This window comes from Myxococcus sp. XM-1-1-1 (assembly GCF_020037095.1).
GTDB lineage: Bacteria > Myxococcota > Myxococcia > Myxococcales > Myxococcaceae > Myxococcus > Myxococcus fulvus.
Map to the genome: position 1 here is coordinate 1 of NZ_JAIQDH010000026.1, position 57,671 is coordinate 57,671.

The 57,671-nt window shown below is 70.4% G+C and carries 43 protein-coding genes and 1 CRISPR repeat array (1 of these 44 running past the window's edge); of the genes, 20 read left to right on the forward strand and 23 right to left on the reverse strand.

The genetic code is table 11. From position 1 onward, the window contains the following. Positions 1 to 454 precede the first annotated feature (454 nt). On the reverse strand, positions 455 to 1,639 hold the full coding sequence (locus K8640_RS35475) for an AAA family ATPase (protein WP_223751134.1): 1,185 nt from the start codon (positions 1,637 to 1,639) through the stop codon (positions 455 to 457). A 213-nt stretch (positions 1,640 to 1,852) separates the two neighbouring features. Between K8640_RS35475 and K8640_RS35480 the strand changes: the two genes are divergently transcribed. The 6 genes from K8640_RS35480 (at position 1,853) to K8640_RS35505 (ending at position 8,734) form a co-directional block, all read left to right on the forward strand. Next, positions 1,853 to 2,446, forward strand: a complete 594-nt coding sequence (locus tag K8640_RS35480; RefSeq protein WP_141323493.1) for a hypothetical protein — start codon at positions 1,853 to 1,855, stop codon at positions 2,444 to 2,446. 52 nt (positions 2,447 to 2,498) lie between these two features. Continuing rightward, entirely contained in the window at positions 2,499 to 4,442 is a 1,944-nt protein-coding gene (locus K8640_RS35485) for a gliding motility protein (protein WP_223751135.1), read from the forward strand. Then, positions 4,439 to 6,061 carry an SWIM zinc finger family protein gene (locus K8640_RS35490; RefSeq protein ID WP_223751136.1) on the forward strand — a complete coding sequence of 541 codons (1,623 nt, stop codon included), beginning with the start codon at positions 4,439 to 4,441 and terminating at the stop codon, positions 6,059 to 6,061. The genes K8640_RS35485 and K8640_RS35490 overlap by 4 nt, the downstream gene beginning before the upstream one ends. A gap of 165 nt (positions 6,062 to 6,226) precedes the next feature. Then, a complete protein-coding gene (locus K8640_RS35495) occupies positions 6,227 to 7,507 on the forward strand; it encodes a reverse transcriptase family protein (RefSeq protein ID WP_223751137.1) in 1,281 nt (426 codons plus the stop codon). Positions 7,508 to 7,640: 133 nt separating this feature from the next. Continuing rightward, on the forward strand, positions 7,641 to 7,991 hold the full coding sequence (locus tag K8640_RS35500; RefSeq protein WP_223751138.1) for a calmodulin: 351 nt from the start codon (positions 7,641 to 7,643) through the stop codon (positions 7,989 to 7,991). 50 nt (positions 7,992 to 8,041) lie between these two features. Then, positions 8,042 to 8,734, forward strand: coding sequence for a YqiA/YcfP family alpha/beta fold hydrolase (locus K8640_RS35505; RefSeq protein WP_223751139.1), 693 nt, complete (start codon positions 8,042 to 8,044; stop codon positions 8,732 to 8,734). On the opposite strand, the gene K8640_RS35510 is transcribed toward K8640_RS35505, so the two are convergent. The 10 genes from K8640_RS35510 to cas3 all read right to left on the reverse strand — a co-directional run bounded on the left by K8640_RS35510 (position 8,726) and on the right by cas3 (position 23,953). Beyond that, a complete protein-coding gene (locus K8640_RS35510) occupies positions 8,726 to 9,448 on the reverse strand; it encodes a double-CXXCG motif protein (protein WP_223751140.1) in 723 nt (240 codons plus the stop codon). The two genes, K8640_RS35505 and K8640_RS35510, sit on opposite strands and share 9 nt — an antisense overlap. A gap of 22 nt (positions 9,449 to 9,470) precedes the next feature. Beyond that, a complete protein-coding gene (locus tag K8640_RS35515; RefSeq protein ID WP_223751141.1) occupies positions 9,471 to 10,052 on the reverse strand; it encodes an imm11 family protein in 582 nt (193 codons plus the stop codon). A gap of 104 nt (positions 10,053 to 10,156) precedes the next feature. After that, positions 10,157 to 10,879 (reverse strand): double-CXXCG motif protein, encoded by a 723-nt coding sequence (locus K8640_RS35520; protein WP_223751142.1) that lies wholly within the window; start codon positions 10,877 to 10,879, stop codon positions 10,157 to 10,159. Between the two features lie 108 nt (positions 10,880 to 10,987). Next, a CRISPR array of direct repeats spans positions 10,988 to 16,179; the repeat unit is 37 nt; unit sequence GTTTCAACCCACGCTCCTCGCGGTCACGAGGAGCGAC. Positions 16,180 to 16,382: 203 nt separating this feature from the next. Further along, positions 16,383 to 16,682: a CRISPR-associated endonuclease Cas2 gene (gene cas2, locus K8640_RS35525; protein WP_223751143.1), complete on the reverse strand. Its 300-nt coding sequence runs from the start codon at positions 16,680 to 16,682 to the stop codon at positions 16,383 to 16,385. Beyond that, a complete protein-coding gene (cas1c, locus tag K8640_RS35530) occupies positions 16,682 to 17,710 on the reverse strand; it encodes a type I-C CRISPR-associated endonuclease Cas1c (protein ID WP_223751144.1) in 1,029 nt (342 codons plus the stop codon). The genes cas2 and cas1c overlap by 1 nt, the downstream gene beginning before the upstream one ends. After that, positions 17,707 to 18,357, reverse strand: coding sequence for a CRISPR-associated protein Cas4 (cas4, locus tag K8640_RS35535; RefSeq protein ID WP_223751145.1), 651 nt, complete (start codon positions 18,355 to 18,357; stop codon positions 17,707 to 17,709). The genes cas1c and cas4 overlap by 4 nt, the downstream gene beginning before the upstream one ends. Beyond that, positions 18,354 to 19,268, reverse strand: coding sequence for a type I-C CRISPR-associated protein Cas7/Csd2 (gene cas7c / locus K8640_RS35540; RefSeq protein ID WP_223751146.1), 915 nt, complete (start codon positions 19,266 to 19,268; stop codon positions 18,354 to 18,356). Before cas7c ends, cas4 begins: the two co-directional genes overlap by 4 nt. A 39-nt stretch (positions 19,269 to 19,307) precedes the next feature. Next, positions 19,308 to 21,056, reverse strand: a complete 1,749-nt coding sequence (gene cas8c / locus K8640_RS35545) for a type I-C CRISPR-associated protein Cas8c/Csd1 (protein WP_223751147.1) — start codon at positions 21,054 to 21,056, stop codon at positions 19,308 to 19,310. After that, entirely contained in the window at positions 21,053 to 21,703 is a 651-nt protein-coding gene (gene cas5c, locus K8640_RS35550; protein WP_223751148.1) for a type I-C CRISPR-associated protein Cas5c, read from the reverse strand. The genes cas8c and cas5c overlap by 4 nt, the downstream gene beginning before the upstream one ends. 21 nt (positions 21,704 to 21,724) lie before the next feature. Next, positions 21,725 to 23,953: a CRISPR-associated helicase Cas3' gene (gene cas3, locus K8640_RS35555; RefSeq protein WP_223751149.1), complete on the reverse strand. Its 2,229-nt coding sequence runs from the start codon at positions 23,951 to 23,953 to the stop codon at positions 21,725 to 21,727. A gap of 248 nt (positions 23,954 to 24,201) precedes the next feature. Between cas3 and K8640_RS35560 the strand changes: the two genes are divergently transcribed. The 3 genes from K8640_RS35560 (at position 24,202) to K8640_RS35570 (ending at position 28,183) form a co-directional block, all read left to right on the forward strand. Further along, entirely contained in the window at positions 24,202 to 25,686 is a 1,485-nt protein-coding gene (locus K8640_RS35560) for a glycosyltransferase family 39 protein (protein WP_223751150.1), read from the forward strand. A 156-nt stretch (positions 25,687 to 25,842) separates the two neighbouring features. Further along, entirely contained in the window at positions 25,843 to 27,351 is a 1,509-nt protein-coding gene (locus tag K8640_RS35565) for an aldehyde dehydrogenase family protein (protein ID WP_223751151.1), read from the forward strand. A gap of 118 nt (positions 27,352 to 27,469) precedes the next feature. Then, positions 27,470 to 28,183 (forward strand): esterase family protein, encoded by a 714-nt coding sequence (locus K8640_RS35570; protein ID WP_223751152.1) that lies wholly within the window; start codon positions 27,470 to 27,472, stop codon positions 28,181 to 28,183. A 22-nt stretch (positions 28,184 to 28,205) separates the two neighbouring features. Here the strand turns inward: K8640_RS35570 and K8640_RS35575 are convergent, their stop codons facing one another. From K8640_RS35575 to K8640_RS35590, 4 genes are all read right to left on the reverse strand, one after another. Beyond that, the gene (locus K8640_RS35575; RefSeq protein ID WP_223751153.1) at positions 28,206 to 29,624 is read right to left on the reverse strand and encodes an MATE family efflux transporter; all 1,419 of its coding nucleotides are present in this window, start codon (positions 29,622 to 29,624) and stop codon (positions 28,206 to 28,208) included. 155 nt (positions 29,625 to 29,779) lie between these two features. Then, complete coding sequence (locus K8640_RS35580; protein WP_223751154.1) at positions 29,780 to 31,903, reverse strand: beta-propeller domain-containing protein; 2,124 nt, start codon at positions 31,901 to 31,903, stop codon at positions 29,780 to 29,782. Positions 31,904 to 32,077: 174 nt separating this feature from the next. Beyond that, a complete protein-coding gene (locus K8640_RS35585; protein WP_223751155.1) occupies positions 32,078 to 33,247 on the reverse strand; it encodes a TIGR02266 family protein in 1,170 nt (389 codons plus the stop codon). Then, entirely contained in the window at positions 33,247 to 35,076 is a 1,830-nt protein-coding gene (locus K8640_RS35590) for an Hsp70 family protein (RefSeq protein WP_046716815.1), read from the reverse strand. Before K8640_RS35590 ends, K8640_RS35585 begins: the two co-directional genes overlap by 1 nt. Positions 35,077 to 35,234: 158 nt before the next feature. On the opposite strand from K8640_RS35590, the gene atpH reads away from it, so the two are divergent. The 3 genes from atpH (at position 35,235) to atpA (ending at position 39,156) form a co-directional block, all read left to right on the forward strand. Further along, positions 35,235 to 35,774 carry an ATP synthase F1 subunit delta gene (gene atpH, locus K8640_RS35595; protein ID WP_223751233.1) on the forward strand — a complete coding sequence of 180 codons (540 nt, stop codon included), beginning with the start codon at positions 35,235 to 35,237 and terminating at the stop codon, positions 35,772 to 35,774. A 199-nt stretch (positions 35,775 to 35,973) separates the two neighbouring features. Next, positions 35,974 to 37,410, forward strand: coding sequence for a PAS domain-containing protein (locus K8640_RS35600; RefSeq protein WP_223751156.1), 1,437 nt, complete (start codon positions 35,974 to 35,976; stop codon positions 37,408 to 37,410). Between the two features lie 198 nt (positions 37,411 to 37,608). Continuing rightward, on the forward strand, positions 37,609 to 39,156 hold the full coding sequence (atpA, locus tag K8640_RS35605; protein ID WP_223751157.1) for a F0F1 ATP synthase subunit alpha: 1,548 nt from the start codon (positions 37,609 to 37,611) through the stop codon (positions 39,154 to 39,156). Between the two features lie 283 nt (positions 39,157 to 39,439). On the opposite strand, the gene K8640_RS35610 is transcribed toward atpA, so the two are convergent. Together K8640_RS35610 and K8640_RS35615 are read right to left on the reverse strand one after the other, a co-directional pair. Beyond that, positions 39,440 to 39,964, reverse strand: coding sequence for a hypothetical protein (locus K8640_RS35610; RefSeq protein ID WP_223751158.1), 525 nt, complete (start codon positions 39,962 to 39,964; stop codon positions 39,440 to 39,442). A 94-nt stretch (positions 39,965 to 40,058) separates the two neighbouring features. Then, the gene (locus K8640_RS35615) at positions 40,059 to 40,907 is read right to left on the reverse strand and encodes an HAD family hydrolase (protein WP_141323466.1); all 849 of its coding nucleotides are present in this window, start codon (positions 40,905 to 40,907) and stop codon (positions 40,059 to 40,061) included. A 175-nt stretch (positions 40,908 to 41,082) separates the two neighbouring features. Here K8640_RS35615 and K8640_RS35620 point away from each other — a divergent pair, with 175 nt between their 5' ends. From K8640_RS35620 to K8640_RS35630, 3 genes are all read left to right on the forward strand, one after another. Next, on the forward strand, positions 41,083 to 41,457 hold the full coding sequence (locus K8640_RS35620; protein WP_223751159.1) for a hypothetical protein: 375 nt from the start codon (positions 41,083 to 41,085) through the stop codon (positions 41,455 to 41,457). Between the two features lie 174 nt (positions 41,458 to 41,631). Then, complete coding sequence (locus K8640_RS35625) at positions 41,632 to 43,125, forward strand: hypothetical protein (RefSeq protein WP_223751160.1); 1,494 nt, start codon at positions 41,632 to 41,634, stop codon at positions 43,123 to 43,125. 163 nt (positions 43,126 to 43,288) lie between these two features. Further along, positions 43,289 to 44,164 (forward strand): hypothetical protein, encoded by an 876-nt coding sequence (locus K8640_RS35630; RefSeq protein ID WP_223751161.1) that lies wholly within the window; start codon positions 43,289 to 43,291, stop codon positions 44,162 to 44,164. On the opposite strand, the gene K8640_RS35635 is transcribed toward K8640_RS35630, so the two are convergent. Next, positions 44,154 to 44,564 carry a response regulator transcription factor gene (locus K8640_RS35635; RefSeq protein WP_223751162.1) on the reverse strand — a complete coding sequence of 137 codons (411 nt, stop codon included), beginning with the start codon at positions 44,562 to 44,564 and terminating at the stop codon, positions 44,154 to 44,156. The genes K8640_RS35630 and K8640_RS35635 overlap by 11 nt on opposite strands. Positions 44,565 to 44,898: 334 nt before the next feature. On the opposite strand from K8640_RS35635, the gene K8640_RS35640 reads away from it, so the two are divergent. Then, a complete protein-coding gene (locus K8640_RS35640) occupies positions 44,899 to 45,789 on the forward strand; it encodes a hypothetical protein (RefSeq protein ID WP_223751163.1) in 891 nt (296 codons plus the stop codon). Positions 45,790 to 45,889: 100 nt separating this feature from the next. Here K8640_RS35640 and K8640_RS35645 read toward each other — a convergent pair whose 3' ends face one another. Next, positions 45,890 to 46,588 carry an NTP transferase domain-containing protein gene (locus K8640_RS35645; protein WP_141324256.1) on the reverse strand — a complete coding sequence of 233 codons (699 nt, stop codon included), beginning with the start codon at positions 46,586 to 46,588 and terminating at the stop codon, positions 45,890 to 45,892. Positions 46,589 to 46,845: 257 nt separating this feature from the next. Beyond that, positions 46,846 to 47,157 carry a hypothetical protein gene (locus K8640_RS35650; RefSeq protein WP_141324287.1) on the reverse strand — a complete coding sequence of 104 codons (312 nt, stop codon included), beginning with the start codon at positions 47,155 to 47,157 and terminating at the stop codon, positions 46,846 to 46,848. Between the two features lie 177 nt (positions 47,158 to 47,334). Between K8640_RS35650 and K8640_RS35655 the strand changes: the two genes are divergently transcribed. Together K8640_RS35655 and K8640_RS35660 are read left to right on the forward strand one after the other, a co-directional pair. Beyond that, entirely contained in the window at positions 47,335 to 49,329 is a 1,995-nt protein-coding gene (locus tag K8640_RS35655; protein ID WP_223751164.1) for a patatin-like phospholipase family protein, read from the forward strand. A gap of 131 nt (positions 49,330 to 49,460) precedes the next feature. Beyond that, on the forward strand, positions 49,461 to 50,276 hold the full coding sequence (locus K8640_RS35660) for a flagellar motor protein MotB (RefSeq protein WP_223751165.1): 816 nt from the start codon (positions 49,461 to 49,463) through the stop codon (positions 50,274 to 50,276). A gap of 69 nt (positions 50,277 to 50,345) precedes the next feature. Here the strand turns inward: K8640_RS35660 and K8640_RS35665 are convergent, their stop codons facing one another. Then, positions 50,346 to 50,870: a hypothetical protein gene (locus K8640_RS35665; protein WP_223751166.1), complete on the reverse strand. Its 525-nt coding sequence runs from the start codon at positions 50,868 to 50,870 to the stop codon at positions 50,346 to 50,348. A gap of 192 nt (positions 50,871 to 51,062) precedes the next feature. On the opposite strand from K8640_RS35665, the gene K8640_RS35670 reads away from it, so the two are divergent. Next, positions 51,063 to 53,951, forward strand: a complete 2,889-nt coding sequence (locus K8640_RS35670) for a hypothetical protein (RefSeq protein WP_223751167.1) — start codon at positions 51,063 to 51,065, stop codon at positions 53,949 to 53,951. Between the two features lie 33 nt (positions 53,952 to 53,984). After that, positions 53,985 to 55,178: an OmpP1/FadL family transporter gene (locus K8640_RS35675; protein ID WP_223751168.1), complete on the forward strand. Its 1,194-nt coding sequence runs from the start codon at positions 53,985 to 53,987 to the stop codon at positions 55,176 to 55,178. Between the two features lie 104 nt (positions 55,179 to 55,282). Here K8640_RS35675 and K8640_RS35680 read toward each other — a convergent pair whose 3' ends face one another. After that, entirely contained in the window at positions 55,283 to 56,461 is a 1,179-nt protein-coding gene (locus K8640_RS35680; protein ID WP_223751169.1) for a cyclic nucleotide-binding domain-containing protein, read from the reverse strand. Between the two features lie 27 nt (positions 56,462 to 56,488). Continuing rightward, positions 56,489 to 57,671, reverse strand: the 3' portion of a protein-coding gene (locus K8640_RS35685) for a cyclic nucleotide-binding domain-containing protein (protein WP_370640430.1). It continues 35 nt past the right edge of the window; only the last 1,183 of its 1,218 coding nucleotides appear in the window; its start codon lies beyond the right edge, outside the window; it ends in the stop codon at positions 56,489 to 56,491.

Here is a 57,671-nt window from a genome sequence, read left to right on the forward strand (position 1 = left end):
CAACGCCAAGCGCAAGCGTGCCGCACCCGCGAAGCGCCCCACGACTCACCACGCATGTCCGTGCACCACCGCGCGCCGCCCGACGAGCAACGCCAAGCGCAAGCGTGCCGCACCCGCGAAGCGCCCCACGACTCACCACGCATGTCCGTGCACCACCGCGCGCCATCCGACGAGCAGACTGTCGCACCCACGAAGTGCCCTGTCTCCCACCGCGCCTGCCGGTGTTCCACCACACGCCTCGCACCGGGCACTCCGAGCCGAAAGCCTGCCGCATCAGCGCGGCATCGTGCGCCCCACGGCGCCTGTCCGCGCTCCGCCGCACACCCGCTCATCGTCCGCTCCCGGCGAGCACCCGCGTCACGCCGCGCCTGTCCATGCTTCGACACACACGCCTCCCCACAGCCTGTCCTCGCCAGGGTCCGAGCACCGGGGCCAGAAGACCCCTCGGTGCGCCTCAGACCCCTTGCACCCGGGCCACCGTCTCGGAAGCCGCAACCCCATTCACGGCGAGCGCCTCGGTGAGCCCCGCGCGCAGCACCTTCAGGTCATCGCTCAGCGACTCCGGAGCGAAGCTCGCGTCCATCTCCCGCGCCACGCCCTCCAGCTTCAGCCGCCAGACCGCGAGCGCCTCCGCCGAGTCCGACGCGGGCCGCTCCGCGAGCAGCGCCTGTCCCGCCTGCGCGAGCCGCTGCGCGCGCGCCCGGGGACCAGCACTCGCCTCCAGCGCCGCCGCCGCGAGCGCCGGGTTCTCCGACGAGGCCAGCACCTCTCGCAGCACATCGCGCGCGAGCGCCTGTCCCTCCTTCGTCGGCACCACGTACACCAGCGGCCACAAATCCGAGGCCGTGGGCACCAATCGCCCCGCGAGCACCCCAGCGGCCGCCACCAGCCGCTGCGCCTTCACCGCGCGCCGGTCCGACAACCCCAGCCCCGCCGCGCGCAGCGAGCGCAGCGCATGCGCCAGCTGCGGCCGGACGGCCGCGAGGTCCGCTTCCCGCGCCGCTCGCGAGAGCACATCGAGCGTCTCCAACGACACCCACCGCCCGCCCTCCGCGTCCCACGGCATCGCGCCGCCGGTGAGCAGGTCCTCCAGTCGCGGGTCCGGCACCGGCTCGACGAAGATGCGCGCCAGGAACCGGTCCGCGAACGCCGCGAGCGACTCGTCCTCCGGCAGCGCGTTCGCCGCGCCCACGCAGACGCGCAGCGGGCACTTCATCCGCGTGTGCCCCCGCCGGAACGTCCGCTCGTTGAGCAACCCCAACAGCGTGTTCAGGATGGCGGTGGAGCCGAGGAAGACCTCGTCGAGGAACGCGACGTCCGCCTCCGGCAGCATGCCCGTGGTCTGCGTCTCCACCAGCCCCTCGCGCAGCTTGCGCAGGTCCACCGGACCGAACAGCTCCGACGGCTCGGTGAAGCGGCCCAGCAGGTACTCGAAGTAGGAGCCGCCCAGCGCGCGAGCGGTGCGACGGACGGCCTCGCTCTTGGCGGTGCCGGGCGGCCCGATGACGAGCAGGTGCTCACCGGCGACCGCGGACAGCGCGATGAGCTCCACCATGGCCTCGCGCTCGACCAGCCCCCGACCCGCGTCGGAGAGGGCATCGCGGACGGCGCTGGCCGCGGCTTCGAAGGTGACGGACATGCACGAAAGCCTAACCGCCGGACTTGGCCGGCGCGAAGAGTCCCCGGACACCCTCCAGTCGACACACACCTGCCTCGCGGTGCCGGGATTCCAGCGCGAGAGGAATGGCCACGAGGCCGACCGGGGGCGCCTTCGTGACGGGACGCCACCGGCCTTCATGACACGACACACCACTTCATGCCCCGGCGTCAGGTCGGACATAGACTGCGTTCCATGAAAAAGATGTCGAAGTGGGTGGCGCTGGTGGGCGTGCTCGGCGTGGGCACGCAAGCGGTGGCGGATGGCTGGCATGGCTACGCGTCGCTGGGAGCGGGCATCACCCTGGACCACCTGAGCGACCTGCGCGCGAAGGGCCCCGCGCTGCACGGCTACCTGGGCGTGGAGTCGCCGCCGGGGCTGTCCATCGGCCTGCTCGCGGAGGTCTCCGAGACGTGGGGCAACGAGCTGCGGGACGCGGCCCGGCAGGACCGCCTGGAGCGGACGCAACTGGATTACAAGGCGGTGGGCATCGAGGCGCGGCTGCGCTTCTTCCGGGACAAGCCCATCAACCCGTGGGTGGGCGCCAGGCTGTCGAAGAGCTGGGGCAGCACCTTCGCGCCGGACGAGTTCGGCACCTTCCTGCGCAAGAACGTGGACACCACGAGCATGGCCTTCCGCGTGGGCGTGGATGGCTGGTTCAGCTCGCGCTGGGGCATCTCCGCCGCCACCGCGTTCCAGTTCTGCGACGTGAAGCTCACGCGCGAGTCGGTGAACGAGTGCGCCAAGCTCCTCCAGTCCGTGATTGTCGGTCCGGTGGTCCGATTCTGAGCCTCACCTTCCATCGTGCGCACCCTCGGCCGGACGGTGTAGACCTCCACGTGTGAGCGAGAGCTGGGAGCAGCGCAGACGACGCGAGGCGCGGGAGATGGACGCCGCCATCCGGAGCACCTTCGCGCGCAGACAGTCCAACGCGGAGCTGCGCGCACAGCTGGAGGCGCTCGCGCAGCGGCCCTGGTTCCGGGAGTTCTCCTGGCTGTGGGGCCCGTCGCTGCACGTGCGGGACCGCGTGCTGTTCCGTCCGCTCATCCTGTCGTGGCTGAGGGTGGGCAACCTCACCGCGACCGGGAAGTGGGTGGACCCCTGGCAGGGCGAGAACGCCGCCGCGCTGGAGACGTGGCTCGCGGACGCGGACCGCCACGACGACGTGGAGGTCTTCCGTCGGCTGTACGAGTGGCGGCAGCAGGGCCTGGGCCTGAAGAAGGCCGAGGCCCGCTGGCGCGAGGACCTCACCCAGCGCTTCCGTGACGCCAGGACGCGGGCGGCCCGGCGGCTGGTGCTGACCAAGCTGGACGTGGAGACGGGGCGCCTCGACGAGGCGACGGCGCTCGCGCTGGATGACGTGGACGCGGAGCTGGCGAGGCCCTTCATCCGTCAACGCCTGCCCTTCGCGTGGGCTCCCGGGGTTCCCCAGGAGAAGCAGCACGCGATGTGGACCACGCTGCGGGAGCGGCTGCTCGCGCGCGGCGACACCGAGCTCGCCTGGGCCCTCTATCGCCGGCTCGTCACCGAGGACGCGTGGCGCGCGGACGTGTTCGCGCTCACGCAGTCGGTGAAGGACTCCCAGGCGCTGGTGCGCGCGCTGGAGGAGCACCACCCGGACGTCGCGCCGACGGGAGCGGCGGAGGTCTTCGTGGAGCTGGCGGAGAAGCGCGGGCGCGACGTGGTGCCCTACCTGCTCGCGCACCTGTCCACGGTCTTCCCGCGTTGGGCCGGCCTTCGCGCCAGAGCCAAGAACGCCAAGGGCCTGCCGGACCTGCTGGAGCTGTGCCGGGTGCGCGGCTGGGAGGACGTGTGGGGCGCGGCGCTGCGCACGTCGGCGACGGCGGAGACCTTCGACCAGGAGGTGCTCAAGCTGGTGCACGACGCGAAGGCGGACCCGGCGGTGACGCGCGGGCGGCTGCTCCAGGTCGCGGGCACCGGCGGCGAGTGGAACCGGCCCGGCCTCGGCGTCACCCGCGTGCTGCCGCTGACGGACGCCACGGCGGTGATGCTGTACGCGCGCTTCCCGGAGCTGCTCCGCGGCCCGTTCCGCATGCACGTGTCCTCCGGCTGGCACTCGTCATACCCGGAGCTGGTGGGGCGCGCGCTGGAGCGCCGGGACGAGGAGCTGCTGGACTTCCTCGCCAGCCGCGCGGCGACGCAGGCCCAGCCCACGCACGCGGGCAACAAGCGTCAGCGCGACTGGGTTCGGGTCCTGGACGCGCTCGCCACGCACTACGAGGAGCTGCCGAAGGAGGACGGCGTCTTCGCGCGCCGCGCCGCCAACGTGCTCGGGGCGATACCGGCGTACGCCATCTGGGCGGACAAGACGCTCCTCTCGCAGAACCGGCTCGCGCGGCTGTTGCTCATGCGCTCGGATGAGCTCTACCTCGCGGACGCGCGCGCGGTGAGGGACCTGCTGGAGTCGCCGCAGATTCACGTGCAGGCGCTCGCGTTCCGGCTGCTCGGTCGCGACGCCCCGCGCGCGCGTGAGCTCGCCGCGAGCAACACGGACGTGCTCCAGGCCGCGCTCCTGCGGCCCCTGCACCGTCGCACGCGGCTGATGGCCTTCGGCGCGCTGACCAACGCGGCGCTGCATGACGTGGACACGGCGCGAAGGCTGCTCGCCCGGATGCGCGACGCCTTCGCGCTGCCCGACCAGCGCTATCCCAAGGAGGAGCTGGTGGAGCTGCTGGCGAAGGTGCTCCGGCGCTGGCCCGAGCTGCGCGGCCCCGCCGAGACACCCCGCGTCTTCTCAGCGCCCACGAAGGAGACCTCGCCATGACGACCTTTGGCCTGTCGTACGCGACGCCCTCCGTCTTCGAGTCCACGCGCGAGCGCTCACTGTTGGGCCTGTCGGTGGACCAGCACCGGCCGGTGCGCTTCCACGCGAAGGTGGCGAAGGACGTGCTGCCCTTGCGACTGGCGCTGCAGGCGCTGGGGCAGCTCATCTGGCACTCGGACGAGTGGACCTCGACGTGGTGGGGAGTGCTGGACCCCATCATCACCGTGCACCCGGACCGGGTCTTCTTCGAGGCGTTCAGCCAGGACCAGAGCGCGTACGGGATGGTCATCGTGGACCGCGAGTGCTTCGAGCCCGAGGGCGAGGTGGCCTGCGGCACGACGAACGTGGACTTCACCGCGTGGCTGTGGTCCGCGCTGGGGGAGCTGCGCACCAGCCGGGACACGCACCTGCGCGTGGGCGCCGAGGGCTTCGAGGTGCGCACGGAGCGCGCGGGCGGGCGCTTCGAGCAGAAGGTGGAGGTGCCGGACGACTGGGTGAGAGGCTTCCTCCAGCTCCAGGGCGGCATGGCGATGCCGGGCACGAAGCTGACGGTGCGTCCGGTGGACCTGCTCGCCGCGGTGCGCTTCCTCACCTTCACCAAGGCGCGGGTGTCACCGCGAGCGCTGCGGTACGAGTTCACGCCGGACCAGGACGCGAGGCTGGTGCTGGAGCCCTGGGAGCAGGTGGTGCCGCTGCGAGGCGCGGTGCATGGACACACGGAGCCGCGCACGGTGCGCACGTGGGGACGGCGTCGGCTGCGCTTGCTCGAGCCGCTGCTGCCGTACGCGGACTCGGTGGACGTGTACCTGAAGGGCCGCGCGCTGCCGCACTTCTACAGCGTGCACCTGGGGCCGCGCGTGCGCTTCGTGCTGGGGCTGTCCGGGTGGACGGCGAACCGGTGGACGGGCACGGCGGGGATGGACCTGCTCCTGGAGCCCGAGCGGGACGAGGCGCTGGCGGCACGCGTGCTCGGGCTCTTGCGCGAGCGCTTCCACGCGTCCACGGACGAGGTCGTTCAGGCCCTGGGCGCGGACAAGGCGCGAGTGGCGACAGCGCTGGCGGCGCAGTGCGCGGCGGGACGGGTGATGTTCGACGTCGAGGCGCGGCGCTGGCGTCACCGTGAGCTGTTCGCGACGCCGGTGGACCTGGGACGGATGTATCCGCCGGACCCGAGGCGCGAGGAGGCGGAGCGGTTGACGGCGGTGGGCCAGGTGGTCGTGACCAGCGAGGACGTGCGCGAGACGCGCAAGGTGCGCAAGCTGCCGACGCCCGAGGGCCACGTGCTGCGCGAGGTCGTGCATCGCGACTGGGTGGTGCACGGGAGCGTGGGTCCGCAGACCGCCGTGGAGCTGGTGCTGAACGACGAGGACCGGCTGCTGTTCGGCACGTGCAAGTGCGAGTTCTTCCGCGAGAACCTGATGAACCACGGGCCGTGCGCGCACCTGCTCGCGCTGCTGCGGGTGGCGAAGGCACGGCGCAAGGAGCGGGCGAGCTCGGCGGCGCCCTCGGAGGCCGCGCTGGAGGCGCTCCGACAGGCGGAGAGGCCCGAGGCCCGGAGCGACCAGGACGGCGAGGGCGAGACGCTTGACGAGGACGGCGGCGATGACGATAACCGGTGACGCTCACGGGAAGGGCTGGGGCTCACAGATGAGCCGTCGGTGCCGCGGTGTTTCGCCGCGGCGGTGTTTTGTCCCCACTTCTTCTCCAGGGTCCCTGCGTACGGAACGCAGGGAGCCCCGGGTCCAGCGCCTCGCAGGTCGTCCCCTGGCCCCTCCCGGAGCACCATGAGCTGGTTCGACTCGACGCTGGGTTGGTTCAAGGGGCTCTTCACCCCGAAGCCGGTGACGCGGGATGTCTCGCGGCTCGACGCCTCCACGCGCGACGCGAGCGGACGCGCGGCGGACGTGGTGCGGGAGACGGTGGCCACCTCGGGCCCGCTGAAGCCCGGACACCGGCGCGAAATCATCCGGGACGCGCGACTCCTGCCCAAGGGCAGGCGCGTCTACACCCCGGGCCGCAAGCCCCTGATGACCCGGGGTGAGGCGCGGCGCTTCTTCTCCACGACGTTCCGCACGCGCAACCGCGACGTGCGCGACCTGCTGACGGACGAGGCACAGCTGACGCGCTACGGGCTGCCGGTGTGGCGGACGGAGGAGGACGTGGCGGCGGCGCTGGAGCTCACCGTGGGCCAGCTCCGGCACTACGCGACACACCGGGTCCGGGAGCGGGTGTCGCACTACGTGACGTTCTCGGTGCCGAAGCGCTCGGGGGGCACGCGGCTGCTGCATGCGCCCAAGCGCAAGCTCAAGGCGGTGCAGCGTCGGCTCCTGACGTTGCTGGTGGCGAAGCTGCCTTGCAGCGAGCACGCGCACGGCTTCGTGTCGGGGCGCTCCATCAAGACGGGCGCGGCGCCGCACGTGGGGCGTCGGGTGGTGTTGAAGCTGGACGTGAAGGACTTCTTCCCGTCGGTCACGGTGGGGCGGGTGCGCGGGCTGCTGCTCGCGTTGGGGTATGGCTATCCGGTGGCGGCGACGCTGGCGGTGTGGATGACGGAGGCGGAGCGGCAGCCGGTGGAGGTGGAGGGGACGGTGTTCCACGTGCCGGTGGGGCCGCGCTCGTGCGTGCAGGGCGCGCCGACGAGCCCCGGGCTGTGCAACGCGGTGGTGATGCGCTTGGACCGGCGGCTCGCGGGGCTGGCGCGGAGGTATGGGGCGACGTACACGCGCTACGCGGATGACCTGACGTTCTCCGGGGATGACGTGGGGGCGATGGAGAAGGTGCGAGCGCTCGCCGCGAGGTACGTGAGGGACGAGGGCTTCGAGGTGAACGCCGCGAAGACGCGGGTGCAGCGTCGGGGTGGACGACAGCGCGTCACGGGCGTGACGGTGAACGCGGGGCTCGGGCTGTCTCGCGAGGAGCGGCGCAAGCTGCGGGCGATGATCCACCAGGAGGACGGCGGGGACGCGAAGCAGCGCGCGCGCATCGACGGGATGCTGGCGTACGTGAAGATGTTGAATCCGGAGCACGCGGCTCGTCTCGCGAGGCGACGCAAGCCGCGAGGGTGAGTGGCCCGCTGTCGAAAAGGCTGCGGGGGAGCGCGAGGAATGCACCGGTTCTCCACACCTGCCCTGCGGGCGCGTGGTGAGGGAGTTGAAGGGCCTCTACATCGGCGCTCCTCACCCTCACAGGAGTCGCCCCATGGCCAACGCCGCCCGCTTCGCCTTCACGCAGCCGAGCTCCCCCGGTGTCGAGTTCGTCATCGAGCTGACGGACGAGAACACGATTGCCCACGCCCGGAGGATTCTCTCCGGCGAGGAGAAGAACCGAATCCACGTGCATGGGCGCATCATGAAGCGGACCCAGCCGTACAACCCGAGGTTCTCGTTCCACCTGGACCCGTCGACCATCAATTTCTTCGAGGTGGCCATCGAGGTCTGCGACGCGAACATGACGTACGTGGAGGACCACCTGGACGAGGCGGGGGGCGCGTTCCTGCCGGGTGGCCATTGGTGCCCGTGGGACTCGAGGCTCGCGCGTGAGGTGAAGTGACCGGGGAATCACCTGAGCCGGGGGCCCGGGGCGACGTTACAGTGGAGGACATGAGCGACCTTCCTCCAGCGCCCGCGCCCCTGGCTCCTCGCTTCATGTATCTGCATGGCTTCGCGTCCGGCCCGAACTCGACGAAGGGTCTGGCGTTGAGCCGCCACTTCGAGCCGTTGGGCGTCCACATCGAGCGGTTGAACCTGCGGGTGCCCTCGTTCGAGGAGCTGAAGCTGAGCGCCATCACGGACACGGTGAGAGCGGCGCTGGGTGGGAAGCAGGACCGGGTGGTGTTGTTGGGTTCGAGCCTGGGAGGGCTGACGGCGGCGAGAGTCGCGGCGGAGGACGCGCGGGTGTGTGGCCTGGTGTTGATGGCGCCGGCGTTCCACATCGTGACGCAGCTGCGAAAGCGGATGGGCGAGGCGCTCTGGGAGCACTGGCGGACGACGGGCTGGATTCCGACGGAGGACTTCGTGGAGAAGCGCACGTCGAAAGTCCACTGGGGCTTCGTCGAGGACGCGCTGGCGTTGGACGAGCGCCTGGGGAACTGGCCCGACGTGAGGGTGCCCACGCTCTTAATCCATGGGCGAGCGGACGACACGTGTGACATCGGCAACTCGCGCCAGTGGGCCCAGGGCCGTCGCAACGTGAAGCTGGTGGAGGTGGACGACGGCCACGAGCTGACCGCGTCCCTGCCCTTCATCCTTGAGCAGACGGAGGCGTTCCTGCGCCCCTGGGGCGGTTCAGCGTGAGGTCACTTCGGCGAAGGTGAGGCCATCGAGTCCCAGCGCTTCGACAGCGTCCTTGAAGCGCTCGGTGACGATGAGCAGCGCGGAGGAGTTCGTGAGGCGGAACAGGTCCAGGTCGGTGGGCAGTGAGGCCGCGTCGAGGATGGGCTTGTCGGGACGACGGAGCGCGAGCCGACCGCAGGTCGAGCAAGGCGCGAGTGTGTTCCGAGGGAAGCAAGCGGGATGCAGGGAGCCGCGAGAGAGGACCTCGAGTTCCACCAGGTCCGTCACGGGCTTCTGACGCGCCGTCAGCGCGGTGGGGTGACCGACGAGTCCTGTCAGTCCCTGTTCCTGGAGTGATTCCAGGTCCCCGAGGTTCACGACGAGCGAAGCGATGAACCAGGAGAACGAAGGGAACTTCCCGAGCGCCTTGCCGGTGAGGGGACCGAGCTCCGTGCCTGGAGGCAGTGGGGAACCGGGAGGGAGCAGCGGGCGGACGAGCTCACGCAGTCGCACGAACTCCGTGAAGGGTTCGGACCTGTTCTCCTCGAACGAGCGGTGCTCCGCGATGGGGGACAGGTCGACACTGGGGTAGGAGCAGCCGAGGTCACTCCAGCTCGCGCGACAGCCGGGACAGTCCTTCACTCCGGGCAGGAACCACCGATGCTCGGCATTGAAGCTCCCGCCGTATCCGGCCACGGTCTCCGTGTCTTCACCGATGCAGAAGAACCGCCCCATGTGTCCCCACCTTCATCCGTCTTCAGCGCGGTCCAGTGACGCGCTCGAACGTCACTCCAAGATTCCCGACTTCCTCCAATGCACTCTTGATCTCCTCGGAGACAATGAACGCGGAGGAGTAGCCCTGTAGCCGGAAGACACGGGCTCCCGCTGTCCTGGACGGGTCGATGCGCAGCCCGTGAATAGCGCGGTACATCCCCACCCTTTCGGGCGCGACATCCTCTGGAGGGTAGCGCTGCACTTCCAAGGAGCTCTCCTCATCGACGCAATTGAAGCACCGGGTTGCATTGATGATGTAGAGCGCCGTCTTCGCGCCCTCGACCTCGATGAGGAAGGCCTGGACGTCGTCTGGGGCCAGCGTGAGAAAGACCCTCGCGACCTGTTCATCCGCGATAGGAGTTCGCCCTGCGTTCGCCACGGAGAAAGACCGCTGCGGTCCATCACGAAACGGTCTGCTCCTCAGCGGTCCTGGGTCGGGAAGGTGCCTTCCATCTCCGAACATCCAGGGGTCTTCCAACTCGCCACCAGCAGCCAGAACAGGCAGCTCCAGGACCCACTGAGGGAGGTCCGCAATCCCCAGGTCGTAGAAGTTCTCACCGGACATCCACCACCCCTCGCTGGGAACAATCGAGCGCCAAAGCCCACGACCTGGAGTCGAGAAGGCGGCTGACATCCTCGCACAGTCCCACGCGGTCTCCCGAACGAGCCTCAACGAAGGGGGAGTTCGCGGAAGGTGAGGCCATCGAGCCCGAGTTGTTCGACTGCCTCCTTGAAGCGCGAGGTGCCAATGACCATCGTGGCGAAGTTGCCCACACGGAACAGGTCGATGTCCGTGGGAAGAGAAGCCGCCTCCAGGATGGGCTCATCAGGCCGCCGGAGTCCCAGCCGACCACAGGTCGGGCATGGGGGAGGATGACTCGGAGGAAAGCAATCCGGGTGCAGTCGTCCCAGTGGCGGAGCCTGCAGCTCGACCAGAGCTGGTGGATTCTTCTGTCGGAACCTCAGCTCGGCAGGGAACCCCTGGAGACCTCGGAGACCTTCCGCCTGGAGCATCTCCAGGGCTTGCTGGTGGACGAGCAGCACCTCGACGACCCAGGCAAACGCCGGGAGCTTTCCGAATCCCGTTCCCTCCAGCGGTCCGAAGCCTGTTCCGGGAGGCAGTGCGGCACCTGAGGGGGTGAAGGGGCGAACCAGCGCACGCAAGCGGTCGAGCTCGGGAAGAGGCTCGGGCCTCGCCCTCTCGAGTTCACGACGCTCTGGCAGCGAGGACAGGTCCACGCCAGGGAAGAAATGTCCGGAGCCACTCCACGTGGCATCACACGTCGGGCACCGCAGCAACCCAGGGAGCTTCCACTTGCGCCCGCCATGAACCTCACCGCCATGCCGGCGCACGACCGCGTTGTCTTCGTCTACCCAGAAGAATCGCGCCATCCCCTCTCCGACATTGGACCTTAGATCATCTGGTTGAGGCATGCGCCTCAGGCTCTCTGCCGTGACGGAGAGCGACCCCATCTGCAGGGCATTCTAACCAGCGTGCTGGTTTCAACCCACGCTCCTCGCGGTCACGAGGAGCGACAGTTCGTGGTGGTGCCACCGGGCCGGCGCACCGTTTCAACCCACGCTCCTCGCGGTCACGAGGAGCGACGACGAGCCGATTGTGTCGAACGATGACGCCTGGTTTCAACCCACGCTCCTCGCGGTCACGAGGAGCGACAGGTGCAGCTCACGCTCTGGCTGGACATGGAGTTTCAACCCACGCTCCTCGCGGTCACGAGGAGCGACTTCACCAGGATTTCGTTGCCCGCGTCCGTGATATTTCAACCCACGCTCCTCGCGGTCACGAGGAGCGACCCGACGCACGCAACAGCACGACTGGCTCCACATCGAGGTTTCAACCCACGCTCCTCGCGGTCACGAGGAGCGACAAACGCGGGCCAAAGACAGATGGCCCCGGAACCGGTTTCAACCCACGCTCCTCGCGGTCACGAGGAGCGACGACAGCCCGGCGTTCTCCGCGAGGATGCGGTCCGTGTTTCAACCCACGCTCCTCGCGGTCACGAGGAGCGACGCCCATTGAGTCCGAGTTGCTTGACGCCATTGCGTTTCAACCCACGCTCCTCGCGGTCACGAGGAGCGACGCCACCGTCAGCCGGGAGAGACGCATGCAAGAGTTTCAACCCACGCTCCTCGCGGTCACGAGGAGCGACCCTCGATGATTTCGGCCATGACCTTGGGGTCACGTTTCAACCCACGCTCCTCGCGGTCACGAGGAGCGACTGTCGGTGGATCCCGGCGACGCCGCGTTCGACGTCATCGTTTCAACCCACGCTCCTCGCGGTCACGAGGAGCGACCGCGCTCGGAGCGGGAGGCCTTGGCCACGTAGAAGTTTCAACCCACGCTCCTCGCGGTCACGAGGAGCGACTGACGGGCCAAATGTCGGCCTCGGTCGCCCCGGCGTTGTTTCAACCCACGCTCCTCGCGGTCACGAGGAGCGACTGCGGGGGCCGCCCATGAGGTGCCCCGACTCGCTGGTTTCAACCCACGCTCCTCGCGGTCACGAGGAGCGACTGCTGTTCCGCGCCCTCGACCGCCCCGAGCACGTGTTTCAACCCACGCTCCTCGCGGTCACGAGGAGCGACACCACGTTTCATCGCTGGTGCGGCGAGGGGGAGTTTCAACCCACGCTCCTCGCGGTCACGAGGAGCGACGTGGACGTGTACTGCTTGGTCGCATTCGACATGGGTTTCAACCCACGCTCATCGCGGTCACGAGGAGCGACGGACAGCGCCCGGATATGAGCATTGACCGCTGAGTTTCAACCCACGCTCCTCGCGGTCACGAGGAGCGACGCGGGGCGCCAAGGACGTGGGCACCGCGAACCAGTTTCAACCCACGCTCCTCGCGGTCACGAGGAGCGACACCATGGTGCATGGGGAGGTGGTAGCGGAGACGGAGTTTCAACCCACGCTCCTCGCGGTCACGAGGAGCGACCTCCGGCGCGGTCGAGGCGCGCCAAGTGGTCAAGTTTCAACCCACGCTCCTCGCGGTCACGAGGAGCGACTTCGCACCTTCGCGCGTGGACCGCTTCCCCGCCGAGTGGTTTCAACCCACGCTCCTCGCGGTCACGAGGAGCGACGCCGACACCTGGGCGTGGCGGCCGTGACCAGTGGTTTCAACCCACGCTCCTCGCGGTCACGAGGAGCGACTGCCCCGGGCGCATGCTGCGAATCTCCTCCTGGTTTCAACCCACGCTCCTCGCGGTCACGAGGAGCGACCACCTGAGCGCAGCTTGTGCAACGCGGGCCCGGGGTTTCAACCCACGCTCCTCGCGGTCACGAGGAGCGACCGCGCCGAGACACTCGGCGCGGAGGACGGTGCGTTTCAACCCACGCTCCTCGCGGTCACGAGGAGCGACAGGCGTCCGCCCGCCTCGGCCGGTGCGAACAACATGTTTCAACCCACGCTCCTCGCGGTCACGAGGAGCGACCGAAGGACCTCGCGGCGCACAAGGCCGCGCGCGCGTTTCAACCCACGCTCCTCGCGGTCACGAGGAGCGACTTCTCGACAACGCCGTATCGGCCGGTGACACGTGTTTCAACCCACGCTCCTCGCGGTCACGAGGAGCGACGCTGTACGAGAAACTGACGCGCCTCCCGCCTGAGTTTCAACCCACGCTCCTCGCGGTCACGAGGAGCGACTTCCGATGCTGACCGACGATGAGCTTGAGGCCCTGTTTCAACCCACGCTCCTCGCGGTCACGAGGAGCGACCCTGCTGGTTGAGGCTGCCGTAGACGCCGCCGATGTTTCAACCCACGCTCCTCGCGGTCACGAGGAGCGACCTTCAACTTCGCCTGAATTCTACCTCTGCTGGTGTTTCAACCCACGCTCCTCGCGGTCACGAGGAGCGACCCCCAAGCTGGCGGCGAAGCAGGAGGCGCAGCTGTTTCAACCCACGCTCCTCGCGGTCACGAGGAGCGACGGAGGCCGCGCGCCTGTGCATCCCCGTGGTACAGTTTCAACCCACGCTCCTCGCGGTCACGAGGAGCGACCCAGGAGGCGATGAACATCAAGCGCGAGCTGACGTTTCAACCCACGCTCCTCGCGGTCACGAGGAGCGACGGCCCAAGCGACGCGCGAGGCTGCGCCTATCATTGTTTCAACCCACGCTCCTCGCGGTCACGAGGAGCGACGATGGCGGCGGACTACCCCGACCGAGCGGCATGGTTTCAACCCACGCTCCTCGCGGTCACGAGGAGCGACTTCCTGGGCCCATGCGGTCACCGGAGGGACTCGAGTTTCAACCCACGCTCCTCGCGGTCACGAGGAGCGACCACGTGGCACTGCCTCGAGTGGATGTACGGGTGTTTCAATCCACGCTCCTCGCGGTCACGAGGAGCGACTGGACGGGGAGAAGGTGTTCACCGGCTACCTCATGTTTCAACCCACGCTCCTCGCGGTCACGAGGAGCGACATGGTGCCGCGCCCGGCTCGGGCGGAGCTCCAGTTTCAACCCACGCTCCTCGCGGTCACGAGGAGCGACTGCCGCTGCGCGCGGCGCTGTCCGAGGTGGGGGAGTTTCAACCCACGCTCCTCGCGGTCACGAGGAGCGACTGACGGCGCGGAGTCCGAAACGCACGTCGTCTGGTTTCAACCCACGCTCCTCGCGGTCACGAGGAGCGACCTTCGCGTCCACCAACTCCTCCACCTCTGGCGCAGTTTCAACCCACGCTCCTCGCGGTCACGAGGAGCGACCGTGGTCGCGAAGGAGAAGGCGTCGCCGGCCTTGTTTCAACCCACGCTCCTCGCGGTCACGAGGAGCGACAGGGCGCGGCTCATGCTGAGCGTGTCGAGCCAGTTTCAACCCACGCTCCTCGCGGTCACGAGGAGCGACGACTTCAATCGCTGACGCGCGCGCCCGCGCCGCAGAGTTTCAACCCACGCTCCTCGCGGTCACGAGGAGCGACTTCCGGGCGGTGGAGTCGCTGTCCCCCGCGATGTTTCAACCCACGCTCCTCGCGGTCACGAGGAGCGACTCAAGGACAAGTACGCCCTGTACCGCGTCGAGGTGTTTCAACCCACGCTCCTCGCGGTCACGAGGAGCGACAGAAGGCCGCGACGCGCCGCCGCTGCCCGGAGTGGTTTCAACCCACGCTCCTCGCGGTCACGAGGAGCGACGGACGTGGGACCTCATCCGCCCCATGTTGCGTGAGTTTCAACCCACGCTCCTCGCGGTCACGAGGAGCGACAAGGCCGGCATGCGTGAGGCCGGTTTCACGCCGTTTCAACCCACGCTCCTCGCGGTCACGAGGAGCGACGCCCGGACTTCGTCATGGCGCAGGACTTCTACAACGTTTCAACCCACGCTCCTCGCGGTCACGAGGAGCGACGGCCCCGCGCCAGGCTGGAGACTGCGGGGAAGGTTTCAACCCACGCTCCTCGCGGTCACGAGGAGCGACGCACCGTCAGGCGCGCCCTGGTGCGGCAGGCCGTTTCAACCCACGCTCCTCGCGGTCACGAGGAGCGACCGAACCTCGCGAATGCCCAGATGCAGCAGCAGACGTTTCAACCCACGCTCCTCGCGGTCACGAGGAGCGACAGCAGGCTGATGACGACGGTGCTGTCCTCGTCAGTTTCAACCCACGCTCCTCGCGGTCACGAGGAGCGACGCCGCCTGACGGCCCGCTGACGGACGCCGAGGGCGTTTCAACCCACGCTCCTCGCGGTCACGAGGAGCGACCTGACTCGGGCCCTCCGCAGTGCCCACCACGAGGTTTCAACCCACGCTCCTCGCGGTCACGAGGAGCGACCATTTAGGGCGCAGCGCTCAATGTGGATTTGGCGGTTTCAACCCACGCTCCTCGCGGTCACGAGGAGCGACCCGGGCTGAGAAAAATGCACTGGAGGCCAAAGGGTTTCAACCCACGCTCCTCGCGGTCACGAGGAGCGACTCGCCCCTTCTCGGTGGGCATGGCCGTCAAGGTGTTTCAACCCACGCTCCTCGCGGTCACGAGGAGCGACCTTCGTGGACAGCGAGCGCACGCTGGCCAACCTCAAGTTTCAACCCACGCTCCTCGCGGTCACGAGGAGCGACCTCAGCGTGCTCGGAGAGCGCCCAGACCCCATCGTTTCAACCCACGCTCCTCGCGGTCACGAGGAGCGACCTGGCCGACGCGGCCGACTTCACCGAGACGTGGGCGTTTCAACCCACGCTCCTCGCGGTCACGAGGAGCGACGACGTAGTCGCAGCACCGCCGTAGCAACACCCGTTTCAACCCACGCTCCTCGCGGTCACGAGGAGCGACTGACGGGGCTCACTCCGCGCTGCTACGTCCCAGCGTTTCAACCCACGCTCCTCGCGGTCACGAGGAGCGACGAGCCCCGGCAGAGGCGTCTACGACCTCGGCCCGTTTCAACCCACGCTCCTCGCGGTCACGAGGAGCGACCATGAAGTTCACGCTTCCTCCTCTTCCATCTCCAGTTTCAACCCACGCTCCTCGCGGTCACGAGGAGCGACGCTCCTGGGCAACGGCATGCTGAATCTGTGGGTAGAGGTTTCAACCCACGCTCCTCGCGGTCACGAGGAGCGACGTCCACTGCGTTCGCGGCGGAACTGGGAGCGTGAGGTTTCAACCCACGCTCCTCGCGGTCACGAGGAGCGACGACGCGAGCGTGAGCGCGGCCTTGGTGCTCTTGTTTCAACCCACGCTCCTCGCGGTCACGAGGAGCGACCCTGCCCGTCCAAACTACCACAATCACTCGGGAATCCGGCCGGTCCGCGCGAACTTGGGTCCACAGGCCCGTCCATCCAGTCCGCGTGCCTCGTCACCTCCGCGTAACTCCCTACGACTATTCGAGATTTCAAAGAGCGCGAACCTCCGACGAAGCACGCACCGGGACAGGTTCGCGCGCCCCAGTCAGGGCAGGCAAGCCGCTCACAGGATGAGCGGCCCCTCGACATCCAATGGAACCCGCGTGCCATGGTGCTCCGTCTTCCGAGCGACATCCTCGCTCAAGAAGTAGAACCGCAGACTGTCGCTCTCCGCATCCAGCTCCGAGAGCAGCCGTGCGCGCAGCACGACCCAGTCCTTCGGCTCCAGCACGCACTCGAACACCGAGTACTGCACCCGGACCCCATGGTCCTTGCACATCCGAGCCATCCGCCGGAGCCGCTTGGGGCCCGTCGGGTCACTCACCTGAACGTCGTAGCAGACGAGCACGGTGACCTTCCGCATCAGCGCACCGCGAACGGAGGATATCCGTCCAGCTCCCCTCGAAGGGTCCTCGCCAGCAACAACGCCTGCAGGTGCGGCACCAGCCCCCAGCTCGTCTGCTGCCCCAGGAAGACATGCTGCACTTCCACCTGCTTCGCCGCCTGGTACGCCACGAGGAACGCCTTGCGCGCCTCGTCCCGCAGCATCACCGCACCCGCGGCCTCCTCCTTGAAGTCCTCCGGCTTGAGCTGCCCCCGGTTCACCAGCGAGAACACCAGCCGGTCCACCACGGGCGCACGCAGCTCCTCCATCAAGTCCAACGCCAGCGACAGCCGCCCCGGCCGGTCCTCATGAAGAAACCCCACCGCCGGGTCCAACCCCACTCCCGCCAGCGCCCCCGCGCAGTCCTGCGCCAGCAGCGCATAACCAAACGACAGCAACGCATTCAGCGGGTCCCTCGGAGGCCGGCGATTCCGCCCATCGAACCCGAACCGTCGCGCCCCGCCCTTGAGCAGGCACGGGAACACCTCGAAGTAGTCCCGGGCCGCGATGCCCTCCAGCCCGCGCACCTGCGCCAGTTCCTCCGCTCGCCCCACCGCACGCAAGTGCTCGGCGAGCTTCCGCGCCGCCTCCTCCAACGGCTGCGCCTGCTCCGCCGCCGCGTCCCGCTTCGCATGCAGGAGAAACTGCCGCGCGTTGCTCACCTTCCCCACCACCATCGCCCCAGCGATGGCCAACGTCCTCCCCCCATCATCCGCCGCGCGATACTGCTCGCGGCGCAGCAGCACATTTCCCCCCGGAAGCCCCTCGACGCGCGCCAGGAAGCGCCCCGTCATCCCGAAGAAGGACACGTGGATGCCCGCCTCGACACAGCTCTCCAACAGCTCCGGCGTCATCCACGCCCGCGCCAGGCACACCACCGAGCGCAGGTGCCGCAGCGGCACCTCCGCCTTCTTCTCGCCCTGGACCGTCACCACCACCCGCTCCCCCTCCTTGTTCAGGCGGGTGCCCTCCACGGTGATGAACAGCGTATTGAGCGCGGTGGTCACGACACCTCCTCCAGGTCCACCATCCGCCGCAGATGCTCGGAGGCACGCCGCTGTCCCGCCGTGACGTGCGGCAGGCACAGCGGCTCCAGCGAGCACGACTCACACTTCGGAGCCCTCGCCACCACGGGCACGCTCCCCCGCGCCAGCAGCTCATGCATCCGAGCCACCGCCTCCTCCGTCCGGGCCCGCAGCCGCGCATCCAGCACAATCACCTGCCGCCGATGCTGCGCGCCATGGAACAGCGCACCCTCGGGAACAGGGACACCGTGCATCTCCTCCAGGCACAGCGCCTGGGCACAGAGCTGCACACAGTCCGCCTCGAGTGACTTGCGCTTCGCCCGCTTCACCTCCACGGGATACGGCCGCCACCCGGTGGGGCTCGAGGCATCCGGGTGGTACTCCACCAGGTCCGCGCGCCCCACCAATCGCAGCCGCTCACACCCCAGCCTCACCGCGCGCTCCACGCGCCGCCCGGGCCGAGCATCATGCCCGGGCAGGTCCACCCGCTCATGGAGCAGCCGCCCCGTCGCGGTGCGCACATCCTCCCGCCAGAGCTGCTCCACGTGGATGAGCGCCGCCTGCCGCTCACAGAACAACAGGTGCTGCAATGCGGACAGCGCCACCCACGTCTCGCGAGCGGAGGTCATCCCGCCAGTTCCATCACCTCGATGCCCTGCGGCAGCTTCGCGGTGTCCACCTTCACCGTGTAGTCCTTGAACGAGCGCGCGGGCTTCTCCCCGTTCACGGGCGTCACCTGCACCCGGTCGAACAGCGCGTGCGCGGGCGCATTGCCCAACTCCGAGCCGTGCTTGAACACGATGACCTTGCGCATGGACATCAGGCCGCGCGCCGCGCTGCGGTCCAGCTCGAACATGTTCAGGAAGGCCTTGAACAGCAGGTCCAGGTCGCCCGAGCTGAAGCCCGTCTGCTTCGCCAGGTGCGGCGAGACGAAGCCATGCGCGCGGTAGAGCCCGTACGGCACCGTGTTCTTCCGCCCCATGGTGCGGTTGTCGCCGCCCTGCTTCTCCGCCTCCGCCTCGGTGGCCACGGCCATGCGGGTGATGGAGTGCTCCAGCGAGACGATGGGCGTCACGGAGCGGGCGAACGTGAGCTGCACCGGCCCGCGGACCTGTCCCGCGTTGGCGCCCGTGGACATGACGGCGCCGAACGTCCGCACGTCGAAGAACGTCTTGCACATCCACGCACGGCCCTGGTCCACCTCGGAGCCCTGGGCCTCGCCCTTGGTGTTGCGCTTCTTGCCATCCTTGTCGCTCTTGGGCTTCTCGTTCAGGTCGACGCCCAGGTCCTTGTAGGCCTGGGCGATGGTGGAGTTCAGGACGGCCTTCTCCTTCACGAAGATGTCGAACCCGGGCTTCTTCTCCTGAGTGAGCAGGATGAAGTTGCGCACCTTGCGCTTGAGGCTGACATCCGTGACCAGGCCGTCTCCCGTCTCCGGGTCGATGCGCGGCAGGTTCCCCGCGTCGGGGTCTCCGTTGGGGTTGCCATCCTGGACGTCGAACAGCAGGACGAAGTCGTGGCGGTTCTTGAGCTCGGACATGGCGTTCTCTCTCTCGTATGGGAATCGTGGAAGCGGTGGTCAGTCGTCAGACTTGGAGGAAGCGTCCTTCGCGGCCTTGCCTTCGGCCTGCGGGCGCTTCGTGAAGAAATCCTCGCGCTGGTGGTAGTAGCCCACCGCGAAGAGCCCCTGGTTCTCGAGCGAGAGCACGGGCGGGAAGGGATTCTCCGAGGGCAGCAGCGCCATCACCTCGCCCTTCTTCTTCTCCAACCAGCCGCCAGCCTCCGCCTTCGAGGCGTGGTGCACGGAGAGCTGGAGCAACCGGGGGAAGACGGTGACGGGGTTGCGCGAGGCCGCACCGAAATATCGATCACGAATGCTGGCGTTGATGTCGCCCAGCGCCGCGCCCTGCAGGCGCTCCAGCACGGCGAAGAGCCGACCGAGGACATACGACTGGGACGTGTTGCTCTTGTCCAATGACACGGAGACCTCCAGGGAAGTGGGTCCACTGCGGGGAAGCCGGATGAGGGTGGCCTTGATGAGCGCGACGCGGAGGCGGAGCTGCTCGCGCTCGAGCTTGTCGTCCGAGGGGGGAAGCCGCAGACGGTCCAGCGCCGCTGAGAGCAGCTGTCGCGGGAAGGGCTGTCCCCTCAACGCCGCGCCCAGCATCCGCGTCGCGACGTCGGGACTCAGCCCGCGTCCAGACGGGGCCTCGACGGCCTTGAGCAGGCGCCAGATGGGCGTGGGTTTGTCCTGTGCCACCGCGCCCAGCCGCAGATCCGCGAAGTACCGGCGAAGGCTCTCCTTCACCTCACCGACGCTGGTCTGGAACCAGTCGCGCACGGCGACACGGCCGGAGTTGCCAGCGAGGGTGACGGCATAGAAGCGCCTCGCATCCAGCGCTCCGGGCTCCAGGCCGATGAGCGGCGCCTCCAGCAAGCGCCGCAGGTCCTCCTCTGTCGGGTCGAGCAGGGCCAGCAGCTGGCTCTCCTGCTCGGCGGTGCTGTTGGTCCAGAACACCAACACCGAGCCATCCCCCAGCTGGATGCCTTGTCGGAACCGGCGGGTCTCCGACTTGCGGAGCAGGTCGTTGAGCGCGAGCACGTACCCGAGCGCGGCCTGCTGCGAGACGGGTGCGTTGTCTCCCTGCTCCATCCCATGCGACTCGAAGGCGTCCGCGTTGAACGACACCAGGGCCGCCCCCGCGCCCTGGGCCTCCGGGATGTTCTTCAACTTCGGATGGGTCCGCGCCACCACGCCCACGGTCCCGGTCACCAGACACAGACCGACCTTGCCCTGGGCGGCGGCGTGCGCGCTCCGCTTCTCCCACCATGCACGAACCTCGGGGAGCTGATGCACGGGGTCGAGCGAATCGCCCACGACGAAGGCGAACAACTCCGAGCCCGTCCACTCATCCGCCGCGCGCTCCTCGACGACCTTCGCGCGCGCCGCGTCGTCCTCGAGGAACTTCTCCACGGCGCGCAGCTCGGGCACCTTCGTGTCCGCCGCCGCCTCCTTCACCAGCTTCACGAAGGCAGCCAGCCGTGGCGCCCCCTTGTCGGCCTTGCCCTCCCGGGCCTCGGGGTCATGGCCCAGGACGTACTTGGTGTTGTCCGCCAGGAAGCCCGCGGCGATGTTCACGGCGCGCGTTGGCAGTCTCGGAATCGACAGGGGCTTGCCCCGTCCCTTCTCGTCCTGCGTGGGCTCCAGTCCCAGCAGCTTCCCCTTCGCGCTCAGGCGGATGAGGAAGTCCACGGGCTTCGTCTCGTAGAGCGGGTCGTCCACCAACCCGCGCTCGCGCGCGAAGTCGTTGAGCGCCGTGAGCATCATGGCTGGCCTCCGTTCTGCTTGAGCACTTCGTCCCGGCCCGGCACGTGGAGCACGCCCCGGTCCAGGGACGCCTCGAAGAACAGCGGGCGCGTCGCTTCACCGAACTCGAAGTCGTAGAACACGAGCCCCAGTGGTCTGCGCTCGACCTCCAGGTCCACGGGCCGGACGTCCTCCACCATCGGCTCCACGCGCGCGGCGAACTCGCGGCAGCCCAGGTACGGCGCGTGGAAGAACTGCCCCTTCTCCAGCCGCCGCTCGAACATCTCCTCGAACTTGCGGACGTTGTCCTCGGGGCCCGCCTTGCCCGCCACGAGCGAGAACGACGCGGTGATGGCGTAGTCCACATCTCGCAGCGCCACCGTGTTGCGCTGCGCGCGGTCCTCGTCCGCCGCGTAGTCGAACTTCCCCACCACGGCGCGGCTGTTCACCTCGTTGCGGCGGAAGCTCGTCCACCGCACGGGCGCGAGGACGGCGATCTCGTGGACCTGCCAGCGGATGGCCGGCTTCCAGAGGATGGCCTCCAAGACGCCCCTCGCCGCCGAGGGTGTCATCACCTCGTAGCTCACCCGCTCGGCCTTCATCTCCGGGCGGGTGAAGCAGGCCACGGGCCCTCGGGCCCGCACGCGAAACCGCTTGCTCGTCTTCATCCACACACCTCCTGAAGTTCGTCAGCCGGGAATGAGGAAGGCCGGGTCGAGCACTCCCACCCGGTCGCGCAGCAGCCCGAAGGTCTCGTCGTAGGCGGACCGATGCTCGGGCCCGAGGAACACCACCGTCTCCGCCGCGACGCCCGCCAGCTCCCGCTCCACCCAGACCTCGCGGAGCTTGCGCGGCACCGTCACCGTGAAGCGCTGCAAGGCCCGCAGCCGCTCACGCGAGGGCCCCAGTCGCCGCACCTCGTCGAGCACCGCCTCACAGCCCTCGAAGGGCACCACCACGGGCGCGCTCCAGTCGTCCTCCACGAGCCGGAACTTCGTGGAGACCTCTTCGTACTTGAGCGCCGCCCGAGCCTCCTGGATGCCCTTCCCATCCCGAGCCGCGTTCGCGTAGAGCCGCTCGAAGTACCGACGGAAGCTGTCGGGTGAGAACAGGTCCAGCGCGGGGTCCTGCGCCAGCAGCGTCCGGGTCACCGCCAGCGCCGCCTGCGGCACGCCGGGGGGCGGCTGCGTCTTCGCCTCGTACACACGGAGCTCGCCGAGCGTCTCCAGCCGACCCTCGCGATTGCAGCGCCCCGCCGCCTGAGCCAGCGAGTCCAGCCCCGCCAGGCTCCGGTAGACGACGGCGAAGTCCAGGTCCACGCCGGCCTCGACCAACTGCGTCGCCACCAGTCGCACCGGCTCCCCGCGCCGCTTCCGCTTCTGGATGTCCGCCAGCACCCTGGAGCGATGCTCCGGGCACATCAGCGCGGACAGGTGCAGCGTCGTCCCCTCACCGACACGCGCGTCCACCAGCGCGCACAGCTCGCGCGCGTCATCCCGACGGTGGACCACCGCGAGCACATCGCGCTCGCCGGCCACGGCCTCGGCCAGCGCCTCATAGGACATGGGCTCGCGGCTCTCGGGCCAGCGCACCGTCACGCGGCGCAGCCGCTCGAAGGCGTTCAGCTCCGGCGGCACCAGCTCCTGGACCGAGAAAAAGCCCTCGGGAAACCCAGGACGCATGCCCAGCGCGGGCTGGGTCGCGGTGCAGATGACCACCGAGCAGCCGTAGTCCTCCACCAGCGTCTTCAACCCGTCCAGGATGGTGGTCAGCAGCGCGGGAGGCAGCGTCTGCGCCTCGTCCAATACGATGACGCTCCCGGCGATGTTGTGCAGCTTGCGGCACGCCGAGGTCCGACAGGCGAACAGGCTCTCCAACAGCTGCACCGTGGTGGTGACGATGACCGGCGCGTCCCAGTTCTCGCTGGCCACGCGGTTGAGCGCCGTCTCCCGCTTGGGGTCCACGGACGAGTGGTGCTCGATGACGGCGCTCCCCAGCTCGCCAAAGGCCTCCCGATACACCCCCGAGCTCTGCTCGATGATGGACGTGTAGGGGATGGCGACGATGACCCGCCGAAGCCCTCGTGCCCGAGCATGCTCCAGCGCGAACGCCATGGAGGTCAGCGTCTTGCCGCCGCCCGTGGGCACGGTGAGGCTGAAGACACCCGGCGGACTCGGCGCGCGCGCGAGCACCGCCGAGAGCACCTCGCGTCGGACCCGGTTCACCGGCGTGTCCGGCGCACCGCTCTGCTTCTGGTCCATGAAGGCCCGCAGCGCTCGCGCGAGCTGCTCCAACGTCGCGCCGACGCGCCGCGCTTCGACCCGGGACGCGTCGTAGAAGGCCTCCGTGTCCAGGAAGTCCGCGTCGCACAGGGACGAGAACAGCATCCGCGTCCAGAACTCGAGCCGGTGCTTGGAGAGCTTCTCGAGCCAGCTGAAGTCCAGCCCTGGCGTCAGCGAACGCAGGTCTTCCGGAACGCCCGCCGTCAGCGCTTCCTCCAGGAGCTTCAGCTTCTCGGGGTCTCCTACGCGACTCCGGAACTTCTCCGCGTCACGCAGTCCACCGTGGTGTCCCGCGATGGCCATCGCCAGGGGCCCCAGCCGCCGCTCCATGCGCAAGGCCCACAGCGCGCCCGCCGTCGCATGGTCCTTGTCCGAGGAGCTCCCCACCTCCAGGTGGGCCTCGAAGCCGTTCTCCTTGCGGATGCGCGACTGGAAGTGGGGCCGGTACTTGCCCAGGTCGTGCCAGCGCCCCGCCAGCTCACAGAACACGCGCATGTCCTCGCGGGCCGCGAACAGCGCGGCCAGGCGCCCCACCTCCATCAAGTGCTCGCGGAGCAGATGTGGACGCCCCTCCGCCGTGACGTGAGCCAGCGGCTCCGCCGTCACCCCGCGCGAAGACACATCGCCAGACATCATCCCCCCACCACCTGCCATCGCAGGTCCAATCCCTTGTCACTGTCCATAGCCATGACACAAACCCACGCGCGTTTCCATCGCACGCAGGGAGCTATGACAGCTTCATGAAAGGTCGTCCCTACCTCCCCGGGGGTATGGACCGTCCCGCGATAAAGACAGTCACCGCCCCAGACGTCCCCTGAGTCAACCGCGCCCGGGAGCCGGGGTTCACCTCGACACACCCAGGGGCATCTGGTACGCGCCGTCCAGTGCACCGCGAGCCCGCGCATCGTCAGCCCTGGTGGCCCCTGCTGCTCGTCGCGGCCGGCGCGTGGCTCCTGCGCATCGCGGGCTTCTTCCACCGGGGCGGCGCGCTCGGCCATCCCGTCGACTATGACGAGGGTGTCTACTTCAGCGCCGCCGCGCTCCTCTCCCAGGGCCTGTTGCCCTATCGCGACTACTTCTTCGTCCACCCGCCCGGCATCACCGTGCTGCTCTCCCCCGTGGCCGCGCTCTCACACGGCCTCGGCCCCGCCCTCGCCTTCTCCGTCGTCCGCTGGCTCATGCCGCTCGCGGGTGCACTCAGCACCCTGCTCAGCGGCCGCATCGCCCAGCAGCGCTGGGGCACTCGCACGGGCCTCGTCGCCGCGCTCGCCTACGCCGTCTACCCCGAGGCCGTGTCCACCGAGCGTGGCCCCTTCCTCGAGCCCCTCCTCAACCTCACCTGTCTCACCCTCGCGTGGGTCTGGCTCCGCCCCTCCACCACGCAAAGACAGACACAGCGAGGAGACCTCCTCGCCGGAGCCCTGCTCGCCACCGCCTGCGCCATCAAGCTGACCGCGGGCGCCTGGGTCCTCGCCGTCGCCTGGGCTCGCGGCATGTCACGCGAAGGCTCGCGCGTCGCCCGCGTCATCCTCGTCGCCGCGGGCGTGGGCCTGTTGTGGCTCGGCCCCTTCTTCCTCCTCGCCCCGGACGCGATGCTCCAGGGCCTGCTGCGCTTCCAGCTCCTCCGCCCTCCCGACGGAGACTCGAGCCTCACCAGTCGCCTGCTCTCCATCCTCGTCGACGGACGCCTGGGCCTCACCCTCGTCACCGTCATCGGCGTCACCGTGGCCCTCGCGCGCACGCGTCAGCAGGACGCCGTCACCGAGCGCCTCTTCAGCGCCGCGTGGCTCCTCACCGTCGCCACCTTCCTCGCCTCCAAGAGCTACTGGTCCCAGTACAACGCGCACCTCGCCCCCACCACCGCCGTCCTCGCGGGCCTCGGCGCGGACTTTCTCGCGCGCCAACTCCACGGCGCGCGCACCCAGCGAATCGCCCTCGCCGTCACCGCCCTCCTCATCCTCACCACCCTCCCCGGCGTCCTCCGCGCCGCGAAACAGAAGGACCGCTTCCTCCTCCCGCTCGGTGAGACGCTCAGGTCCACCGTCCCCACGGATGCAGCGCTCTGCGCCTTCGAGCCCGCGTGGGCCATCGCCGCCGACAGACTCCCCGGCCTGCCCCTCGGCAATCCCGCGTTCGTCGACCCGTACGGCCTCATGTTGAACGACGCGCTCTTGGCGCCCACGCGCTTCCCCAACGCGGAGGCCGCCTTCCAGGACGCGCACTCGCAACGCACCGCGCTCCAGCTGCTCCCACGTTGCGACGTCCTGCTCCTCCTCGGCCGTGGCGAGTGGCAGCTCTCCGACACCAGCGAGCAATGGGTCCGCGAGCACTTCACCCGCGACGCGGAGCTCTGGCGTCGCAATCCCTGACATCCCCCGCCCACCCGGCGGAGCCGTCCACCCAGGGCCTCGCCCGCTTGCCCAGACATCCTGCGCGCGCGTGACGATATTCGCCCATGCCGCGACCCGTCATGAACGCGGCCTCAATCCTTCGGAGCGAATCCCGACGCGCGAGGAGGTGGACCCATGTCGCAGATTGAACTCGTTGGTGAGCCCCTGCTTCACCTCGAAAGCTCCCGCCTGCTGGCCGAAGCCCGGCGAGTCATCCCCGAGGCCTTCGACGCCCAAGGCCGTCTGCTCTCCCCCATCGCGGGCTCCTGGGTCCACCCGCCCGCGTGGTTCGACGCGCGCTCGCCCATCGACGGCCAGGTGCTCGCGTCACTGCCGCTGCTCTCTCAAGCCCAGGCCGTCCAGGCCGTGGAGAAGGCCGCCGGCGAGTTCCTCCCCTGGTCCGCCCGCTCGCTCAACGCGCGCATGCACGCCGTCCTCGACGCGCTGGACTCGCTCGAGGACCACCGGGACCTGCTCGTCCGCGTCCTCGCCTGGGACATCGGCAAGACACTGCCCACGGCCAGCAACGACGTGGACCGCTGCCTCACCGGCCTCGAGTGGTACCTGGAGAACATCGGCCCGATGCTCGAGTCCCGCGCGCCGCTCGGCCTCGTGTCGAATATCGCCTCCTGGAACTATCCCTTCTCCGTCCTGCTGCTCAACGTGCTCGTGCAGACGCTCGCGGGGAACTCGGTCATCGCGAAGATTCCCACGCAAGGGGGCGGCGTCTCGCTCACCCTCGCCTTCGCGCTGATGCGCCGCGCGGGCCTGCCCGTGTCGCTCGCGGGCGGTCGAGGCAAGGACCTCTCCGAGGCCCTCGTGGGCCACCCGCTCATCGCCGGGGTCGCCTTCATCGGCGGCCGCGCCAACGGCGCCGAGGTCCACCGCCGCCTGCGCGACACGAACAAGCGCTACGCCCTGGAGATGGAGGGCGTGAACGCCTACGCCATCACCCGGTTCACCGACTGGGACGGCCTCTCCCGCCAGATTCGCGCGGGCTTCGACTTCGGCAAGCAGCGCTGCACCGCCTACACCCGCTGGGTCGTCGAGAAGTCCCTCGTCCCCCGGTTCGTGCGCGCCTACGTGGACGCCGCGTCCTCGCTGCGCGTGGGCCACCCACTGCTCGGCGGCGACGTGGACTTCGGCCCGCTCATCTCCGCCAGCAAGGTGGCGGAGCTGCGCGCGCTCATCGACGACGCCCGCGAGCGCGGCGCCGCGGTGCTGCACGAGGGCACGCTCGCCGACGACGCCTTCACCCCGGGCCAGTCGCGCGGGAGCTACATCGCCCCCACCCTGCTCTTCGGCGTGCCTCGCGACAGCGAGCTCTACCTGCGCGAGCCCTTCGGCCCCGTCGACGTCCTCATGTCCGTGGACTCCGAGGAGGAGCTCATCCGCGAAGCCAATGTCTCCCAAGGCGCGCTCGTCGCCTCCGTGGCCACCGATGACCCACAGCTCGCCGAGCGCCTCGCCTCCCAGCTGCAGGCCTTCAAGGTCGGCATCAACAGGCTGCGCTCGCGCGGAGACCGCGAGGAGCCCTTCGGCGGCAAGGGCGGCTCCTGGGCCGGCGCCTTCGTCGGTGGCACCCACCTGGTGCACGCCTTCACCGAAGGCCCCCATGCCCTCGAGGGGAACTGGCCGGACTGAACTCCCCGGGGGCATCCTTCCAGCACCCGACACCCGCCGCGGCGAAAGCGAGGTCCGTCAGGACCACACGCACCTGACGTTGCCCGTCCTTGACGCGGCGCGGTTAAGCTCGCGCCCCATGAACCGCGAATACCACCGCTGGCATAGCGCGCGCCTGCATCGGGACATGGAGCTCTTGCTCTACGGCCACTCGGGAGAACCCGTGCTGCTGCTGCCCACCAGTCGCGGCCGCTTCTTCCAGGCCGAGGACTTCGGCCTCATCGGCGCCATCGCCGACCGCGTCCAGTCCGGCCGCTACGTCATCGTGTGCCCGGACTCCGTGGACGAAGAGTCCTGGTTCAACACGTCCGTGCACCCGCATGACCGCATCGCCCGGCACCAGGAGTGGGAGCAATACCTGCTCAACGAGGTGGTGCCGCTGCTGATGAGCCGCAGCACCGGCGGGCGCCTCACCCTGGCCGGGTGCAGCTTCGGCGGCTTCCACACGTACAACGTGGGCCTGCGCCACCCGCACGTCTTCCGCCGGCTCATCTCCATGGGCGGCAAGTTCGAGACGGACGAGTTCCTCGACGGCCACCAGGACAACGACGTCTACTTCCACTCCGCCACGCAGTGGCTGCCCAACGTCCACGACAACAGCCAGCTCGCCGCGCTCCAGCGCGTGGAGATGGTGCTGGCGGTGGGCGAGCACGACTTCTGCCGCCCCTCCAACGAGCACCTCTCCAGCCTGTTGTGGAAGAAGGACATCGGCAACCAGCTCGCCATCTGGCAGGGCGGCAACCACGACTGGCCCGTCTGGCGGGAGATGATTCAGCAGTACCTGCCCTGGTAGCCGGCGAGGACGCCGCGCCCGCTCACGACTCGAGCGGGCGCAGCGTGCCGGCGCTGATGCGGTTGAAGCGCCAGAGCAGCGACAGCGCCACCGCGATGAGCCCCGCGCACAGGCCCCACCAGATGCCCACCACGCCCAGCCCCAGCTTGAAGCCCAGCAGCAGCGTGAGCGGCAGGCCGATGGCGTAGTGCCCCACCATGTTCGCCAGGAACGTGAAGCGCGTGTCGCCCGCGCCGCGCAGCACGCCCGCGCCCACGCCCTGCACCCCGTCGAACACCTGGAAGATGGCGCTCACCATCAGCAGGGGCACCACCAGCGGGAGCACGTCCTCGGGGGCGCCCGCCAGCCGGGCCAGGGCCCCGGGGAAGAGCGCGAACGCCAGCGCCCCCAGCGCCATGAAGCCCGCGCCGCCCGCGAAGGCGATGAAGCCGCTGAGCCGCGCCCGGGGCGTGTCGTGCGCGCCCACCGCCCAGCCCACCCGCACGCTCCCCGCGTTGCCGATGCCCATGGCCACCGTGAAGGTGACGCTCGAGTACGCGATGGCGATTTGATGCGCCCCCACGCTCGCGGCTCCCAGCCCCGCCGACAGCACGCCCGCCAGCGCGAAGACGCCAATCTCCGCGGCGATGTGCAGGCCGATGGGCACGCCCACCCGGATCGCCTGGGCCAGGTCGCTCCACACGGGCCGACGCACGGGCCGCTCGCCCTCCGGCGCGGGCAGCTTCGCGATGGCCAGCACCACCACGCCCAGCTGCAACATCGTGCACAGCGTCGAGGCCAGCGCCGACCCGGCCACGCCCATCGCCGGCACGGCCCGCAGGGGGCCGAGGTACCCGGGCAGGTTCGCGCCGCCGAACACCAGCAGGATGTCCGCGCCCAGGTTCAGCACGTTCGCCAGCACCGTCGCCACCACCAGCGGCCGCGTGTACGCGGTGGACTGGAGATAGGAGCGCATCGTCAGGAAGGCCAGCATCAGCGGCAGGCTCGGCCCGCGCCACAGCAGGTAGTCCCAGGCCCCCGCGATTTCCGTCTCGCCGATGCCCGCGAGCGGCAGGAGCAGGGGCGACAACATCAGCAGGCTGAACAGCAGCAGCCCGGCGAACAGCGACATCCAGCCGCCTTGCCACAGCAGCCCCCGTGCCCTCGCCATGGCGCGCCCGCCCACCGCCTGGGACAGGAGCGGGTCGAACCCCATCATCAGCCCCATGCCGAAGCCGCTGACGGCGAAGAACAGGCCGTTGCCCAGCCCCACGGAGGCCAGCGCCGACGTGCCCGCCCGCCCCACCACCAGCGTGTCCACCAGCCCCATGAGCGACTGGCCGCCCTGGGCAATCGCGATGGGGATGGCCAGGCGAGAGAGCGCGCGAAGCTCCGCCAGGATGGCGGCGCGACGGGAGCCGGGCCGGGGCGACGACGAGGAGGGTGCGACGGCGGTGGACATGGCGGCCTCGGCCTATAGCGCCTTCCGCCATGGAATGCGCCAGCCGAGAGCGACGCCCCCGCGCTCCCTCTCCTGACCCCCTGGGGTGCCCACGAAACGAAGGGGCCCCGAGACCCACATCGTGTCCCGAGGCCCCGCGCCGTCACACCGGTGCCTCAGGGCACGGGCGCGTCGAAGTACGTGGTGGCCAGCGGCGTCTGGAGCGCCCCCACGTTGGCCACGCGGATGCCCGCGTCGGTGATGGCGTACACGAAGTCATCCGCCATCACACTGCGGCGCACCTCCGGCGCCCAGTACCAGCTCCAGTGCGGGTGCTCGAAGCGCTGGAACATGTCCCGCGCCGACACCGCGCCCACCGGCGTGAAGCCCGTGGCCGTGTCCACGCGGAACACGCGCAGCTCGCTGGTGAAGCCGGACCAGTAGTCGGGGCGGCTGTAGTCCCAGTCCACGAAGGGCACCGCCACCAGGCCCTTGGCCGCGAAGTAGTTGAACGCCTTGTGGTCGTGCAGGGCCTCGCTGTTGGAGCCGCTCGTCCCCATCCGGTGGGTGAAGGCCTCGCGGGGGTTGGCCAGGTCCGTCACGTCGAACAGCGACAGCTTCAGCGCGCGGTTGCGCCAGCCGCCGTCCTCGTCGCGGTCCTCGCCGAAGGTGAGCAGGTGCGTGTCGCCCAGCGGGTGGATGTACGTGGAGAAGCCCGGAATCTTCAGCTCGCCCACCTTGCGCGGGTGCGCCGGGTCGCTCAGGTCGAAGGTGAAGAGCGGGTCCGTCTGGCGGAAGGTCACGATGTAGCCCTTCTTGCCCACGAAGCGCGCGCTGAAGATGCGCTCGGTCGGCGCCAGGTCCTCGCTGCGTCCCAGTTCCTCCAGCCGCCCGTTCTTCGGGGCGAACGTCACCAGCCGGCTCACGGTGTCCGGGCCGTTGGTGGTGGGCGTCGACACGCCGTCACCATTGCCCGCCGTGCGCCACGTCGTCACCGTGGTGGCCACGCGCAGCACGCCCTCGTGCTCGTCCATGGCGAACTGGTTGACCAGCACTCCGGCCACCGAGCCGCTGCCCACGTACGTGGCGCGCGCCGGCTCACGGATGTCGAACTTGTGGATGTACGAGTGGTCGGACTGCTCCGCCACCTGCTGCCACCACCAGTGGTTGGCGGACAGGTACAGGGACTCGGTGGACGCGTACACCACGCCCGGCGCGGACACCACGCTGGTGCGGCCCAGCGGCGCGGCGCCTTCCACCGTGTCCAGGTCCAGCGACAGCACCGTCACGAAGCCCAGCCCCGTGGGCGCGTTGGCGTGGAAGAAGTCCGAGCAGGAGAAGGGCAGCGCGGTGGTGGTGCCGTCCGCCGCCACCCGGCGACCGGGCTCCACCCAGTCCGCCAGCGTCTGGTCGCGGATGAGCTTCTCGTTCTTGACGATGAGCGCGTCGAGCGCCGCGTTCATCTTGTCGCGGTTCTCCAGCTCACGGGAGTACTCGGGGTAGAAGCGCACGTCCGAGGGCCAGCGGAACTCGTCCGTCATCACCAGCCGCACGGCGCTGTCCACGCGGCGCGCGGTGAGGTAGCCGCCCGGCAGGAACACCTGCTGCTTCACCTGGGGCGACGCCAGGTCCGACACGTCCACCACCGTCACCTTCAGCGTGCCGCCCTGCATGTAGCCGCAGCGCGGGCCCGCGCAGTCGGGCAGGGGCGCGCCCATCATCGGAGAATCCCCCCACACCGAGGGGCGACCGGGACGCTCCTCGTACACCTGCGACGCGATGACCAGCCGCTGGCGCTCCTTGTCGTAGAGCATCTCGCGCGGCTGACCTTCGATGGCCAGCGACGACACGCGCGTGAGCTGGTCCGCGGGCCAGGAGCGATTCACATACAGCTTGGACCCGGACAGCACGAAGATGTGGTTGCCGTCGTTCTGCACGAAGTCCGCCTCGTGCACGCCGGCCACCTGGTTGTTGGTGCCCGTGTAGTCGTCGGGGCCGCGCGGCGCGCCAGCACCGCCGTTGTCCTCGGAGGGCATGGGCACGCCCGTGGGGGGCGCCGCGCCGTCGCCGAACCACCACTGCAGACCGCGGGGCCGCATCGACTCCACCGACGCGCGCATCCGCTTCGTCGCCGTGTCCTCGATGTGCCGCTCCAGCGCCTCGCAGCCCTCGAAGGCATCCAGCCGCGCCTCCTGCGCCACCGGCTCGTTCTCCACCTGCGGATACGTCTTGTCGTCGTCACAACCCACCGCAGCCACCGCCACCAGCCCCACCCATCCGTAGCGCTTCCATCGCCGCATGAGATTCCTCCCGGTTCGTGTCTGTTGGCCCCATCCGCGGCGCGAGCTGGAATCCCCCAGCCCGCCATGCCCGGATGACGGCACGGCCCGGGCGCGCTCTTGCCACCCCCATGCCAGCAACCACGCTGACTCGGGACACCGGGATTTCCAGGGGCTTGCGGGCGCCAGGGCCTCTCAGAAACCTGAGGCGCGCGGATTCCCCGTGGGGGGAAATCCGTGAGTCCGCGGCACGAAGCGGACGAACTGCTGCGTCAGCGCCGGGTCCATGCGCTCCAGGCGCAGGCCCATGCCCGCCGGTGCACGGAAGGCGCCAGGGGCGCGCGGCGGGTTGGCCCAGACGACGGTGGCCTCGGCCGAGCACGGTGAGCGCTGTCCGGCGAGCGACACCTTCAACGACAACCGGGTGCCCTCGCGCGCCGGGGTGAGCGTGCGCACGAAGAGGGCCTCGGGGCTGGCGTCGTGGCTGAAGCCCGTCAGCGCGGCGCCCCCGGCCAGCGGGGCGAACTCCACCACGGTGAAGAAGGGCACGCGCTCGGCGGCCCGCAGGGGGACGCGGTCGGGCGTCAGCCGCGACAGCACGCGCCCGAGCAGCTCATCGGCGCCCAGGTGGCGCTTCTCCAGCAGCGGCGCGCCCGACAAGGCCTGCGCACGGGCGAGCACCTCACCGGACTCCTCCGCGCGCGACAGGAGCACCAGCGGCTTCTTCGGGTTCGCGTCGCGCAGCCGCGCGGCCAGGGCCAGCGTCTCGCGCGGGGCCCGCGACACGTCGACGAGGAAGCCGTCGAGCTGCGCGCCGTGCTCCGCCGCGAGCGCCTCCGCGTCCTGCGCGTCGCGTGCGTAGAGGACGTGCAGGCCCTCCTGCTCCAGCGAGCCGCCCAGGAACGTGTGCAGGAAGCGGCCGCCCTCGACGAGCAGCACGCGGCGGCCCTTGGGAGGCCCCTCCTTCGCGCGCTCACGGGCGTTGCGCACCGCCACCAGCTTGGCCTGCAGCGCCTCGAGCGCGACGGGCTTGGGCAGGAAGTCATCCGCGCCCGCGCGCCAGCAGTGCATCACCTCGTGCGGCTCGCCGGCGGAGGTGAACATGATGACGGGCACGTTGCGGCCCGCGGGGTGTGACTTCACCGCGCGGCACACCTCGTCGCCCTGCATGCGCTCCATGCGCAGGTCCATCAGGATGAGCATGGGCGCGCGGCGGGCCAGCTCCGCCAGACACGCCTCGCCGCCCTCCAGCGTCACCGGCTCGCAGCCCAGCCGGGCCAGGTGCAGCCGCACCACCTCGCGCGCGGTGCGCGAGTCGTCCACCACGAACACGGCTTCCCGCGTGGTGGAGCCGGGCGCGTTCATCAGGCCCGCGGCTCCTGCTTGCCGCCGGACAACAGCTGCGTGAGCTGCCGGGCGATGGCGGCGCACTTCGCCGCATCCTTGCTGTCCAGCGCGGTGCGCCCGCCGTCGAGCAGCTTCTGGACCGTGCCCACCGCGGCCTCGGCCTCCGGGCTGGGGTTCTCCTGCGCGCTCTTCTGGAGCATCCGCGCCAGCTTCTCGCCGCGCTCCAGCAGCTTGCGGAACAGCTCCTCGGCGCGCTTCGCGTCCACCACGCCCTGCGACTTCGCGTAGTTCGCCTGCTCCGCGCCCAGCTTCTCCGCCTCGCCGTGCGGCAGGCCCGCGCGCGCCTCCAGGCGCACCGTCTCCATGTTGCCGGTCGTCAGGTCCGTGGCCTTCACGGACAGGATGGCCTCACCGGACAGCTCGAAGACGACCTCCAGCGGCACGTCTCCGCGCGCGGCCACGTGCAGGTTCTTGAGCACCACCTCGCCCAGCTTGTGGTTCTCGTCCTGGAACTCGCTCTCGCCCTGGTACACGGGGATGCGCGCCTCGTGCTGGCCGGAGGTGCCGGGGAAGAAGATGTCGCGCGCGACGACGGGCACGCCCGTGTTCTTCGCGATGAGCCGCTTCACGCGCCCGCCCAGCACGCCCACGCCCAGGCTCTGGCTGGCCACGTCCAGCAGCAGCGCCTGACCGGACTGGCGGAGCAGCTCGTCCGCCTGCACCGCGGCGCCCAGCGCCACGGCCTCGTCCGGGTGCACGTCCGTGGAGGGCTGCCGACCGAAGAAGTCCGCGACCAGCCGGCGCACCAGCGGCACGCGCGTCATGCCGCCCACCAGCAGCACCACGTCCACCGAGCGCGGGTCCATCTTCGCCTCGCGCATCACGCCCTCGCACACCTCCAGGCAGCGGCGAGACAGGGGCTCCGACAGCGTCTCGAAGAACGAGCGCGTGAGCACCGTCTCCAGCTCCGTCGTGCGCCCGCCCTTGCCCGAGTGGTCGCCCAGCCCCGTCACGGAGATGGTGGACTCCTCATGCTCGGTGAGCTCGCGCTTGGCGGCCTCGGCGGCGACCTTCAGGCGCCTCAGGCTCTGCGCGTCCTGCGACACCACGTGGCGCAGCTCATCGTCCACCTGGGCCAAGAGCCACTGGACGATTCGCTGGTCGAAGTCCTCGCCGCCCAGCCTGGGGTCGCCGCCGGTGGCGCGCACCTCGAAGACGCCGGACTTCACGTCGAGGATGGACACATCGAAGGTGCCGCCGCCCAGGTCGAACACCAGCGCGTTGCCCTCGAAGCCACGCGACAGCCCGTACGCGAGCGCCGCCGCGGTGGGCTCGTTCACCAGCCTCACCACCTCCAGGCCCGCGATGGAGGCCGCCTCGCGCGTGGCCTGGCGCTGGTTGTCGTCGAAGTTGGCGGGGACGGTGATGACACACTTGCTGACGGGGCGGCCGAAGTGCGCCTGCGCGTCCAGCGCCAGCTCGCCCAGAATCATCGCGGAGACCTGCGTGCAGGGCATCACCCGCCCGGCCAGCTTCACGCGCACGTCACCGGCGGGGCCCGCGACGAGCGGATAGGGCACCAGCGCCTTCGCCTGCTGCACCAGCTCCGGCGTGTAGCGGCGCCCGAGGAAGCGCTTGGTGGCCCAGACCACCGCGTCCGGGTGCTCCTCCGCCAGCACCTGGGCCTGCTGGCCCACGACGCGCTCGCCGCTCTTGGTGACGCCGAGCACGGAGGGCGTGAGCCGGCCCCCCGCGCGCGAGGGGATGAGGCGCGGCCGGCCATCTTCCACGGTGGCCACGGCGCTATTGGTGGTACCCAGGTCGATGCCGATGACGGGGTCGTGCATGGGGGGCGGTCGGGACCCCACGGTACGGGTCTTCCCGCCTCCTCGCCAAGCCCCCTCGCGTCGGACCTGCCCTCCGCCTGTCGCTTCCCTGCCCGCCCGGGCACGACGGCCACGGGGGTGGACGGCCATGGGGCACCATGCTAAGGGCGCGACCCGTCATGGTGAACGTCTCCATCGCCCGCCGCTACGCCCGTGCCCTCCTCGACGTCTCGTCGGAGGCGGGCCGCATCGATGCCGTCGCCGAGCAGCTCACCACCTTCGCGGACATCCTCGCGAAGAACCCCGAGCTCACGGACGTGCTCAACAACCCCGCCTACTCGCGCTCCCAGCGCGGCCAGGTCGTGGAAGGGGTGATGAAGCTCATCCCCGGGCTGGAGCCGGTGCTCGCCAACACCCTGCGCCTGCTGGTGGACCGCAACCGGCTGGTCTACGTGCCGGACATCGCCCGCGTGTTCCGCGACATGGCGGATGCCCGCGCCGGCCGCGTCCGCGGCAACGTCACCAGCGCCGCCGCCCTCCCGGCCGACACCCTGGCCCAGCTGCGCCAGACCCTGCAGCAGCTCACCCAGCGCGACGTCATCCTGGAGACCCGCGTGGACCCCAGCCTGCTCGGTGGCGTGTCCGCCCAGGTGGGCAGCATCCTCTACGACGGCAGCCTGCGCACCCAGCTGGACCAGATGCGCCGCGAGCTGAAGTAGCACCCGCCGTCCGGGGCGTGCGGCCGCATCCTCGCGGCCAACGCCCCAGGTCGTCCACGCACCCGGTAGTCCGGGGCAAACCGGCATTTCCAGTAGCCCTGGGACAGAGGTATACTCGGGGGAACACGGGGCAACCCCGGGTTTTCTGGACGACCTCAACATGCCGCAGTCCCTGTTTCACCCCCTTCCCGGTGGCCCGATGTTCGCCGTGGCCCCCGAGGAGGCCTGGCCCTTCCTCGGCGCGCTGCTGAACGCGACGGGTTGTGGCATCGCCCTGCTGGACAGGGAGCTCAGGCCCGTGTGGGTGAATGGCGCGCTGACGTCGCTGTCGGGGCTGGAGACCCGGGCCTATCTGGGGCGTCCCCTGGTGGACGTCTGGCCGAAGGTGGCCTTCTCGCTGGCCCCGCTGCTGACGCGTGCCCTCTCGGGGGAGAACGTGGTGGAGGCGCCGCTGACGGGGGTGCTGGCCGCGGGCTCGGGTGAGAAGCACCTGCGGGTGGGGCTGTCCCCGGCGCACCAGGCCGGGGTGCTGGCGGGCGTGGTGCTGTGGGTGCGCGACGAGACGGAGCGCGTGCGCGAGGAGGCCCGGCTGCGCGAGCGCGAGGCGCACATGCGCAGCCTGGCCGACGTGGCCTGTGACGGGCACTTCCTGCACGAGAACGGCGTGGTGCTGGACGCCAACCGCGCGCTGGCGCACCTCCTGGGCCACGACTCGCCCCGGGAGTTGATCGGCCACCACCTGGTCGAATGGGTGGCGCCGGAGTACCGGCCCGCCGTCATGTCCGCGGTGGCCCGGGGGGTGGAGACGCCCTACGAGGTCATGTGCGTGCGGCGCGATGGCCAGCGCATCCCCTTGGAAGTGTTGGGGAAGTTCGTGACGTGGGAGGGCCGGCAGGTGCGGCTGGCCGCCATCTGGGACATCAGCGGGCGCAAGGCGGCGGAGGAGCGCGCCGAGCGCACCGAGCACTTCCGGGAGCAGCTGCTGGGCGTGGTGGGCCACGATTTGCGCTCCCCGCTGGAGAGCATCCAGTCCGGCACGAGCGCCCTGCAGCGGCTGGAGAACCTGGAGGAGCCCCAGCAGCGGCTGGTGGGGCACGTGGCCCAGGCCGCGCGGCGCATGGAGCGGATGATCCACGAGCTGCTCGACTTCACCCGGGCCCGGCTGTCCGGCGGGCTGCCGGTGCGCCCGGAGCCGCTGGTGCTGGACCGGCTGGTGGAGAAGGTCCTGGAGGAGCGGCGGCAGGTGCACCCGGGCCGCACGCTGCTGATGGAGACGCAGGGGGATTTGCGGGGCCACTGGGACGCGGGGCGCATCACCCAGCTGGCGGACACGCTGCTGGGCAGCGTGCTCCAGCACAGCCCGGAGCCCACCCCGGTGTGGCTCAAGCTGGTGGGCGCGGTGGGGGGCGTGACGCTGTCCATCCGCAACGACTCGCTGATGGTGCCGCAGGAGGAGCACGCCACCCTCTTCGAGCCCTTCCGCCGGGGCCGCCCCGCCAGCGCCGAGGGCCTGGGTCTGGGCCTGTTCATCGCCCGGCAGGTGGCCGTGGCCCACGGGGGCCGGCTCACCGTGGAGTCCTCCCAGGGCGGAACGCGCTTCGTCGTCTGGCTGCCCCGCGAATCCTCCGTCCGCTAGGGCGCCGCGAGCGCCCGCCCGCCCTCGCTCGGCCGGTGTGGGAGCGCCGGGACTTAAGGGGTTGATAATGCCCCGAGAGCCCCGAATGTCGTGCGCATTGCAGGGGCCGGGGGTGCGTGGTAAGGGGCCCCGACTTCTTAAGCTTTGGCGGACCCGAACCGACCCGGCCCGCCCCCTGTTCGAGGACGCAAAACGCCCATGGAAATCCGCGCCGACGAGATCAGCAGAATCATCCGGGAGCAGATCAAGGACTACGGCAAGAAGGTCACCGTCGCGGAGACGGGCACCGTGCTGTCCGTCGGCGACGGTATCGCGCGCATCTACGGCCTGGAGGGCGTGCTGGCCGGTGAGCTGGTGGAGTTCACCAACGGCGTGAAGGGCCTGGTCCTCAACCTCGAGGAGGACAACGTCGGCGTCGCCATCATGGGTGACTTCCAGACCATCCGCGAGGGCGACACCGTCAAGCGCACCCAGCAGATCGCCTCCGTGCCCGTGGGCAAGGGCCTGCTCGGCCGCGTGGTGGACCCGCTCGGCCAGCCCCTGGACGGCAAGGGCCCCATCGAGGGGACCGAGACGCGCCGCCTGGAGGTGAAGGCGCCCGGCATCGTGAAGCGCAAGAGCGTGCACGAGCCCCTGCAGACGGGCATCAAGGCGCTGGACGCGCTGGTGCCGGTGGGTCGTGGTCAGCGCGAGCTCATCATCGGTGACCGCCAGACGGGCAAGACGGCCGTCGCCATCGACACCATCATCAACCAGAAGGGCCTGAACGTTTACTGCATCTACGTGGCCATCGGTCAGAAGCAGTCGACCGTCGCCCAGGTCGTGGAGAAGCTCAACCGCTTCGGCGCCATGGAGTTCACCACGGTGGTGGCGGCGAACGCCTCCGACCCGGCCCCGATGCAGTTCTTCGCGCCGTACGCCGGCGTGGCCATGGGCGAGTACTTCCGCGACAACAAGATGCACGCCCTCATCATCTACGACGACCTGTCCAAGCAGGCCGTGGCGTACCGCCAGCTGTCGCTGCTCTTGCGCCGCCCGCCGGGCCGCGAGGCGTACCCGGGCGACGTGTTCTACGTGCACAGCCGCCTGCTGGAGCGCGCCGCCAAGCTGTCGGACGAGGAGGGCGCGGGCTCGCTCACCGCGCTGCCCATCATCGAGACGCAGGCCGGCGACGTGTCCGCCTACATCCCGACGAACGTCATCTCCATCACCGACGGGCAGATCTTCCTCGAGACGGACCTGTTCTTCTCCGGCGTCCGCCCGGCCATCAACGTCGGTCTGTCCGTGTCCCGCGTCGGCTCCGCCGCGCAGATCAAGGCGATGAAGCAGGTCGCCGGCACCATGAAGCTGGACCTCGCGCAGTACCGCGAGCTGGCCGCCTTCGCCCAGTTCGGCTCGGACCTCGACAAGGCCACCCAGGAGACCCTGGCCCGTGGCGCCCGCATGGTGGAGCTGCTCAAGCAGGGCCAGTACGAGCCGCTCTCCGTCGAGCGTCAGGTCATGCAGATCTACGCCGCGACCAACCGCGACGACCCCAAGAAGCGCGGCTGGGTGCGCGACATCCCCGTCTCCGACGTGGTGCGCTGGATGCGTGAGTTCCTGGAGTTCGCGGACGGCAAGCACCCGAACGTCGCGAAGGACATCGCCTCCAAGCGCGAGCTGACCAACGACATCAAGGCGGCGCTGAACAAGGCCATCTCCGAGTTCAACGACGTCTTCCAGCCCACCCCGGGCGCGAAGGTCTAGGCAGAGCTCCGGCCGCCAAGGCCCGACGCACCGAGCCCCGCGCTCCCTTCACCGGGAGGCGGGGCTTCGTGTTTCCGGGTGCGGCGGGGGCTCGTGGTCCGCGACTTCGCCGCGTCCTCGCCGCGCTGGTGCCTCGCGTCCGTGGTGCCGATGCCGCGGGCAGGGGGGTGCCTGGCGTGGTCGCGGTAACCTGCTGCTTCGCCTTGTCCTCGCGCGCTGGTGCCTGGCGTCCGTGGTGCCCACAGCGCGGACGCTGGAGTGCCTCGCGCGATGTGCTGAGCCGCTACTTCGCCCCCTCCGCGCGGGCCGGCACCTCGCGCACCGCGGTGCCGATGGACTCGCCCGTCCACTCGGGGTCCACGGGGATGATGAGGTAGCCGTCCTCGGCCTTGGGCGCGGGGCGGTCGTCGAGCGGCGGAGGGTCCCCGGCCTCGGGCGCGGGCACGTCCGTCCAGGAGATGAAGCGCGCCTCGAACTCGCGCACACGCTGGCCCCCCGCCAGCTTGCGCTCCGCCGGGTGGGGCAGCAGCACCGCGTCCGCGCCCATCAGACACACGGTCTCCTGGAGAAGCTCCTTGCGGCCCTCCTCGCCCAGGTACTCGTTGGTCGTCATCGACAGCGTGCCCACCTCGGCGTAGGGCCTGGATGGCTCGCCCTGCTCGAAGACCTCGAACGCGCAGCCGGGCGCCTTCGCGGGACGCGTGACGGAGGCCTGCGGCCGGCTCACCACCGTCTGCGGCGAGGACGCGCACGCGGCCCCGAGCACCGCGGCGAAGAGGCACATCGACAGCGGACGACGCGGGCCCATGGACACCCCTGTTGCCGAATCGCGAGGACGCGGGGCATCCGAGGCCCCGCCTCCTGACTCAACGCGGCCTCCGGGCCCACCATATCGCGCGCGCTCAGCGCAGCCGCGGCAGGAGCGCGTGCAGGCTCTTGTCCACGCCGCCGCGGGCGCCGAGCTGCTCGATGGCCTTCAGCTCGTACGGCAGCACGTTGTCGCGCGCGACCAGCTGCACGTGCGCGCCCAGCGCGGCCGGCAGCGCCAGGTCCAGCTCGTAGATGTCACCCGCCACCAGCGTCTGGTCCGGCCGCGTGCCGGTGGTGTCCCAGATGCGCTTGAGCGCCTCGAAGTAGCGGCCCCGGCGCAGGTACACCGGCCGGCGCAGCACCCCGTCCAGCGTCTGCGTCTCCGGCAGCGCGTCGAAGCGCGCGTCCGCCACGTCCGGCGGGTCCAACAGGAACTTGCGCGCGTCGCCGGACACCTTGAGCCGCTCGCGGCCCTTGGGAGCCAAGGTGTCGAGCTTCTTCACCACCAGCTCCGTGTGCGCGTTCGTCACCACCGTGACGGGCAGCCCCGTGGCGAGCAGCGCCTCCAGCACCTCCTTCGCCTCCGGCTTGAAGGCCGTGGCCGAGTGCACGTACGAGTCGCGATACAGCTTCTGCACCGCCTCCGAGCGCGTGGCCTCGTCCGTGCCCACCGACAGCCGCTGGAAGATGCGGTGCGCGGCCGTCGTCGCCGTCAGGTACGGGTCCGCCGTGGCGGGCGCCACCACCCTGCCGCCCAGGTTCCAGCCGAGGAGGTCCGCACCCGCGCGCAGCGCCGCGACTTCTTCCTCCCACGCCTGCTCCACGCCCTGCCCCAACGCGTGGGCCAGCCCGTCACGAAAGTGTGTCAGGAAGGGCGCGCTCTCCGTCGCCACGTCCGTGAAGGTCCCGTCGAAGTCCAGCACCACGCAAGCAATCGCCATCAGCCCACCGTCTCCCGAAGTTGGAGGAAAGGGGCCGGATGACGCCCCGCCACGGCCCGCGAATCAAGCCCGTGACTCCGGTTTCCGCCCTGTAAACTTGAGGCCCCCCTGTAAATCGGTGGCAGGGCCGCCACCTTGAGGCCTACAGCGGGGGACTCGCTAGCCTTCGGGGGGCATGGAAGCGACACGGCGAAACGAGGCGGCGCGGTGGCGCCGGGCGTGGTTGCCCTGGGGGCTGCTGGCCGGAGCGTGCGTGCTGGGCGCGACGGGCGCCTGGGCGGGCTCGCGCTCCGTGTCGGCGCTGCACGAGCGCCGCGTCCAGTTGGAGCGCGAGGCGGCCGAGTCCGAGGCCCGCGTGGCGGAGCTCCAGGCCCTGCGCGAGGCCATGGCCCGGCGGCTGCGCGTGCTGGAGCAGCAACACCAGACGGCCCGCGAGGAGGCCCTCAGCGCGGCCGCCGCCTGCGCCGCGCCCCCCGCCGAGCCGCCCCCCGCCCAGGGCCGCGCCGAGCCCCGCCGGACCACCAAGGGCAAGAAGGCCCACCGCCGCTGAGAGTCCCTTCGGGCGTGGACCCCAGGTCCACACCCGCCGGCCCGTGTGGACCTGGAGGCAACAGCCCCTGCCCCTCCCGCGCGCGCAACCCCCTGGAAGGACTGTGACGCGGTGCACGGCCCGCCACGTGCTACCTGGGGCTTCGCGTCATCTTCCGCGCGAGGTCCTCACCCCATGTCGTCCCTCCAGTTCCGAGCTCCCTCCAGGCTCCTGTTGACCGCGCTGTGTCTCACCGCGCTCCTGCCGCTCTCGCGCGCCAGCGCCGAGCCGGGCATCCGCATCCTCAACTCGCTGTCCACCGCGGACCTGGCCTTCAACGCCCTCACCACCAACTCCCGCTCGCTGGAGGCCCTCACCTCGCAGCCGCTGACCACGTACGCCTTCGAGGCGGACGCGCGCCTGCGCCACCAGCTGGAGGACCCGGCCGCGCGCAACGTCATGCACTACCTGGTGGAGTGCGCCCTGCCCGCCACCGCCACGGTGGAGTGGATGGACCGCAAGAAGGAGGTCCACTCCTTCTCGGGCGGCGTGGGCCTGTGCCCGGAGTGGGGCGTGCGCGCGCCGAGCGCCCAGTGCCTGGGCTACGTGAGCGCGTGCCTGCTGTCGCGCAACAACGCCTACGGCCACACGGTGGAGATTTCGATGCGCGGCGAGCACCCGAAGGACTCCCGGCTCTTCAACCCCACCGGCGTCACCCAGCAGTGGCACCCCATGTTCCTGCCCTGCGCGCACGGAGGCCGCGGCGCGTGGGAGGAGTGCGGCTGGGTGGGTGAGGGCGTGGGCAGCTGCACGCCGGGCGAGCAGGTCACCATCGCCGCGGGCGCGCCCCGGCTGGACACGTCGTGCACGACGACGCTGGGCTCCGGCGACGGCGACCGCGTGCTGCGCGTGTGCGCCCAGCCCCGGGGCTGCGAGGCCGCCAGCTCCCTGGCGCTCGGCGAGGGCAACGACTGCGGCGGCGCGCAGCCCAGCGCCACCTTCACCTGCCCCCGCGGCGGCAGGTACAGCGTCATGTCCGCGCCATATGACCGCTCCTCGCCGCCCGGCTCCTGGGTGCGCCCCGCCGTCACCCACGGCCGCTACCCCACCGAGTCCTTCGGCGCGTTCACCTTCCGCGAGGGCGCCTTCTTCGGAAACATCCTGGACCCCAAGGGACTCAACGTGGAGGTGCACATCAACATGGACACCTACGCGCCCTTCCTGTCCAAGCCCGACTTCGACGGCTACCCGTACCAGAACGCCCACGCGTGCTACTCGCGGGACTGGGTGGCGGGCGACGTGCACCTGGCCTCGCGCGTCTGCGCCAACGCCATCGTCGGCGGGCGCAACGCGTACGGCTGCCTGGCGCGCACCGTGGGCCCCTGCGAGCCCGACGCCTTCACCCCCAAGGCGGCCTGCGACGTGAACGACGGCCCCGTCGTCACCGCCGACGGTGACTTCGAGGTCTGCGCCGACACGGAGGGCGCCTACCACCTCGAGTCCATCACCACCGTGCTCAACAGCCCCTGTGACGCGCTGCCCCCCAGCGACCGCGTCACGTGCGACCCCGCGATGTGCGACTTCAGCTACTCCCCGCCCCGCTGCAAGAAGGGCTGTGAGCAGCGCTCCGCCTCCCAGTGCCTGGCGGTGGCCTGCGTGAAGAACCCCAAGCTCTGCGGCAAGAAGTAACCCCCCAGGGCCCCGGGAGGGTCGTCGCCCACCTCCCGGGCTCCACCTCGGGCCCGCGGGGGGTGGGCGACGGCCCGTACACCCCAGGTGTATGAATAAAGCAGGCGGACGGCCGTCCCGACCTGTGTTGCCGCCCGACGGCCACCGCCCCAGGAGCCCCGCCGTGTTCTCTCTTCGTTCCGCCTTGTGTGCCTTCCTCGCGCTGGGCCTGCTGCTGGGCACGACGTCGGCGGAGGCGCGCTTCGGCAAGCGCTCCCGGCCGTCGCAGAGCGACTCGAAGAAGGACGACGACAAGAACGACGACACCCACGAGGCCTCGCCGGTGGGCTCGCGGGATGACGACGACGATGACCGGCCCCGTCGCCGCCGGAGCAACCACCGCCGCCACGTCTCCTCCGGCGCGGGCGACGTGGTGGAGGGCCTGGGCTTCCTCGCCTTCGTGCTCTCCAGCGGCAACCACCGGCTGACCGTCGTGGACGAGCCCCGGCAGCGCGGGGAGCTGCGCCAGGAGCGCCACGCCGCGCCCCTCTCCTTCCGCCTGGGCCTGCAGGGCGGCCCCGTCAACAGCGGCGGCGCGGGGGACTTCTTCATCGGCCTGGAGGGCCGGCGCTTCGGCTTCGACGCGCGCGTCACCGGCATCGCCGTGGACGCCGACGACGGCACCGACGAGACCGACAACCTCACCCTGGTGGAGGCACACCTGACGTGGGCGCTCGTCTCCCTGGAGCGCGCGCGGCTGCGCCTGGAGGCGGGCGTGAGCACCGCCAACGCGCCGGACATCACCTTCGTGGGCCCCAGCCTGGGCCTGTCCCTGGAGGCGTGCCTGGCCGGCCCGCTGGACTTCGAGGCCCGCGCCCAGATGACGCCCTTCCCGTACCGGCAGGTGGACGCGAGCGCCGCGCTGGCGCTGCACCTGGGCGCGCTCGTGCTGCGCGGCGGCTACCGGGGGATGGTGCTCGACGACGCGGGCCAGGTGGACGGCGTGGTGCACCGCGACGGCTTCCACGGCCCCTTCTTCGGCCTGGGCCTCACCTACTGACGCGCTGAGCGGTCTCCTGCCGGGGGTCCGGGCAGTGCGCCTGGACCACGGCCATCAGGTCCTTGAGCCGCACGGGCTTGCGCAGAAGCGCCACCGCCCCCGGGGGACACGGGCCGGACTCCGCGCGCATCCCCACCACCCGCGAGCTGGCGAAGCGCGCGTCCTGCTTCAACGTCTCCAGGAGCGACGGCCCCTGGACACACGGCGCCTCCAGGTCCACCAACACCAGACACGGCACCTCCGTGGCCGCCAGCACCCGCACGGCCTCGCGGGCGTTGATGGCCATGTTCACGTCATAGCCTTCGGCCTGGAGCGCCTCCGCCATCACGCCCCGGAGGTCCGGGTCGTCCTCCACCAGGAGCACGGTCGGCTGCATCACCACATGGGTCACGATTGCCACCCTAGTGCCTCCTTCCCGGGCTGACACGCCTCGTTCCACCCCACGGCGCCTCATTGTCGAACCGTGAGCATCCGCACGGTGCGAGCAGGCGGATACGCCCGGCGCCCGTGGGAGGAGATGCACCGCGCGCGGGCGCTGCGCACCCGTGAGCGTCGGGTACACGAGCCTCGCGCGGCCCGGCTGTCACGTCGTGCGCACTCGGCGCCGTGTGCGCTGCCCACGGCCGTACAGCAGCGGCTGGCCAACGGCCGTCCGCCCTCGGGGGCCATGGCCGGCAAGGGCCGGGCGCCCTTGAATGTCGCTCCCCGTCGTCCCCGTCCCCGAGGAGTGCACCTTGCCCTCATCCAAGGCCGTGCTGGGCTGTGTGCTCGCCGCCACCGTCCTGCTGGAGCCCGCCCTCGCCGAGGCCCGCTTCGGCAAACGCTCCTCCTCGTCGTCCCCCGGCCGTGCCGGGCGCGGGTCGCCGCGCCGCGAGCACCCCTCCTCCCCCGCGGGACAACCTCGCGACGGCGCGCCCGCGCCCCACCCCGCGACGGCCATCGACACGAAGCCCCCGCGCGCGGACGACGACGACGCGCCCCGGAGGAGACGCCGGCGCGTGAGGGCCCCGGCGACGGGCGCGCTCGTGGGCGTGGGCGCCGCGGCGACGGGCACGTCCACGCTGCGCTCCAGCGCGAGCACCACGCGCCGGCGCGACGAGCCGGTGCCCCTGCTGGTGCGCATGGGCGCGCAGGCGGAGTGGCTCAAGGACGGCAGCGGCATGGGCGTGTTCATGGCCATGGAGGGGCGGCGGCTGGGCGTGGACACGCGCCTCACCGGCCTGTCGCTGAAGGCCGACGACGGCTCCGACACCGAGGACCGAATCACCCTGTTGAGCGCGCGACTGACGGCGGCGCTGTGGGCCAGCGCCCGGGGCCGGATGCGCGTGGAGGCGGGCCTGTCGAGCGCGCACGCGCCCGGCATCATCTTCGTGGGGCCCAGCTTCGGCGCGTCCGTGGAGGCGTGCATCGGCGCGTCCCCCCTGGACGTGGAGGCAAGGCTCAACGCCACGCCCTTCCCGCATCGACAGGTGGACATCCAGGCGGGCCTGGCGGCGCACCTGGGCGGCTTCAACGTGCGCGGCGGCTGGCGCGCGCTGTACCTCAACGACGCCGGACACCTGGACGGCGTCGAGCATGAAGAGGGCTTCGGCGGACCCTACTTCGGCCTGGGCCTCACCTTCTGACCTCCCGCGCGCGATGGGCGAGCGCTCGCCGCCCAGCGCGCGACGACGACGACAGGCCGGAGCCACCTTCCACGAGGAAGGCTCCGACCCCCTGCTCCGACTACTCGTCCGACGCCGCGGCCATGGGCGCCGAAGCGCCCTCGCCGACGTCCGACACCGTGGTGAGCCCCGAGCCGCGCTTGCCACTGCCCTTGCGCTTGGGCGGCGCGGGCGGGGGCGCGAGCGTCGGCGCCGAGCCGAACAGCCGCTCGTATGTCTCCGGCGCGTTGATGTTCACCAGCACCCCAGGGTCCTTCATGGGCACCCGGCGCACGCGCATGCCCTTGAGCACCGTCTCCAATTGCTCGCCGTCCGCCGCGCGCAGCCGCTCCGCCATCCCGCGCGACATCATCACCGGCCACCCCGGCGCGCCCTCGAACTCCGGACGCAGCATCTCGTCGGAGTCCCCCATCAGCTTGAGCATCGACTTCACCGTGTTGGTCCTGAGCGCCGGCATGTCCACCGGGTGCAGCACCACCACGTCCGCCCCCTCCGCCAGCGCCGCGTCCAGCCCCGTCTTCACCGAGGCCATCTGGCTGTCGCGCCACTGCTCGGACTCCCGGAGGTCCATCCCTGGATGCTGCTTGCGAATGGCCTCCGCGTCCTTCCCCACCACACCCAGCACCTGACAGCCCGCCTTGACGAAGGTCGACGCCAGCGACTGAAGGAAGCTCTTGTCGCCTTCGTGCAGGATGAGCGCCTTGGGGTGGGCCATCCGCCGGGCCTCGCCCGCTGCGAGGATGATCGCCACTGCCTTCATACCAAGCCTCCTCCGTCCCCCGGGGAATCGAGTGCCTCTTGGCCCGGGGCCACCGGGAACAGGCTGTGACCTCTCGGGGGGATTTTGAGCCCACCCCTCGGTGCGAGCCGTCAGCCGGCCCCCAGTCACTTCCCGCGCCGCGTCCGAGTGGCGAGAGCTGGAGCGTGCGCCCTCCGCAGACGCACGGCCCGCCTGCTCGTCCGCACCGCCCCGGAGGCTTGCTTCCCCTGCCCGGGGCCCGGAGGGCCTGGCGCGCTTCAATGCAGCCACCGGGGTGATGGCGCGTGGAGCAGCAGCGTCGTCGCGGGGGCCACCGTCTTTTCTTCCGTCCCCGCCAGCGCCTTGGCGGTCAGAATTTCAGCCAGCCGCGCCAGCGGCGCGAAGGCGGACAGCCGGCGCAGCTCGTCCTCGGACACCTCCCCCAACCACGCGCCGTCACGGCCATCCACGACGGACAGCGCGTGCACCGCGTGGTGGTGCATCACCTGGAGCGCCGAGAGGACGGTGTCCTCCGGGAAGAGCGTCACGGCGCGGGAAACGAGCATCTCGAACTCAGGGCTGCGGCACATCGTCACGGAAGGCCTCCAGAAAGCAGGCGTCAGGCGCCTCTGATCCACCCCCGTAGCAAGTGCCTTGCCGGGCCTGGATGACGGTTCGCCAGTCGACACACAACCCGCGACGCCGGATGCGCGATAATCCCCCTTGCGACCGCAGCCACCCCTCGACGCGTCCGTGGAGTCACCGCGATGAGCATCAAGCCCCTGCCCTCCTCCACGTCGTCTGCCGCGGCGCGTCGTACTCCCGAGCCCGTGGCCGCGCGCCCGGCGGAGGCGCCCAAGCCCAACCTGCTCGAGCGGATGGGCCAGGGGCTGCAGAACGTCGCGCGCGAGGCCAACCGGCTGGTGGACGGCTTCGAGGCGAAGCTGCCGGACCTGTCGCGCCTGGGTCTGCCGAAGCTGCCGGGCGCGGGGAACACGCCGTGGGCCGGCATCACCCTGACGGGCAAGCCGCTCCAGATTCCGCTCGACAAGCTGCTGCAGGTCGACCTGGGGGATTTGCGCAAGGTGCTCGAGCGCATCCTGCCGCCGAAGATCGACGACAAGCAGGGCAAGCAGCTCGTCGCGCAGACGAAGGACTTCCGCGACACGCTGGGCCAGGTGCGCTCGCTGGCGGCGCAGCTGGACATGCTGCCCTCCACGCACCCGCGCTATCCGCAAGTGAAGGCCGCGCTGGAGAAGGCGGAGGCGCAGCTCACCCAGACGACGGGCTACACGCGCGCCACCGCGCCGCGCCCCGGCTCGCTGTGGTTGGATCCGCAGTTCCTCGCCAAGGAGCTGCCCGGCGGCCAGGTCCACGCGAGCCGATTCCCCACGGGCACGCCGGTGACGAAGCCGCCCTCCGCGCTGGACATCGTGTCGGGTGGCGACGCGAGGAAGGCCGCCGAGTACACGGCCTCCGTCGCGCAGAACCGCGCCGAGGCGGGGATGCCGGTGCAGGGCGGCGAGCCCATGGGCGTGCACCTGAGCCTGGAGGGCGGTGGTGGCAAGGGCAAGCGCTACGCGGCCATGTTCGCGGAGATGCGCGACCTGGGCGTGGTGCCGGTGAGCCTGACGGGCACGTCCGCGGGCTCCATCGCCGCCGCGTTCGCCGCCACGGGCGCCACGCCGCAGCAGATTGAGGACGTGGCCAAGGACCCGCGCCTGGGCCAGTTGTATGACTTCGACCTGGACCTGAACGACGGTGGCCTCCTGGATGGCCAGGCCGCGTTCGACCTGTTCGACCAGAAGCTGCGCGAGCTGACCGGCATCACCGACCGGCCCGTCACCTTCGCGGACCTGAAGATTCCCCTGCAGCTGGTCGCCGCCAAGGCCTACGACAGCGCGGTGCCGGACGGCGGCTTCAAGAGCGCGCAGGACCGCATCTTCGTCTTCAGCCAGGAGACCACGCCGGACACGCCCGTGGCGCTCGCCATGCGCGCCTCCATGGCCATCCCCGGCGTGTTCGACCCGGTGCAGGTGGTGGACCCCGTCACCGGCCGCCAGATGCACCTGGTGGACGGCGGCACGCTGGACAACCTGCCCATGGGCTACGCGAAGAACGACCTGCCGCAGATCGGCGCGTCGCTGCAGTCGCGCGGCGGCACGCACCCGTCCAACGGCACCGCGCAGCCCAAGCCGCTGCCCACCGGCCAGCTCGACACCGACGACGCCCTCTGGAACGGCTTCAACGGCTACGCGATGCTCAAGGACAACGCCACCGAGGCCCAGGACTGGCGCGACAAGGCGAAGCCCGGCGCCAACCAGTTCATGCTCGCCGTGCCCACGTGGAACCTGGATGACCCCAAGCAGGGCAACAGCGTGCTCGGCTTCGGCTACGACGCCAAGGTGGACCCCAAGCTGGACCAGCAGACGCGCCAGGTGACGCGCGACTTCCTGCGCGAGTTCATGGACGACATGAAGGTCCCCGGCTCGCGCGGCACCAACCTCGTCACCCAGGTCCCCAAGGACCTGAAGTTCAGCGAGGACGTCCAGATCTGGGGCGAGAAGTTCCAGGTGACGTACAGCGGCGGGGACACCGTCGTCGCCACCGCCGCCAATGGCAAACGTCACGAGGTCCGGCTCGGTCAGAAACAGATTGAAGCCCTCTGGTTGGATGGACAGACGTTCAAGGACTTCGACGCGCAGCTGTCCCACGTCCTCAGCGACGTGCGCAGCGTGCGGCCCTCCTGGCTCCCGTTCTGACGCGCGGTGCGGGGTTTGCGCCCCCGCTGCAACCTTGCACCTCCGGATACCTGGACCCACCCGGGGCGCCTTGCTGCGCACCCGGGTGTCGTCATTACGGTGTTTCAGGAACATCCCCTTGGAGGTCCTGAATGCAAGCGGAGCGAGGGCGGGCCTGGGTGCCCTGGCTGGTGACGGTGCTGGTGGTGCTGCTCGCGGGTGGCGTGCTGTACCTGGCGCACCGGGGCTCGGTGCAGGCCCAGGCGCAGGCGGAGGAGGCGCGCAAGGCGGCGGACGAGGCCACCGCGCGCGCCCGTGACGCGGACGCCGCCCGTCAGCAGGCCGAGGAGAAGCTCGCGGCGCTGCAGACCGAGCACACGAAGCTGACGACGGAGAAGGAGCAGCTCAATACGGAGAAGGAGCAGCTCACCCAGACGGTGCAGGAGCAGGAGGCGGAGCTCGCCAAGCTCAAGGCCACCTATGACGACCTGCAGGACAAGATGAAGGCCGAAATCGCGGAGGGCGCCATCAAGCTGTCGCAGGCCCAGGGCCGCATCCAGGTGGACCTGGTGGACAAGGTGCTCTTCGACTCCGGCGACGCGAGCATCAGCAAGCGCGGCCAGGAGGTCCTCAAGCGGCTGGGCGGCGTGCTGGCCAAGGTGGATGACAAGGCCATCCAGGTGTCGGGCCACACGGACGACTCGCCGCCGTCGCAGAAGCTGCAGACGACCTTCCCCACCAACTGGGAGCTGTCCGTGGCGCGCGCCGTCAACGTGGTGCGCTTCCTCCAGGAGCACGGCAACGTGCCGGCGCGCCGGATGCTCGCCGCGGGCTATGGCGAGATGCGCCCCATCTCCGCCAACGCCACCCCGCAGGGCCGCGCGCGCAACCGCCGCATCGAGGTCCTGCTCATCCCCGACCTCGCGGCGAAGAAGGCCGGCGTGAGGACGGCGCGCGACACGCGCTGAAGCCAAGACACGCGTGAGACATGTGACACGCCCCCTGGGCCTGAAACATGTCTCACGCGGGCAGCCCCGCTACTTCTTCTTCACGGACTCGAGCAGCTTGCGGAAGGCCTTCTCAGACGCCGCCACGCTCTTCTCCGGCCCGGTGAGCTTGAAGAACAGCGCGCCCTCGGGCCCCTCCACGATGGCGCCCAACAGCCGGTAGCCGGGCTTGGGCGTGGACGGGCCCATCATCGGGCCGCCGCCCGCGTACGTGCCCTTCACGTCCACCGTCGTCACCGGCATGCCGTTGAGCTTCTCCGTCTTCGTCTTGGCCACCTTGTCCACCGGCTTGCCGTCCGCCGTCTGGAACTGGCCCAGCCACCGCTTCACGTTGGCGTCCACCGCGCCGCCCTGGCCCTGGCCGAAGTAGAACACCGCCAGCTCCCCCCCTTCCGCGTCGCCCTTCGCCGCCGGCAGCTTGTACGTCGCCGCGCGCATCGGCCGCTCACCCTGCGCTTCCCACTCCTTCGGCGCCGTCCACGTCAGCCCTCCGGCCTCCTGGGCCGACGCCACCATCGCCACGCACGTCACCAGCACACTCAGCAGTCGGTTCATCCGCTGAGCGTACCGGTGTTCGAGCCCGGCGCAGTGTGTCAATGACAGACGGTGCCACCCGGGCATACGGTCGTGCATGACTGACACGACGCGTCAAGTCCCATCGCTTTCGGCCAACCCACTTACGTGGTACGCCACGCGACTGTCACCTAGTCCTGCAGTCCAATCCTGGACTCGGAGGGGGTTGTATCCATGAAAAAGGCGTTGTTCCTCGGGGCTCTGGCCCTGGGCACGGTAGCGTGTGATCCAGAGATCGCGCAGGACCCGGCGGTCGACCCGGCCGACGTCCAGGTCGCGGAGTTCGACCCCTCCGCGTCGCCTGCCGTCGTCCCCTCTCCGAATGACCTGGCCATGGGGGTGGATGCCAATGGCGACCCCATCGTCAACGCTCCGGCCAACCCGAACACGCCCGCCGCGGAGCAGGAGTTCACGCGGGACTACCTCAACACGCTCAACGGCTTCCCGACGACGGTCATCGCCACCACGGTGGTGAAGAACCTGAACCCGGAGACGGTGAACGCGTCGACGGTCAAGTTCATCAACCTGTCGGCGGCCGTGACCGGCCCGGTGACGCCGACCATCGGCTACCGCGAGGCGACGAACCAGATCACCGTCATCCCGCCGCAGCCCCAGGGCTGGCCCAAGGGCGGCAAGTACGCCGTCGTCATCGTGGGCGGCGACAAGGGCGTGAAGACCAAGGACGGCAAGTCCATCATCGGCACCGCCACCTGGTCGCTCGCCAGCTCCACGCTGCCGCTGGTCAACTGTCCCGACAACAACCTGGCCTCCGACAACTGCACGCTGGCCACCGAGCTCATCCCGTCCTCGGAGCGTGACCCCGCCGCGCGCCTGGCGGACCAGCTCAACAGCGCCAAGCGCCTGGAGCAGATGCGCCGCGGCTACGCGCCCCTGCTGGACCTGGTGTCCGCGCAGAACGGCCTGGACCGCAACGACCTGGTGCTGGCCTGGACGTTCAGCATCATGAACCAGCCGGAGATGACGTTCGACCCCACGAACAGCATCATCCCCTTCCCCAACGACCTCTTGCGCGTGCCGCGCACGGCCACCGCCCCCGCGCGCCTGAACCTGCCGGTCCCCCCGGGCACGGGCACGGTGCAGGACCTCATCAAGGGCCTGAACACCCTGGATGGCTGGTCCACCACGGCCCCCATCATCTCCGAGAACGGCCCCACCCGCGGCATCATCGAGGCGGACCTCAAGGTCGACCCGGCCACCGTCGCGCTGGGCAAGCAGGTGCTGTTCGTCAAGCTGACCCCGGGCGGCAGCCAGCCCAAGGTCAAGGTCTGCATCAACTGCGCGTCCAGTTCCAAGCGGGACGGCTCGGCCGCGGACCCCGCGCCCCAGCAGCTGCAGATCATCCCCGAGATTCCGCTCGACCCCGCCAGCCAGTACGCCGTGGTGGTGCTGCGCGGCGTGAAGGAGCAGGCCGCCGAGGGCGCCAAGGCCCGCGCCGTCGCGGTCCCCGCGGCCCAGGCCCTGATGAAGCTCGCCTCGCCGCTGTTCGTGGACGGCAAGAGCCAGATTTCGGCCGTGCCGGACGCCACCGCCGCCGCGGTGGAGCCCGCTCGCGCCGCCATGAAGCCCCTGTTCGACGCGCTGGCCGCCAACGGCATCGCGCGCAAGGACATCCTGCTGGCGTGGGCCTTCACCACCCAGAGCACGCACACCGTGCTGGACTCGCTGCACAAGGTGCCCGCCTCGCCGCTGCCGGACTCCCCGGTGTCGCTGGTGGACCAGACGGCCAACATCATCGGCGCCATGGAGGCGCTCAGCCTGGAGCACCAGCACGTGGGCCGCGCGCTCGCGGGCACGTTCCTGTCGCCCTTCCTCCTGGATGACGTGAACGGCGCGCTCAACCCCGCGCGTCCCCAGCACCTGGACCACATCCCGTTCCTGCTCATCCTGCCGGCCACGCCCGCTCCCGCGGGCGGCTACAAGACGGTGGTCTTCGGCCACGGCCTGGGCGGCAACCGCACCGACGCGCTGGCCATCACCAACAAGCTCAACGAGGCCGGCTACGCGGTCGCCGCCATCGACACCGTGTTCCACGGCGAGCGCACCAGCTGCGCGGGCATCACCGCCGCCTCCGGCACGGGCCCCATCACCACGCCCGACATGGCCTGCTCCACCGGCACCTGCGACGTGACGCCGGGCAGCGCCACCTTCGGCCGCTGCGTCGCGCCGGACACGGCCATCGCCTGCAACCCGGTGGGTGGCGGCGACGCCACGTGCGCCGCGGCCGGCCAGGGCGTGTGCCTCAACACCGGCAAGTGCGAGGGTGGCGACTTCCGCCGCGCCTCCGCGGGCAGCCCCCCGGTCGTCTCCAGCTGGAACTTCCTCAACCTCACCAACCTGTTCGCCACGCGCGACAACTTCCGTCACCACGTGCTGGACATCTCCCAGTTCACGCGCGTGCTGGCGAGCGACGGCCTGCGCGGCATGCTCAACCAGATGTCCGAGGGCAACTACATCAACGCCACCACGGTGGACTACGTGGGCCAGAGCCTGGGCGGCTTCCAGGGCACCCTGTCCGCGTCCGTCAACGAGCGCATGCGCCGCGTCGCCCTCAACGTCCCGGGCGGCGACTTGGTGGACACGCTGCTGACGTCCACCAACCCGACGTTCGCCGCGCGCCGCGAGGGCTTCCTGTCCTTCCTCGAGTCCGTGGGCCGCGTCTCCGGCACCCCCGGCTTCGACGAGTTCATCGTCCTGGCGCGCACCATCCTGGACCCGGCCGCGCCGCGCAACTACGGCTGGTACCTGGAGAACTTCGACAAGGCCCCCGAGGGCCGCGAGGCGTTCATCCAGTACATCCAGGGTGACGAGGTGATTCCGAACCCGGTGACGCAGGGCCTCATCGCGTCCGCCAACCGCACGGGCGCGACGCGCACGGTGCAGAGCTACATGGCGCAGATCGACCCGCTGCCCACGTCCGCCCGCCACGCGTTCCTGCTCATCATCAACGCGCAGGACCCGGGCAACGCGTTCCTCCGGAGCGTGCGTGACACGGCCCAGGCCCAGGTCATCCAGTTCCTCAACACGGGCACGGCGAACGAGTAGTCCTGACGGACAGGAAATAGGGGAATGACTCACATGAAGAAGACACTGTCCCTCGTCGCGCTCCTGGCCGCGGGTAGCTCCCAGGCGGCCGGCTTTCAGATCAACACCCAGAGCGCCCGCTCCTCGGGCATGGGCAACGCGGCGGCCGCGTGGCTGGACGACTCGTCGGCCATCTACTCGAACGCCGCGAACATCCTCGGTGTGAACAAGCTGGACGTGCAGATTGGTGACACCGGCATCCTGCCGGCCATCAAGTTCACGCCCGACAACGGCACCGAGCAGGGTCAGAAGACGACCCTGTCGCCTCCGCCGCACCTGTTCCTGGTCTACAAGCCGTTCGACCGGGCCGCGGTGGGTCTGGGCATCTACACGCCCTTCGGCGCGCGCAGCCGCTGGGAGGATGGGTTCGTGGGCCGCTTCCGCGCCCAGGAGTCCGCGCTGTCCGTCTACAACATCAACCCGACGGCGGCGTACCAGCTCCACGAGCGCTTCCGCGTGGGCGGCGGCATCAACATCTACCGCTCCACCCTGGAGCTCAAGCGCGCCCTGGGCTTCGTCGAGTCCGAGGGCCAGGTGCACCTGGGCGGCAGCGACTGGGGCTGGGGCTACAACATCGGCGTCCAGGCCGTGCTGTGGCCCAAGCTGGTGACGTTCGGCCTGCACTACCGCAGCGCCGCGGACCTGTCGTTCAAGGGCCAGGCGGACTTCCAGAACGTGCCGGTGGAGTTCCAGACGCGCCTGCCGGACACGCGCGTGCAGGGTGACGTCACGCTGCCGGCCACCATCGCCGCGGGCATCGCCGTCACGCCGATGGACAACCTGAAGATCGCCTTCGACGCGAACTGGGTGGACTGGTCCTCGTTCCAGGAGCTCGCCATCGAGTTCCCGGACAACCCGGCCATCAACAACCCGCTGCCCAAGCAGTGGCGCGCGAAGTGGAACTACCACCTGGGCGCCGAGTACGGCGTGACGCAGGCCTTCCAGGTCCGCGCCGGCCTCATCTACGACCCGGCCCCCAGCCCGGGCAGCACGCTGACGCCGGACCTGCCGGACGCGAACCGCTTCGGCGTGTCCGGTGGCCTCGGCTACAACTGGAACGGGCTGCGCGCGGACTTCGCGTACCAGTTCGTCAGCCTCTCCGACAAGGAGAGCTCGGCCCCGGGCATGTCCGGCGTCTACAACGGCTCCGCGCACGTGTTCGGCCTGACGCTCGGCTACTCCATGTAGTCGGCTGACGCCGCGCCGGTCCGCTCCGTCGGGCCGGCCGCGTCGCGACACGCCCGGGTCTCCCGCATGGGGAGCCCGGGCGTCGTCGTTTCAGGGCTCGCGCCTCAGACGCGCAGGTCACCGTCGTGCAGCACGCGGCCCGACGCCAGCACGCGCGCGGAGCGCTGCAGTCGCTCGGTGCCCATGCGCATGAGCTGTCCCTTCAGGCCCGGCTGGCTGAGCAGGTGCTTCTCGAACGCGGCGCGAGGCAGCCGCAGCACCACGCCCACGCCCTCCGCGCGCACCGTCGCGGACACCGGCTTGTCGAGCAGCAGGGAGATTTCGCCGAACACGTCCCCCTCGTGCAGCTCCGCCAGCGCCACCCGTCGGCCATCCGGATGAAGCAGCCACGGCGTGCACCGTCCACGCAGGAGCACGTAGAACGCGTCACCCGGCTGCCCCTGTGTCAGCAGCACCTCGCCCTCGGCGATGGGGCGCAGGCTGAAGTCCAGGCTGAGCGCGGCCTTCTGCGCGGGCGTCAGCCGGCTGAGCAGCGGGTTGCTGCGCAAGAGGTTGTCCACCAGCCTGCGCCGGTAGAAGTCCTCCACCACCCGCGCCACGCGCGGCTGGCGCGCGGACACGGACGAGAGCGCCTCCCGCGTCAGCTCCAGCAGCACCGCGCGCTCGGTGACGACGACGCTCGCCAGCCGCGGACCCTCGGACACCAGCGCCAGCTCGCCGAAGACGTCCCCGGGCGCCACCGCGCCCACCACGGCGCGCTCCCCGTTCTCCAGCGCGCGCGCGACGTCCGCGCGGCCCTCCACCAGCACGAACATGGACGCGCCCGCCTCGCCCTCTTGCACCACCGGCTGTCCGGGGAAGAAAGCGCGCGCCTGGAGCACGTCCACCAGCGCGACGAAGTCCTCGCGGCCCAGTCGGGAGAACAGCCCCGCGACGCCGTCCTCACACGCCTCCGAGCACAGCGCGAAGCGCTCGGCCAGCGCCGCCTGGGTGCGCGCCCTCACGGAGGCCGGCGCACCCAGGCGCCCCAGGGCCACGCACGCGGCCACCGCGCGCAGGGGTTGCAACGCCTTGGCCCAGGCCAGCGCGGCGGCCTCGTGCGCGGCCGCGGCGTCGCTCGTACGGCCGAGCCACTCGAGCAGCTCCGCCACCTGCTGGCGCACCTCCGCGTCGTCGGGGGCGTGCTTCAAGAGCGCCTGGTACTCGGCGAGCGCCGCCTCCAGCTGGCCCTGCCGGGCGAGCTGGACCGCCCGCTCCCTCCCCTCGACACGCGTGTCCGCCATCCCGCCATCCTACCGTCCCCGCGCGTCCTACGTGCTGAGCACCCGCACCCGCTCCGCCAGGTTGTGGGTGAACAGCCGGTAGATGCGCAGGGCCGCCGCCTCGTGGGTGGCCAGGTAGTGCTGGAAGTCCGCGCGCGTCACGCGCAGGGCCCTCACCGTGGAGCTGGAGCGCACGTGCGCGGACGTGGGCCCGTCCAGGATGAGGGAGATTTCCCCCAGCCACGCGCCGGGCCCCAGCGTGTTGAGCCGCCGGGCGTCCGGCCCCGGACCGCTCGACACCTCCACCGTGCCCTCCAGCAGCACCAGGAGCCCCGTGCCCCGCGCGCCCTTCTCCAGCACCGTGGTGTCCTCGGGGATGACCACCTGCCGCGCCACGCGGTAGAGGTCCTTGAGGTCCTCCAGCGCCAGCTCCCCGAAGATGGGAATCGCCTTGAGGTACTCGTACCCGTCGGGCGTCGCGCCCGGCCGCTCGGCCACCGGCGACGAGGACTCCCCGGACGCGGGCGAGCCATCACTCAAGCCCAGGTGCCGGAGCAGCCGCAGGTGCTCGGCCTTGAGCACCTCGTCCTCGCGCGCGGCCGCGGACTCCTGCCGCGCATCCGCCAGCAGCACCAGCGCGCGCATGGACTCACCCTGCTCGTCGAGCAGCGCGCACATGCGCAGCACCGCCTCGCGTCGGCGGGGGTGCTCGGACGGCACGCCGCGCAGCGCCTCCAGTTCCGCGTGCGCATAGCCCAGCGCGTGGTACACCTCCGCGGCCTCCAGCGGACGCTGCAGCCGCGTCAGGCAGTGCGCCATGGACTCGCGCGCCTCCAGCGAGCGGTACAGCTCCAGCGCCCGCTCCAGCGCGCCGCCGCGCTCGAAGGCCGCCGCCGCTCTCGCGGGCTCTCCGGCGCGCAGCCACGCCTCCGCCGCCATCAGCAACGAGCCCGCCTGCTCATGCAGCGCCGCGGCCTCGGAGTCCGCGCCCTGGGCCTCCAGCAGCCGCGCCGCGCCCGCGAAGTCCCGCGCGCGCCGCAGCACGTCCACCAGCGCCGTGCGCGCCTGTGCGGGCACGTTCGCGGAGTCCACCAGCACGCGCTCGCGCTGCCCGGGGGACAAGTCCTCGTAGGCCCGCACCGCCACGTCCACCGCTCCCTGCATCACCGCCTCCCACACCGAACGTGCAGGGCCACCCATGGGCAGACGTCGCCCCCGGGCGCCCTCCTCG

Coding starts and splice junctions, on each gene's coding strand:
- K8640_RS35475 (WP_223751134.1), bottom strand. CDS start 1,639: ATGTCCGTCACCTTCGAAGCCGCGGCCAGCGCCGTCCGCGATGCCCTC.
- K8640_RS35480 (WP_141323493.1), top strand. CDS start 1,853: ATGAAAAAGATGTCGAAGTGGGTGGCGCTGGTGGGCGTGCTCGGCGTG.
- K8640_RS35490 (WP_223751136.1), top strand. CDS start 4,439: ATGACGACCTTTGGCCTGTCGTACGCGACGCCCTCCGTCTTCGAGTCC.
- K8640_RS35495 (WP_223751137.1), top strand. CDS start 6,227: ATGAGCTGGTTCGACTCGACGCTGGGTTGGTTCAAGGGGCTCTTCACC.
- K8640_RS35500 (WP_223751138.1), top strand. CDS start 7,641: ATGGCCAACGCCGCCCGCTTCGCCTTCACGCAGCCGAGCTCCCCCGGT.
- K8640_RS35505 (WP_223751139.1), top strand. CDS start 8,042: ATGAGCGACCTTCCTCCAGCGCCCGCGCCCCTGGCTCCTCGCTTCATG.
- K8640_RS35510 (WP_223751140.1), bottom strand. CDS start 9,448: ATGGGGCGGTTCTTCTGCATCGGTGAAGACACGGAGACCGTGGCCGGA.
- K8640_RS35515 (WP_223751141.1), bottom strand. CDS start 10,052: ATGTCCGGTGAGAACTTCTACGACCTGGGGATTGCGGACCTCCCTCAG.
- K8640_RS35520 (WP_223751142.1), bottom strand. CDS start 10,879: ATGGCGCGATTCTTCTGGGTAGACGAAGACAACGCGGTCGTGCGCCGG.
- cas2 (WP_223751143.1), bottom strand. CDS start 16,682: ATGCGGAAGGTCACCGTGCTCGTCTGCTACGACGTTCAGGTGAGTGAC.
- cas4 (WP_223751145.1), bottom strand. CDS start 18,357: ATGACCTCCGCTCGCGAGACGTGGGTGGCGCTGTCCGCATTGCAGCAC.
- cas7c (WP_223751146.1), bottom strand. CDS start 19,268: ATGTCCGAGCTCAAGAACCGCCACGACTTCGTCCTGCTGTTCGACGTC.
- cas8c (WP_223751147.1), bottom strand. CDS start 21,056: ATGATGCTCACGGCGCTCAACGACTTCGCGCGCGAGCGCGGGTTGGTG.
- cas5c (WP_223751148.1), bottom strand. CDS start 21,703: ATGAAGACGAGCAAGCGGTTTCGCGTGCGGGCCCGAGGGCCCGTGGCC.
- cas3 (WP_223751149.1), bottom strand. CDS start 23,953: ATGATGTCTGGCGATGTGTCTTCGCGCGGGGTGACGGCGGAGCCGCTG.
- K8640_RS35565 (WP_223751151.1), top strand. CDS start 25,843: ATGTCGCAGATTGAACTCGTTGGTGAGCCCCTGCTTCACCTCGAAAGC.
- K8640_RS35570 (WP_223751152.1), top strand. CDS start 27,470: ATGAACCGCGAATACCACCGCTGGCATAGCGCGCGCCTGCATCGGGAC.
- K8640_RS35575 (WP_223751153.1), bottom strand. CDS start 29,624: ATGTCCACCGCCGTCGCACCCTCCTCGTCGTCGCCCCGGCCCGGCTCC.
- K8640_RS35580 (WP_223751154.1), bottom strand. CDS start 31,903: ATGCGGCGATGGAAGCGCTACGGATGGGTGGGGCTGGTGGCGGTGGCT.
- K8640_RS35585 (WP_223751155.1), bottom strand. CDS start 33,247: ATGAACGCGCCCGGCTCCACCACGCGGGAAGCCGTGTTCGTGGTGGAC.
- K8640_RS35590 (WP_046716815.1), bottom strand. CDS start 35,076: ATGCACGACCCCGTCATCGGCATCGACCTGGGTACCACCAATAGCGCC.
- atpH (WP_223751233.1), top strand. CDS start 35,235: ATGGTGAACGTCTCCATCGCCCGCCGCTACGCCCGTGCCCTCCTCGAC.
- K8640_RS35600 (WP_223751156.1), top strand. CDS start 35,974: ATGTTCGCCGTGGCCCCCGAGGAGGCCTGGCCCTTCCTCGGCGCGCTG.
- atpA (WP_223751157.1), top strand. CDS start 37,609: ATGGAAATCCGCGCCGACGAGATCAGCAGAATCATCCGGGAGCAGATC.
- K8640_RS35610 (WP_223751158.1), bottom strand. CDS start 39,964: ATGGGCCCGCGTCGTCCGCTGTCGATGTGCCTCTTCGCCGCGGTGCTC.
- K8640_RS35615 (WP_141323466.1), bottom strand. CDS start 40,907: ATGGCGATTGCTTGCGTGGTGCTGGACTTCGACGGGACCTTCACGGAC.
- K8640_RS35620 (WP_223751159.1), top strand. CDS start 41,083: ATGGAAGCGACACGGCGAAACGAGGCGGCGCGGTGGCGCCGGGCGTGG.
- K8640_RS35625 (WP_223751160.1), top strand. CDS start 41,632: ATGTCGTCCCTCCAGTTCCGAGCTCCCTCCAGGCTCCTGTTGACCGCG.
- K8640_RS35645 (WP_141324256.1), bottom strand. CDS start 46,588: ATGAAGGCAGTGGCGATCATCCTCGCAGCGGGCGAGGCCCGGCGGATG.
- K8640_RS35650 (WP_141324287.1), bottom strand. CDS start 47,157: ATGTGCCGCAGCCCTGAGTTCGAGATGCTCGTTTCCCGCGCCGTGACG.
- K8640_RS35655 (WP_223751164.1), top strand. CDS start 47,335: ATGAGCATCAAGCCCCTGCCCTCCTCCACGTCGTCTGCCGCGGCGCGT.
- K8640_RS35660 (WP_223751165.1), top strand. CDS start 49,461: ATGCAAGCGGAGCGAGGGCGGGCCTGGGTGCCCTGGCTGGTGACGGTG.
- K8640_RS35665 (WP_223751166.1), bottom strand. CDS start 50,870: ATGAACCGACTGCTGAGTGTGCTGGTGACGTGCGTGGCGATGGTGGCG.
- K8640_RS35670 (WP_223751167.1), top strand. CDS start 51,063: ATGAAAAAGGCGTTGTTCCTCGGGGCTCTGGCCCTGGGCACGGTAGCG.
- K8640_RS35675 (WP_223751168.1), top strand. CDS start 53,985: ATGAAGAAGACACTGTCCCTCGTCGCGCTCCTGGCCGCGGGTAGCTCC.
- K8640_RS35680 (WP_223751169.1), bottom strand. CDS start 56,461: ATGGCGGACACGCGTGTCGAGGGGAGGGAGCGGGCGGTCCAGCTCGCC.